The organism is Brucella anthropi (assembly GCF_046630315.1).
GTDB classification, from domain to species: domain Bacteria; phylum Pseudomonadota; class Alphaproteobacteria; order Rhizobiales; family Rhizobiaceae; genus Brucella; species Brucella anthropi_A.
Map to the genome: position 1 here is coordinate 110,379 of NZ_LQBD01000007.1, position 44,511 is coordinate 154,889.

The following is a 44,511-nucleotide window of genomic DNA, read 5'->3' on the forward strand; positions in this document are numbered from 1 at the left end:
AATCTGACGACCGAGGCGCGTGCTACCGGATTTTTTGCACCAAGCGGCATAGACCAGAGCAATGTGAACGTGCCGGGCGGTTTCAAGGACGATATCTTCGTTCCCTATGATTACGGTTATTTCGCCGTGGTCTACGATTCGGAAAAGCTGCCCAATCCCCCTGAAAGCCTGAAGGAACTCGTCGAAGGAGACCCCTCGCAGAAGATCGTGCTGCAGGACCCGCGCACATCGACACCGGGGCTTGGCATGCTGCTCTGGATGAAATCGGTCTATGGCGACGAGGCGGAAGCGGCCTGGCAGAAACTGCAAAAGCGCATCCTGACCGTCACGCCCGGCTGGTCGGAGGCTTATGGCCTCTTCACCAAGGGCGAAGCGCCGATGGTATTGTCCTATACCACCTCTCCCGCCTACCACATGATCGCGGAAAAGACGGATCGCTATAAGGCTCTTGCCTATCCGGAAGGCAATTATCTTCAGATCGAGCTGGCCGCCCAGACCACGACCGGCGCGAAAAATCCGCTGGCGCAAAAGTTTCTCGCCTTCATGACCGGCCCCGGTTTCCAGGATGTCATTCCTGAAACCAACTGGATGTACCCGGCCGGCAAGACGTCCACCCCGCTTCCAGCCGCCTTCGACGCGCTGCCGAAGCCGGAAAAGACGCTCCGCCTGCCTTCCGACGAGGTGGCCAGGAACCGCAAGTCATGGGTCGATGAATGGTTGGCCGCAACCAGTCGATGACGGCATTTTTGGCACGCCTCCGCCTGAAAGGCATATCCGCCGCCAGACCCGCCGCGGGCATGATGGCGCTTGTCTTTCTGGTGGTGCTCGCCGGTGGTGCGCTCGTCGCACTGGCATTCGAAGCGGGCAGCGGCGGTTTCGACGCTGCTGCCAATTTCGACACCTATCTGTGGCGGGTTGCCCACTTCACGATCATGCAGGCCATCGCTTCGAGCCTGCTTTCCGTGCTGTTTGCGATACCCGTCGCGCGCGCGCTTTATGCCGAAGCCGACTTTTGGGGACGCGGGCTGATCCTGCGCCTGTTTGCCCTGCCGCTTGCCCTGCCTGCGCTGGTCGCCGTGCTCGGCGTCACCAGCATCTATGGCCGCAACGGTTTCATTGCCCACCTGTCCGAAACCGCGGGCCATCCATTCCAGCCGGATATTTACGGCATTACGGGCATCCTGATCGCCCATGTCTTCTTCAACATGCCGCTCGCAGTCCGTCTCATTCTGGCGGGTTATGAATCCATACCGGCCGATTACTGGAAGCTTGCCGCACAGCTTGGCATGGGCAATCGAGCGCGCTTCCGCCTCATCGAATGGCCCGTGATCCGGCGCAATCTGCCGGGCATGATCGGTTTGATCTTCATGCTCTGCGTGACGAGCTTCACGACCGTGCTGACACTCGGCGGCGGCCCCCGCGCCACCACGCTGGAAGTCGCAATCTACCAAAGCCTGCATTTCGATTTCGATCCAGGCCGCGCCGTCGCGCTCACCTTCACGCAGCTTGTGCTGACATTGCTTGTCCTTCTGGCCCTGCGCCTGACCGGAAGGCCATCGGAGGAAGCCTTCACCCATCAGGCCACGCCGCGACGCTACGGCAAGGCGTCCACGGCTGAGCGCATTTCGAACATCGTCATCATCGGGACAGGCTTTCTCTATGTCGCGCTGCCGATTGCAGGCGTGGTGATTTCCGGCCTTGCCGCCGATCTTGTGCGACTATTGACGGAACGGACCGTCTGGCGCGCGATCGGCACCAGTCTGGCGCTCGGCTTTTGCGCAGCTTTGCTGTCGGTCCTTCTGTCACTGGCACTCGTGTCGGCGCGCGAGGCCGTGAAAAAGCGCAAGCTCGCCAATATTTTCGACACCGGCGCCAGCCTCATCCTCGTCATGCCGCCCATCGTGATCGGCGCGGGCTGGTTCATCCTGCTTCGTCATTTCACCGATCCGTTTGCGATGGCGCCATTCATGGTCGTCACAGTCAATGCGGCCATGGCCATGCCCTTTGCCGTGCGCCTTCTGCGGCCCGCCTGGGACACGGCGGCGAGCCGCCACAACCGGCTTTGCGCACAATTGGGCATTCGCGGCCTCAACCGTTTCCGGCTCATCGACTGGCCTTCGATCCGCAGGCCTTTCGGAATGGCCTTCGCCTTTGCCATGGCGCTTTCCCTTGGCGACCTCGGCACGATTGCCCTTTTCGGCAGTGATGCGCTTTTGACGCTGCCCTATCTCCTCTTGCAGCGGATGGGCAGCTATCGCACATTCGACGCGGCAGGTCTGGCGCTCATCCTCGGGCTGCTTTGCCTCGCGCTGATGATGATCGCAGATCGCGCATCCCGAAAGGAAACGCCTTCTCCATGAATGCCCGCTCCATGAATACCCGAATGAACACCGTTGCCGAAATTCGCCTTGATGAGGTTCGCTTCAGCTATGGCGAAACCGCCATGCATTTCGATGCGGTGATAAGGGGCGGGACCATTGCTGCGATTGTCGGGCCAAGCGGTTCGGGCAAGTCGACACTTCTCAACCTGATTGCCGGGTTCGAATTTCCGCAATCCGGCCGCATCCTGATCGGCGGCAGGGACGTCAGCCATCTTTCCCCGGCAGACCGGCCTGTTTCAATGGTGTTTCAGGAAAACAACCTGTTTGCCCATCTGAGCGTGGAACAGAATGTCGGCCTCGGACGCTCACCGAACCTGAAGCTCACCGCAAAAGACCGCGCCGACATAGCGCAGGCTCTGTCGCGCGTCGGACTGGACGGCAAGGAACAGCGCAAGCCCGAAGCCCTGTCCGGCGGTGAACGCCAGCGCGTGGCGATTGCCCGCGCCCTCATCCGCCAGCGCCCGGTGCTCCTGCTGGATGAGGCCTTCGCCTCGCTTGGGCCCGCCCTGCGCCACCAGATGCTGGATCTGGTCAGGGCGCTTCAACTGGAAACCGGCATGACGGTGCTGATGGTCACGCACACGCCGGAAGACGCGCTTTATCTCGATGCATCTCTGCTTTTTCTCGATGCTGGCCGGATTTCCGCCATAGGCCCCGCCGCGGAACTGCTGTCGCCGACTGGACCGGAAGCATTGCGGCACTATATCGGCGAAAAGCGGAATTCGGTGCCGGACCTCAAATAGAGTTACGATCGCGGACATATTTTGTTCGCAATCTCTCGGAAGAACCGGCTAGAGATTTCTTGTACTGCCTTGGACGGCTTGTACCTGTTCTGGTCTGTGGCTAGATTTGGCCGTGGATCACGCGATCTGATTCAAAAGCGAGGATAAAATACTGTTCCGTCAATCGACCCGTTCCCGGGCTTTCCTGTGTCTACCCCTATCCCTGCCAGAATGGACGCAGCAAAATTGGCGGAAACCAGCCATCGGTCTTGGCTTGCTTGCCGTTGCCGTGATTTCAGGTTGCCAGTCGATCAATTCCAGCAAGGATCTGGGGCTGCAGCCATCCGACAATCCGGTGACGGTCGACAATGTGACGCGCAACGACCGGCTGGCGCAGATCGGCGCCCAGCAGCATCCGCGCATCCTCGCCACCTATGGCGGCGAATACAAGGATCAGAAGCTTGAGCGCATGGTGGCCAAGATCGTCGGCAAGCTGACGACCGTGACCGACAAGCCGGACCAGACCTATCGCATCACCATTCTCGACAGTCCCAACATCAATGCCTTCGCATTGCCGGGCGGCTATCTCTATGTCACGCGCGGCCTGCTTGCGCTTGCCAACGACTCCTCCGAAGTCGCGGCTGTGATCGCCCACGAAATGGGCCATGTCATCGCCAATCACGGCATTTTGCGGCAGGAAAAGGAAGCCGAGACGGCCATTGCCGGGCGTGTGGCCAGCGAAGTGCTGCATAATGAATCCGCCAGCCGCGAGGAAGCGCTGCGCGGCAAGCTGCGGCTGGCCCAGTTCTCGCGCAATCAGGAATTGCAGGCCGATGCCATCGGCATCAAGATGATCGGCGAAGCCGGTTACGATCCATTCGCTTCGGCCCGTTTCCTGCAATCGATGGAAGCCTATACGGGGTTCCGTTCGGTTTCGGGCGCAACCGATGCCAGCCTCGACTTTCTTGCAAGCCATCCGGCAACGCCGCAGCGCATCCAGCTTGCGCTCGGTCATGCGCGCCGTATCGGCGCGCCGGGCGTCGGCACGACGGATCGCGATTCGTTCCTCAACGGTATTGACGGCCTTCTCTACGGCGATTCCCCCAATGAGGGCTATGTCCGCGAACAGACCTTCATCCATCCGAAGCTCGGCGTCACCTTCCGCGCACCGGATGGCTTCACCATCGACAATTCGGCCAATGCGGTCATGGCCAGCGGCCCCGGCGAAGTTGCCATCCGCTTTGACGGCGCATCCCTTCCAGCCGGGTCAAACCTTGCCGACTATATCCGCTCCGGTTGGGTGACGGGGCTCGACGACAGCTCGATCCGGTCCACGACCATCAACGGCTTGCCTGCCGCGACCGCACGCGCGAGCGCCGACCGGTGGCAGTTCGACATCGTGGTCATCGGCGCCAACAACAAGGTCTATCGCTTCCTGACCGCAGCGCCGAAAGGCAGCAGCGCCCTTTTGCCTGCTGCACAGGCCGTCACGCAGTCCTTCCGCCTGCTGTCGCCCGAGGAACAGAACGCCATCAAGCCGCTTCGCATCCGCGTTGTGACGGTGAAGCCGGGCGACACCCTGGCCAGCCTGTCGGCCCGCATGCAGGGCACCACCCGCAAGCTGGAACTGTTCCGCCTTCTCAATGCCATGTCGGCGGGAGAAACCGTTTCGGTCGGCGACCGCGTGAAACTCATCAGCGAATAGGCCGTGATGACACAAACACTGATCCAATCCGTCCTTGTAGGGAAAGTCGCGCCCCTCGGAGCCCGCGGCGTTCCAAGCGGCATCGACAAGCAGCCGGTTGTTGGCAAGCTTCGCGTGACCTTCGAGGGGCTGGACGGTGATGCGCAGGGCGATCGGAATGTGCATGGCGGGCCGGAAAAGGCGCTCCATCATTATCCCCATGACCACTATGCCCTCTGGCGCGAAGACATCGGCGACAATCCACGCCTGAACGCGCGGGGCGCCTTTGGCGAGAACATCTCCACGACCGGCCTCGACGAACGCAATGTCGCCGTGGGCGACAGGTTCCGGCTCGGCAGCGCGCTTGTCGAGGTCTCACAGGGACGCCAGCCCTGCTGGAAGCTGAACGAGCGTTTTGCAACGGCTGATATGGCCGTGCGCGTCCAGAAGAGCGGACGGACAGGCTGGTATTATCGTGTTCTGGAAGAAGGCCACGTGGAAAGCGGCGACAGGATGATCCTCATCGACCGCCTTTCACCGGACTGGACGCTGCATCGTATCTGGCATCTGCTCTATGTCGATACGTTGAACTACGACGAACTGGCATCGATGGCGAAGCTTTCCCACCTTGCCGACGGCTGGAAGCGCTATGCGGTGCGCCGTCTGGAAAACCGCAAGGTGGAAGACTGGTCGCCGCGCCTTGAAGGCACGACGGTGGAACCACAAAAGTAAGGAGCCGTTTGGCCCCTCTACTTGTGTTGTCCTGATTGTTGCGGCTTACGCCTGATAGGCCGCCAATTCGTGCTGGCTCAACAGGGCGACCTTCAGCTTCTCCATCGCACGGCTTTCGATCTGCCGCACCCGTTCCTTGGAGATGCCGAGCTTTTCCCCCAACGCTTCGAGCGTCACGCCGTCATCATCGAGACGCCGCTCGCGGATGATGTGCAATTCGCGCTCGTTCAGCGTGTCGAGCGCCACATAAAGCCACCGGTTCCGGCGCTCCATATCGATGGAGCTTTCTGCGATTTCGTCCTGCAAGGGATGATCGTCGACCAGAAAATCCATGCGGCGCGCCGCACCCGACTCGTCGTTGTTCACGGGCGCCGACAGGGAACTGTCCGGCCCCGACAGCCGGCTGTCCATGATTTCCACATCGCTTGTCGAAACGCCAAGCTGATCGGAAATTTCCCGATACATCTCAGCTTTCGTCATGGTGTCGTCGGACTGGGTAAGCTTGGAACGCAGTCGCCGCAGGTTGAAGAACAGCGCCTTTTGCGCCGAACTGGTGCCGCCCCGCACGATGGACCAGTTGCGCAGGATATAATCCTGCATGGATGCGCGAATCCACCAGGATGCATAGGTCGAGAAACGCACCTCCCGCTCGGGGTCGAAACGCGCGGCCGCTTCCAGAAGGCCGACATAGCCTTCCTGAATGAGATCGTTCATCGGCAGCTTGAACTTGCGGAAGCGGCCGGCCATCGAGATGACCAGCCGCATATGGGCAGATGTGATGCGGTGAAGGGCTTCCTGATCATTCAGTTCCTTCCAGCGAATGGCGAGGTTCCGCTCCTCTTCGCGCTCCAGATAGGGAGCCGACATTGCGCTGCGGATCATTGATTGGGAGGAGGCTGCTGTCGCCGGGAGGCTGCGCGCAACCATAGGCATGCGATTGGCTGGAACTGCGGAAGAACTGCTCATGGATGACTGCTTCATCTGGTTCTCCTGTTCTGAACTCACGCCCTTGGGCGTTCAGTGGAAGGATATGCCAGTCCCACAAAGGCCGATTGGACGCACTCGCGAATGCGCCCAAAATCCCGCCAGGCCTATTTCTTTGGCCAATACAATGACGCCGCAAAACAAACCCGTTTACGAACTGGTGTCTGAAAGAACGCATCAGTTGCGATTAGGTTCCCTTCGATGCGGGATAAATCTTTGACAAAGCGGGATAATGACCGCAAAGGTTAATGACCGATTGCAAAATTCAATAAAATTTTAACTGAACAATATTGGAGCCAGCCCGAATAACGGCTGACGGCACCGGCTTTTTCTGGCTGGCGGCAAATAAAAAGCCCGGCATTGCCGGGCTTTTTGGGAAAAAAAGAGAAGTAAAGCTTATGCTGCTTCGACTTCATCGTCGTCGAGATCAGCTTCCGCATCGGCCTTGCCGCGCTTCGGTCCTTTGGCGAGATTGGCCTCGATCAGACGGACAGCTTCGGTTTCGGACAGCTTGTTCACGGCAGCGATTTCGCGCGCCATGCGGTCGAGGGCAGCTTCATAGAGCTGGCGTTCGGAATAGGACTGCTCCGGCTGGTTCTCGGCACGGAAAAGATCGCGAACGACTTCCGAGATCGAGATCAGATCGCCGGAATTGATCTTCGCATCATATTCCTGCGCGCGGCGCGACCACATGGTGCGCTTTACACGGGCGCGGCCCTGGACGACCTTCAATGCGCGTTCAACATAATCCGTCTCCGACAGCTTGCGCATGCCGATGGAAGCCGCCTTGGCGACCGGCACCTTCAGGCGCATCTTGTCCTTTTCGAAATCGATCACGAAAAGCTCGAGTTTGTGTCCCGCCACTTCCTGCTCTTCGATGGTAACGATCTGGCCGACGCCGTGCGCCGGATATACGATGGCCTCTCCGGCCTTGAAACCGCCACGCGCGACTGGAGACTTTTTCTGCTGGGATGACATACGCTTCATTACTCCCTGTTGTGCCCGGCGCGCCCCGCCGGTTGACACATGATGTCCGACCGCGCTCCGGAGAAATGAAGCACGGAAGGTGTTTGTCGGCTTGGAACTGAAAGCGTATCTGGCAGCAAATCTGACCGGCCGGGTGTGCGGTGAGGGGGACGACGCCAGATCGCAATCATCTTCCCCGGTGCCATTCAGCCCGGTACTAAAGATCAGCCTTTCAGAGATTAACGCATAGCGCCACGAATTGACGTCCAGTCACCGAAATTATTGGAGCAACCTAACACAATTTCGCGAAAGAATCAACAAATCGCCAGATATGTCGCATCTGGCAACGCAACGCGCCTGAAAGATGGGCGTTTTCCCGTGATATTATTCGTCTTTTGCCGCCGCATTACATAAAAAGCAAGTGATAAATCCTGCGATCTTGCAACCCCGGTTCGACTGGCAGTTCTTACAGGACAAATGCGCAGTTTCAAGAAGCGCATTCCAGAAGCGCCCTGTCTTCTGCAACAGGACATACTTGTACAATACCGTCCATGGCATGTCAGCCTGGAAGCACTGCCTGCAACGTCACCTGGCGTTAGTCGCCGCTACCCGGCTCGGCAGAGAAATACTTCTCCAGCTTTCCCGCCACGCCGTCCATTTCCTTGGCTTCCGGCAAGGCATCCTTCTTGGCCGTGATGTTGGGCCATTTTGCCGCATATTCCGTATTCAGTTCCAGCCACTTGTCGAGGCCCGGTTCGGTGTCGGGGCTGATCGCCTCGGCAGGGCATTCCGGTTCACATACGCCACAGTCGATGCACTCGTCGGGATTGATGACGAGCATGTTTTCGCCTTCGTAGAAGCAATCGACCGGACAGACCTCGACGCAGTCCGTATATTTGCAGCGAATGCAATTATCGGTCACGACATATGTCATCGTCGAACTCCTGTTGCCGCCCGCATTTTTGAACAGGCAGCTTATCTATCCTACAGCTTTGCGCCGATATTCCGGCAAGCCGACAACCGGCCCGGGGCTTGGGAATATCGCGCCACGACGTCACCGGCACTAGATCCATGGATATCGGTGGCCTTTTGGATTCCGACATTTGCTCAACGTCTGTATCAGGGAGGATGCAAATGTCGGGATCAGACCACCAGCCTCAGCCCATGCCCTGTTATGACAATGCGTGAGGTAATGATTTTATCGTGTCATGACAAGGGCACAAACGCCGCAATGTCACGAAGTCGCGCACATCTGAAACAACATTTCGTTTGATGGGTTTTGCGTGGAAAAGGCTTTCGCCGTAACAGTCCGATGCGCAATTTCCATCACCGCCGCAAGAGGCCTGCGGCAACGCGTCCGGGTCAGTTTCCGCGCAGACGATCCGTTTCGCGGCGCTCTTTCTTGGTCGGGCGGCCTGCCCCGCTGTCACGCTGCGGCGTTGCGGCCTCCGGCGACATTGCGGAAACGGACGGCGCTGGCGGCGTCAGATCCTCATAAAGAAGCTGGGCCTCCGGCGCCGGGCCACGACGTTCACCCGGAGCAACGATCCTGTAAACAAGGATGCGCCGGTCAAGCGTGATGGTCAGCACATCGCCGACCTTCACCGGATGCGCGGCCTGCTCGATCTTGTCGCGATTGACCCGCACTTTGCCGCCGACGGCGAGTTTCGCCGCCAGCGATCTCGATTTGACCACGCGGGCAAAGAACAGCCATTTGTCGATTCGCTGTCTTCCGCCTTGTTCGCCGGTCATCTTACTTCTTCATCTGCTCCTTAAGGGCCAGAAGCTTGGCGAAAGGCGAATCGGGGTCGATACGCGCCGGACGTTCCTGCTCGACCCGCTTGCCGCCCTGATGGCCATGATCGCGCTTCTGCTGACGCTGATTGCCGCCACGGAAATCGCCCTTGCCGCCATCGCGCTTGCCTTCGCCGTCATGCCGCTTCTGCTTGTCGAAGCGCTTGCCGCCGCGATCGTTGCGTCCCTGCTGCTCGGCCCCGCCTTCGGACTTGCGCCCTTCGCCGCCATCGCGGTTCTGATGACCGCGATTCTGGTGGCCGCGATTTTGACGCTGCCTGTTCTGGTCCTGATTGCGGTTGCGGCCCTCGAAACGGCCCTGACGCCAGATCAGAACGGGCTTTGGCTCTTCCGCCGCATCATCCGCCGTTTCGCCAGTCGGTGCAGCTTCAGCCGCTTCAACAGCTTCTTCCACCTTGGCTTCGGTTTCCGGCGCGGCCACGGCAACCGGTGCGGGCACAGGTTCAGCCGCCGGTACGGCAGGCTTTTCAGCCTCTGCAACCGGCGAAACGCCAGCGTCCTTGGCCGCGGCTTCTGCCGCAAAGGCATCGAGTTCGGCAAGCTTCGCCGTGACGGCGGCGGCTTCCATCGCCTCGTGGCGATAGCCGAGGCTCTTCAGGATTTCTTCCATGTCGTCGGTCGTAGCACCCAGAATGGACATCATGGCCGGCGTGACGATGAAGCGTCCGCCGTCATAAGCCCCATCCGGACGCACGCCGGAACCCGGACGCCAGGCAAGCGCCGGGCGAATGAGATCGGCAAGACGTTCCAGAATATCGATGCGCACGGCGCGACGGCCCAGCACGCGATAGCCTGCCAGACGGTAGAACATCGGATCGAAAGCCGGATCGACTACGACCGAAGTGCGGCCCGCGGCCAGCACATTGACGACATCGCCATAGCCGGCGCGTTCGCGGCCATCGTTCTTGAGCGCCCAAAGAAGCGTGATGAGGCCGGCGGGAGCGGGCTTCAGCAGCATGGGCATGAAGACGTGATAGGCACCGAAACGCACGCCAAGACGGCGAAGCGCCGCGCGTGAATCCTGATCGAGGCCGCGCACTTCCTCCGCCACATCGCGGCGCGGAAGAATGCCGAGATTTTCCACGATCTGGAATGCAAGGCCGCGCGTCATGCCCGTCAGGGCATCGGCGGCAGCCAGATCGGTGAGCGGCTTCAAAATGGTTTCGATATGATGAGCCACGAAACGTTCGATGCGCGCGGCAACCTTGTCGCGTACGGCTCCGGTGAGCTGTTCGTCGGCCAGGATCACCGCACGGGGCTTCAGCACATCATCGCCCGCAACCAGCGTCGCGACCGTGGCGCCAACCCAGCGCATGACACCATCCGAGCCGAGCGCGAAATCGCCATTGGGAGCAGCGGCAAAGCGCTCCGCGCGGCGTTCGAATTCGGCGGCCAGCGCCTTTTGTGCAGCCGTCTTCACCGCCTTGGCGTCGGGCCCTTCGGCCTGAACATCGGCGGTAAAACGGAATCCTTCCAGTTGCCCGACATTGTGGCCTTCGACAATCACGTCTCCAGCCGGGCTGATTTCTGCTTCAAGCATGGCATTCTCTCTCAGGCGCCTCATAAGCACGCTTGTCCTGCGGTCTACAAAGCGTTTCGTCAACCTTTCATGCAGCGCGTCGGACAATCTATCCTCTATTTCGCGCGTCTTTTCCTGCCAGTGTGTCGGATCGGCAAGCCATCCGGGCCGATGCGACACGAAAGTCCAGGTTCGAATCTGCGCCACGCGATGCGACAGGGTGTCGATTTCTCCCTCTGTGCTGTCGGCGCGGCGCACCTGTTCGCTCATATAATCTTCATCGACGCTCCCTCGGCGGACAAGATCCTGATAGATGGTTGCAATGATATCGGCATGCTGCGCCGGTGCGATCTTGCGATAGTCGGGCAGCGCGCAGGCGTCCCACAAAAGCTCGATCCGCGCCGGTGTCGTCGCGAGCCGCACAATCTCTTCGTCTTTCGACAAATTTTCAAGCGCTTGTTGGTCGACGGCAGGCAGGGCCTTGGCCAGACCTTCGACGGGCGCGGGTGTTTCCAGGGAATATCGCAGGGAATCGAGCGATGAAAAGTCGAAACGCGCCGTGCGCCATTGCAGGACTTTCACCGGATCGAAATCATGCGCCTCCACCCGCTCGACCAGTTCTTCATCGAATGGATGCACCTGTCCGGTCACGCCGAAAGTGCCGTCACGCAGATGACGGCCCGCGCGCCCGGCAATCTGCCCCACTTCGGCAGGTGTCAAATCGCGGAACTGATAGCCGTCGAATTTGCGGTTCTGCGCGAAAGCGACATGATCGACATCGAGATTGAGGCCCATGCCGATGGCATCGGTCGCCACGAGAAAATCGACATCGCCGGATTGGTAAAGCTCGACCTGCGCATTGCGCGTGCGCGGGCTGAGCGCGCCCATAACCACCGCGGCCCCACCGCGCTGGCGGCGGATCAGTTCGGCGATCGCATAAACCTCGTCGGCGGAAAAGGCCACAATGGCGGACCGGTTCGGCAGGCGCGTAATCTTCTTGGAACCGGCATAGGCCAGATGCGACAGGCGCGGACGCGTCACCACATTGATGCCGCGCAGAAGTTTTTCCAGAATGCCGCGCATGGTGGCGGCGCCAAGCAGGAGCGTTTCCTGCCGCCCGCGCAGATGCAGGATGCGGTCGGTGAAAATATGGCCGCGCTCCAGATCGCCCGCAAGCTGCACCTCATCGATGGCCACGAAAGCGACATCGGTACGGCGCGGCATAGCCTCGACCGTGCAGACGGAATAGCGCGCACCGGGCGGCACGATCTTTTCCTCGCCCGTCACCAGCGCCACATTGGCCGCCCCCACGCGCTCCACGACGCGGTTATAGACCTCGCGCGCCAGAAGGCGCAGCGGCAGGCCGATCATGCCGCTTCCATGCGACAGCATGCGGTCGATCGCGAGATGCGTCTTGCCGGTATTGGTCGGCCCAAGCACCGCGGTCACATCGCGGCCACTCAGGGTCAGCGGCAAATCATGGGCAGGGAGTTGGTTCATGCCAATAATCGGATTCCCGGTACAAGCGCCCATGGCGGGCAGGATGCTGGTTCTGCGATAGCACTATACGGCCTATACCGAAAGCGCCCCTGTCAAGTTTCAGCACGGACGGCAGGCAGTTTGTCGATTAACAATTAGAACGACTCTAGAACGAATCGGCGACGAATCGCTGACTGGGAGAGCTTCGCCTTTTGTTCACGGCAACATATAGTGATCCTCACAGGAAAACCCACAATATAATGAATCAACGGCTCCGCTTTTCTGTGTTCTGCGGACGCAAAACGACCAGGCTGTTAACTTTTGGCAAAACCTGTCAACAGACTGCGCCAGCGGCAATGCCAAGCTTCAGAAAGTCTTAATGATTACTGATGGTTCCTTAACAGCGGAACAGGCGAAAACAGCATTTCCGTTAACCTTCAGGTCAAAGCCGGAACGAATCGGCGACGAATCGTTGATCTGCAAGTTTTCTCCATTTGTTCTCACCACATCTGGTAGCCATTGATCGGGGCATGCCATAGAAAATCAAGGCCTGACGGCCTTTGACGGCTGTTTCACCGGCTTCGCGTTAACTTTTCCGGCAACACCACCATATCCGACCTCCCCGATTTCAAACGCCGCATTGCGGAAATAAAAAGGCGGACGGAATGTATTTCCCCGTCCGCCGCCATGCTCGAAATGGAAAGATCAATCGCGCTCGACGCACAGGGCCACGCCCATGCCGCCGCCGATGCAAAGCGTCGCCAGACCACGCCTGACGTCGCGGCGCTGCATTTCGTAAAGCAGTGTCGTCAGCACGCGCGCGCCTGACGCGCCGATCGGATGGCCGATGGCGATCGCCCCGCCATTGACATTGACGATATCTGGATTGAGCCCGAGATCGCGCACAACCGCGCAGGACTGTGCGGCAAAGGCTTCATTGGCCTCGACCAGATCGAGATCGCCCACGCTCCAGCCTGCCTTTTCCAGCGCCTTCTTCGTTGCCGGGATAGGGCCTGTTCCCATGATCGACGGATCGACGCCGGCCGTTGCCCAGGAAACGATGCGCGCCAGCGGCTTCACCCCGCGCCTGGACGCTTCCGCCGCATCCATCAGCACCACGGCCGCAGCGCCGTCATTGATGCCGGATGCATTGCCCGCCGTCACCGTTCCATCCTTGTCGAAGGCAGGCTTCAGCCTGGACAGGGCCTCCATCGTCGTGCCCGGACGGATATATTCATCCGCCGACACAACGACATCGCCCTTGCGGCCCTTCACGGTGAAGGGAACGATTTCATCCTCGAACCTGCCCGCATTCTGTGCGGCTTCCGCCTTCTGCTGCGAGGCCAGTGCAAACGCATCCTGATCGTCGCGGTTCAACTGCCATTGGCGCGCGATGTTTTCCGCCGTGATCCCCATGTGATAGCCATTGAAGGCATCGATCAGGCCATCCTTCAGCATGGTGTCGATCATCTTGAAATCGCCCATCTTCACGCCGGAGCGCAGATGCGCGCAATGCGGGGCCATGGACATGGATTCCTGACCGCCCGCCACGATGATCCTGGCATCGCCGGACAGTATCTGCTGCATGCCGAGCGCAACCGCACGCAGGCCCGAGCCGCACAGCTGGTTGATGGAAAAGGCCGTCGTCTCCTTGGGGCAACCGGCATCCATCGCCGCCTGGCGCGCGGGGTTCTGCCCCTCGCCTGCCGTCAGCACCTGTCCGAGAATAACCTCGTCCACATCAGTCGCCGCCACACCGGCGCGTTGCAGCGCTCCCCTGATGACCGTGGCGCCCAGTTCATGCGCCGGAACATTGGCAAACGCCCCGTTGAAAGCGCCCACCGCAGTGCGGGCCGCGCTGGCAATGACGATGGCTTTCGGTTCGGACATTCTTTCCTCCTTGAAATGGTGCGCAACACAAAGACCAAAATCCGGGCCTTGGCAAGCTTTGCCGCGTGACGGCAACCGTCTTCATGAAAATCGATAAAGTGTTTTTCCTGTGACGAGACGCATTCGGCTGTGCATCGCAAGCCATGACCGCTAAATTACATCTCGCTATAAATAGGAGATATTCATGCCTTCACTGACGCTCGAACGCGCCAATACGATCATCGCCGGGGCCTTTGCCAAGGCCGGGGAACTGAAACTGAAGCCGCTTGCGGTTTGCGTGCTCGATGCGGGCGGCCATGTGAAGGCTTTCCAGCGTCAGGACGGGGCCTCCATGCTCCGCTTCGAGATCGGCTCAGGCAAGGCCTATGGCGCGCTTGCGGTCGGCACCGGCTCGCGCTGGCTGAACAATCAGGCGAAGGACCGCCCGCATTTTCTCGAAGGGCTTTCAGGCGTATCGGGCGGCAGGATCGTGCCGGTGCCGGGCGGCGTACTGATCAAGGATGCAGGCGGCGAGATTCTCGGTGCGGTCGGCATTTCCGGCGATACGTCGGACAATGACGAGGCTGCGGCCATCGCCGGCATCGAAGCGGCAGGCTTTGCATTCGACGCAGGCTGATCGCCCGCACCGCGAACGGAGATGGGGCTGGCAGACATCCTGCCCGCCCCATCATGCGTTTGGAACAAAAGCAAAAGCCTTTTGCAATTGCCCTCCTGCTCCGCCTCCTATTTCAGGTTCTTGCCCGCAAACGCGGCAACCGCACCGGGAACCGCTCGTTCCGTGCTTCCAATCCGGCATGGCGTATCCGATAGATCCAGAATCCCATCTTCATTATAGAGAGTATTTTCAAATATATTAAAGAAAGAAACTGCCGACTGCACCGACAATCCGCCATTGGCAATTATCGTTTTCAGAATGTAGTCCATATCAATTCCCAATCAAACCAATTAAAACCACGCGATACTCGTCATTATACATTGCGGCATAAATTTGATTTTTTACCAATCAATCAAAAATTGATCGATTGCGTATTATATTTATGAAATCATCTTAGACTTATGAAATAGGCATAAAAGAAAACGCCGCTTCCGGAAACCGGAAACGGCGTTTTTGAAAACCATCTTTCGGCTGCTATGCAGCCTCAGACTTATTCCTTGGCTTCGAGGACCTGACGGCCGCGATACATACCGCTCTTCAGATCGATATGATGCGGACGGCGAAGTTCGCCCGAGTTCTTGTCCTCGACATAGGTCGGGGCCTTGAGAGCGTCAGCCGAACGGCGCATGCCGCGCTTCGACGGAGACGTTTTTCGTTTTGGTACTGCCATGGATCCAGCTCCACTGATCGGTCAATAAACGTCCGGCACGGCCCCGAAGAGCCTGTCACATCGGACAAAATTCCGGAAAGTCACGTGCCTATACACGCTCTCACGGCATTTGACCAGCGGGAGTCTGATCTTTTTTTCGTATTGCGTGTTTATTGCACGCAAACCACATAGGGGCCCGCTCGCGCGGCGCGTCCGGCAACGATCCGGCCGATGCGCCGCATGTTGCGCGTCGGCTTGGCGGGATTGCGAAGGGCCGGGTTGGGCAGCGTGACGGCAAGCAGCGCGGCTTGCTGGGCGTTGAGTTTTGCTGCCGGGCGCTTGAAATAATGCCGGGCTGCGGCCTCGATCCCATAGATGCCTGGCCCCCACTCGGCAATATTGAGGTAGATTTCCATGATGCGTTTCTTGGACAGAAGGCCGTCGGCGGCCAGCGCCAGCGGAAATTCCAGCCCCTTGCGGAGATAGGAGCGTCCGTTCCAGAGGAAAAGGTTCTTCACGGTCTGCATGGTGATCGTGGAAGCGCCGCGGCTGGGGCCTCCCTCGCCCGCATCGTCCAGAACCAGCCCGAGCTGATGCCAGTCCACCCCGCCATGGCTGCAAAACTGGCCGTCCTCGGCCATCATGACCGAATTGACGAGAACCGGCGCGACATCGTCGATGCTCACCCATCTGCGTTCCACGTCCTGAAACAGAACATAGTCCTTGACCATCAGGGTCGAGATCGGGCGAACGAAAGGCACGGAATAGACGAGGAGCAGAAAGATCGGCAGGACAGCCAGAACCACCAGAATCTTGAGCGCGAGCGCAATCCGGGCGCCCCAAACGGGATCTGCCAGATAATTGCGCCCATCCTTGCTCTTGATGATGATTTTTGCCACGTCCATCGCCTGCTGCCTTCCCCTCAAGCGACATAAACCATTCCTTAATAAGTTTGAACCGGATTCCATAATCCGACCGCCGAAATACGTCGAAACGCGCCGTTTCGTGACGTTCAAATGAAAAAGCCTGTGCTGATCGTTGTGGCCGGTTGACCAATTCCGCGCTTTCGTCCATCCCATTCTTCCATGGAAAAGCTGCCGACCGATTTCACCGCCGTTCTCAACCATCGCGCCCTGGAAGTGGAAGCCGTCCTTGTCGCCCTTCTGGACGAGCGCCCGCGCAGCGGCGAGATTGCCCGCCCGGAGCGGCTCATCGCCGCCATGCGCCATGGTGTCTTGAATGGCGGCAAGCGCCTCAGGCCCTTTCTGGTCATTGAAAGCGCGGCCCTGTTCGGCAAGACCGGCGATGCCGTTCTGCGTGTTGCGGCGGCACTCGAATGCATTCACTGCTATTCGCTCGTCCATGACGACCTGCCTGCGATGGATGATGACGATCTGCGCCGGGGCCAGCCGACCGTGCACAAGGCTTTTGACGAGGCGGCCGCCATTCTGGCCGGCGACAGCCTTCTGACCTACGCTTTCGACATCATCGCATCCGACGAAACGGAACTGGATGCCACCACCCGCGTGCAATTGATTGCCGCGCTCGCCCGCGCGTCGGGCCTGGGCGGCATGGCAGGCGGACAGGCGCTCGATCTGATGGCCGAAACCGCAAAGCCGGACGAGGCAGGCATCATCACGCTTCAGGCGATGAAGACCGGCGCGCTGATCCGCTTTGCCTGTGAAGCCGGAGCCATCATCGCCAATGCGTCCGGTGAGGACCGCGAACGCATGGCGGAGTTCGGCGCGGCCATCGGCCTTGCCTTCCAGCTTGCCGACGATCTTCTGGATGTGACCGCGGACGCCGAGGCGATGGGCAAGGCCACCGGCAAGGATGCCGCCGCCGGCAAGGCCACGCTGGTTTCACTCCACGGCATCGACTGGACACAGAGGCAACTTTCGGGCCTGGTGGCCCAGGCGGAAAGCCTGCTGGCGCCCTTCGGCAAGGACGCCGATATTCTCAAGCAGGCCGCCCGTTTCATCGCCGAACGGCAGAATTAACAACGCCTCAAGACGCGATCTTGCGATCAAGGCCGAAACGGTTTTCGATGTAATCGGCGACCATCTTCTGGAAGTCTTCGGCAATGCCGGGGCCGCGCAGGGTCGTGACCTTCTTGCCATCCACGAAAACCGGGGCGGACGGGGTTTCGCCCGTGCCGGGAAGCGAGATGCCGATATCGGCATGTTTCGATTCGCCCGGTCCATTGACGATGCAGCCCATGACCGCAACCGACAGCGCCTCGACACCCGGATATTTCTCGCGCCAGACCGGCATGTTGCGGCGGATATCGTCCTGAATGGTCTGCGCCAGCTCCTGAAACACGGTCGATGTCGTGCGACCGCAACCGGGGCAGGCCGCGACAATCGGAATGAACTGACGGAAACCCATGGTTTGCAGCAATTCCTGCGCCACCTGCACTTCGCGCGTGCGGTCGCCGCCCGGTTCCGGTGTCAGGGAAATGCGGATCGTATCGCCGATGCCCTGCTGCAACAAAATGCCCATGGCCGCTGACGAGGCGACGACGCCCTTGGTGCCCATGCCCGCTTCCGTGAGGCCCAGATGCAGCGCATGGTCGCAACGCTGCGCCAGCATCGTATAAACGGCAATCAGGTCCTGCACCTGGCTGACCTTGGCCGACAGGATGATCTTGTCGCGGCCAAGCCCGATCTCTTCGGCCAGATTGGCCGAGATCAGCGCCGACTGCACAATGGCCTCGCGCATGACTTCCTGCGCGGAAAGCGGCGCGCCCTCGGCCTGGTTGCGATCCATCAGCGTGGTCAGGAGTTCCTGATCGAGCGAACCCCAGTTGACCCCGATACGCACCGGCTTGTCATGGCGGATCGCCATTTCGACGATATCGGCGAACTGCTTGTCCTTCTTGTCCTTGAAACCGACATTGCCGGGATTGATGCGATATTTGGCAAGCGCTTCCGCACAGGCCGGGTGATCGGCCAAAAGCTTGTGGCCGATATAATGGAAATCGCCGACCAGCGGCACATTGTGGCCAAGACGCTCCAGCCGCTCGCGGATTTTCGGCACGGCGGCAGCCGATTCATCGCGATCCACCGTGATGCGCACGATCTCCGACCCGGCGCGGTGGAGGGCGGCAACTTGCGCAACGGTGCCATCAATATCCGCCGTGTCCGTATTGGTCATGGATTGCACGACGACAGGCGCGCTGCCGCCGACGATAACGCCGCCGACACTGACGCCGACCGACTGGCGGCGGGGAAATGGATGCGAAAAATAGCTGACGGTCTCGGAAGACATTTTGCTCTGTTCTTAACTGTACCTGTTTTCAGGTGGCGCAGCGCGACGCGAATGTCAACGCCTGCATATAACTGGGCCTGCGTATATCCGGCTTTCGCTTTATATAATCGCTTGCCGAGGCAATGTCGCCCTCTCATTATGTCGTGACCACAAGGAGGAGCCTGCCAATGACCGACGCATCTGCCCGCAAGACCGCAATCGTCACCGGATCGAATTCCGGGATCGGCCTCGGCATAGCCCATGCGCTGGCGGCGGCGGGACACAAGGTCGTGATAAATTCCTTCACCGACCGCGACGAGGATCATGCGCTTGCGGCCAGGCTGGGGGAAGAACATGGCGCGAGCGTGGTCTATATCGCCGCCGACATGTCGAAGGCGGATCAATGCCGCGCACTGATCGCAGAAACTGCAAAGCGGTTCGGCAGTGTGGACATTCTCGTCAACAATGCCGGCATCCAGCATGTGTCTCCGGTTGAGGAATTTCCACCTGAGCAATGGGACCGCATCATCGCGATCAACCTGACATCGGCCTTCCACACCGCCGCCGCCGCCATCCCGCATATGCGAAAGGCCGGCTGGGGCCGCATCATCAACATCGCCTCCGCGCATGGCCTCGTGGCCTCGCCGTTCAAATCGGCCTATGTGGCCGCCAAGCATGGCATTGTCGGCTTTACCAAGACTTTGGCGCTGGAGCTTGCCACAGCAAAGATCACCGCCAATTCCATCTGTCCCGGCTATGTGCTGACCCCGCTCGTGGAAGCGCAGATACCCGACCAAATGAAGGCCCATCACATGGACCGCGAAACCGTGATCCGCGAGGTGATGCTGGATAAACAGCCGACGAAGGAATTCGTCACCACGGCTCAGATCGGGGCCGTCGCCGCCTTCCTCGCAAGCGATGCGGCAGCGCAGATCAACGGCGCCGCCATTCCCGTCGACGGCGGCTGGACGGCGGAATAACCTTAATGCTTTTGGTCGGCATATCGGGCGAGACTTGAGAAGGCCAGCACCACCAGCAGCAAGACCGGAAGCGCCAGAAACACCACGCCGAAGCCGCTGTGCTTGGCAACAAAGCCGATCAGCGACGGCGCCACCAGCATGCCGGAATAACCGAGCGTGGTGGCTATCGACAGGCCGACGCTCGGATTGACGCCCGGCATGTTGCCCGCCATCGAGAAGGCGATCGGCACCATGTTGGAAATGCCGATCCCGCAGATCGCAAAGCCGATGATGGCGGTTGCCGCGCTGTTTCCAAAACCGACGATCAACATGCCGATAATGGCAATGATCGTGCAGGCGCGCAGGGTTTTAACCGCGCCGAAACGGTCGCGCACCAGATCGCCCGCAAAACGCATGACAGCCATAGACCCCGAAAAGGCCGCAAAACCGAAGCCCGCCACCGTGACGGAAGCGCCCAGATCCTGACGCATATGATAGGCGCCCCAATCAAGGATCGCGCCTTCCGGCACCATGGAAAACAGCGCCATGACGCCGACAAGCCACGGCAAGGGACTGCGCGGCAGGGCAAGCTTCTGCTTTTCGCCGCTTGGATGATGGTGTTGCGTATCGGGAATGATCGATGGCCAGGCAATGGCGATCAGAATGGCGGCGGCGATCATCGTGACCAGCGCATGGACGGTCGAACCGAATTGCGCGATGAGAAAGCCGCCCGTTGCGGCGCCGATCAGGCCGCCAAGGCTCCAGAAGGCGTGACAGGATGACATGATGGCGCGGCGCATCTTTTTCTCGACCGCGACCGCATTGGCATTCATGGATACATCCATCGCAGCCATGGTCCCGCCGAAATAGAACATCGCGATCACAGCCGTAACCACATTGGGCACCAGCGCGATGACGACCAGTGCGGGAATGAAGGCAAGCGCGAAAATGCGCACCACAAGGCCCGAACCGCGATGCGCGGAAAGAGCGCCCGCGACCGGCATCATGGCCAGGGAACCAAGGCCGAATATGAGGATCATCAGCCCCATACCGGCGCTGTCGAGCCCCAGACGCGCGGCGAATTCCGGGATTTTCGGGGCCCAGCCACCGAAAATATAACCGTTCATCAGAAAGAGAAGCGCAACGGCAATCCGCTCTCTGGTTATAATCGGCGCGCGCGCAGGCGCGGCATCTTCGCGTCCGGAAACCTGTTCCATTTTGCCCTTACCCGCACAAGATCAATATTCTGCCCACACAGCCAATCATGGTGATGGATTGCTTGTCTATCCCGAGACTTGCGGAAAATCGAGAGGGACCAGCCATACCAAACCTCGACCAGCCCGCCTTTCGCATTTCTCACGCGTCATAGGTAATCAGCAAATCCTTGGCGTCGATCTGTTCGCCGGGGCGCACCAGCACTTCCGCGATCGTGCCATCGCGTTCGGCATGGATGGCGGTTTCCATCTTCATCGCTTCGATGGACAAAAGCACATCGCCCTGCGAAACCTTCTGGCCGCTCGCCACGGCAACCGTCGAGACAACACCCGGCATCGGCGCGCCGACCTCTTTGTCGTTGCCCGCTTCCACCTTGCGGCGGACACCGCCGGAGGCACCCTTGGCGCGATTGGGTACCTTGATGCGGCGCGGCTGGCCGTTCAGCTCGAAGAACACCGTCACCATGCCCTTCTCGTCGGTCTCGCTCATCGCCTGATTGACGATCACCAGCGTCTTGCCGCGTTCCAGATCGACAAAGACCTCTTCTTCCGGCTTGAGACCATAGAAATAAACCGGCGTCGGCAGCACGCTTGTCGGGCCATAGGTTTCCTGCGCCGCCGCATAATCCGTAAAGACCTTCGGATACATCAGCGCCGAGGCAAATTCCTGATCGGACAGCTTGCGGCCAATACTTTCCTCAAAGCCCTTGCGTTCCGCATCGAGATCGGCGGCAGGCAAAAGCGAGCCGGGACGCACGGTGAAAGGCTTTTCGCCCTTCAGAACCTTTTTCTGCAAGGCTTGCGGCCAGCCCGACGGCGGCTGGCCGAGATCGCCGCGCATCATCGAAACCACCGAATCCGGGAAGGCGATATCCTTGGCCGGGTTCTCGACATCGGCGACGGTAAGGTCTTGGGCAACCATCATCAGCGCCATGTCGCCCACCACCTTGGAGGATGGCGTTACCTTGACGATATCGCCGAACATGCGGTTCACATCGGCATAGGCCTGCGCCACCTCATGCCAGCGCGTTTCCAGCCCCAGCGAGCGCGCCTGTTCCTTCAGATTGGTGAACTGACCGCCCGGCATTTCATGCAGATAGACTTCCGAAGCCGGTCCCTTGAGATCGCTTTCAAAGGCCGCATACTGGTTGCGCACCGCTTCCCAATAGAAGGAAATGCGGCGGATCGAATCGGGATCGAGCCCCGGATCGCGTTCCGAACCGGACAGCGCCTCGACAATCGAACCGAGGCAGGGCTGCGAGGTGTTGCCCGAAAGCGCATCCATGGCCGCATCCACCACATCCACACCCGCATCGACCGCAGCAAGCACGGTCGCCGCCGAAATGCCCGACGTATCATGCGTGTGGAAATGAATCGGCAGATCGGTTTCCTCGCGCAGCGCCTTGAACAGCACGCGCGCGGCGGCAGGCTTCAGCAAGCCCGCCATATCCTTGACCGCAATGATATGCGCGCCCGCTTTTTCGACTTCCTTCGCCAGATCGACATAATATTTGAGGTCATATTTGGCGCGGTCCGGGTTCAGAATATCGCCCGTGTAGCAGATCGCCGCTTCGCAGAGCTTGTTTTCCTCCAGCACCGCATCCATCGACACGCGCATGTTCTCGACCCAGTTGAGGCTGTCGAAAACGCGGAACAGATCGATGCCACCGCGCGCCGCCTCACGCACGAAATGTTTCACCACATTGTCGGGATAGGATTTATAGCCAACCCCGTTGGCTCCGCGCAGAAGCATCTGCAACAGGAGATTGGGCGCGCCTTCCCGCACCAGCGCCAGACGCTCCCACGGATCTTCGGTGAGGAAGCGCATGGAGACGTCGAAAGTCGCGCCGCCCCAGCATTCCAACGAGAACAGGTTCGGCAGCGCCTGCGCGTAAGCATTGGCGATCCGCGCAATGTCATATGTGCGCACGCGCGTGGCGAGCAATGACTGATGGCCGTCGCGCATGGTGGTGTCGGTGATCAGCACGCGCTTTTCATTGCGCACCCATTCGGCGAATTTCTTCGGCCCAAGCTGGTCGAGACGCTGCCTGGTGCCGTCAATGACCGGCTTGTCGCCGAACCACGGCGCACGCGGCTTGGCGGCATCGCTGGCTGGCTTTGCGCGGCCCTTGGTCTCGGGATGGCCGTTGACAGTCACATCGGCAATATAGGTCAAAAGCTTGGTGGCGCGGTCCTGACGCTTCATCTGCGTGAAGAGTTCAGGCGTCGTATCGATGAACCGCGTCGTATAGTCGTTCGACTGGAATTTCGGATGATTGATGATCGCTTCGACAAAGGTGAGGTTGGTCGCCACGCCGCGAATGCGGAACTCGCGGAGCGCCCGGTCCATGCGGTGAATGGCTTCAAGCGGCGTCGCGCCGGAGGCCGTGACCTTGACGAGAAGCGGATCGTAATAGCGGGTGATGAACGCGCCCGAATAGGCCGTGCCGCCATCCAGACGAATGCCGAAACCCGCCGCCGAGCGATAGGCCTGGATGCGCCCGTAATCGGGGATGAAATTCTGTTCGGGGTCTTCCGTCGTGATGCGGCATTGCAGCGCGTGGCCGTGGAGGCGGATATCCTCCTGGCGCGGCACACCCGATTCCGGCGTGCCGATGGCAAAGCCTTCGAGAAGATGGATCTGCGCCTTGACGATGTCGATGCCGGTCACTTCTTCCGTGACCGTATGCTCTACCTGAATGCGCGGATTGACCTCGATGAAATAGAACTTGCCGGTGTCGGCATCCATGAGGAACTCGACCGTGCCTGCGCCGATATAATCGGTGGCATGCGCAATCTTCAGCCCGTAAGCCGCCAGTTCCCGGCGCTGCTCGTCGTTGAGATAGGGTGCGGGCGCGCGCTCCACGACCTTCTGGTTTCGGCGCTGGATGGAGCAGTCGCGCTCGAAGAGATGCACCGCATTGCCATGCATATCGCCCAATATCTGCACTTCGACGTGCCGGGCACGCTCGACCAGCTTTTCCAGATAAACCTCATCCTTGCCGAAGGCGGCCTTGGCCTCGCGCTTGGCCTCCGTCACCTCGCGGGCAAGATCAGCCTCGGCGCGGATGGCGCGCATGCCGCGGCCGCCGCCGCCCCAGCTTGCCTTCAGCATCAGCGGATAGCCGATTTGGCTCGCAAGCTTCTTCACCGCATCCATATCGTCCGGCAGCGGATCGGTGGCAGGCACCACCGGCACGCCGATCTCGATGGCGAGATTGCGCGCGGCGACCTTGTTGCCGAGGCGGCGCATGGTTTCCGGCTTCGGCCCGATGAAGATGATACCGTTTTCGGCACAGGCTTCGGCGAATTCCGGGCTTTCCGACAACAGGCCGTAACCCGGATGGATCGCATCGGCGCCCGAAAGCCTGGCGACGCGAATGATCTCGTCGATCGACAGATAGCTTTCGATGGGACCGAGATCGCGGTCCAGATGTGGGCCACGCCCGACCTGATAGCTCTCATCCGCCTTGAAGCGATGCAGGGAAAGTTTGTCTTCCTCGGCCCATATGGCCACCGTTTTGAGCCCCAGCTCATTGGCGGCGCGGAATACGCGGATTGCGATTTCAGATCGGTTGGCGACCAGAATTTTCCGGATTGGCTTTTGGGCGAAAGACAAGGCAGATCTCCCTAACTGCGATGACAAAGGCAGCTTTGATTACATGGCAACAGGCGGAAGTGCAAACAAACTGTGCAACCGGAAGTTAAAAACAAAATGCCCGGCTAAAAGCCGGGCAGATTGATGAATTTTATAGCAAAATTTGCCAATATATGAGGCAATTTTACTTCTGGAAGTAGTTGTATTTGCCGTCTTCACCCTTGCGCCACTCGAACATGACATAAGGCGACAGACTCGGATCGCCCTTCGCATTGAAGGAGATTTCGCCGAGCACGGTTTTGAACGGCCCCTTTTCCTTCATCGCGGCAGCAACTTCCTGCGGGTCGTTGCTGCCGGCCGCATTGGCTGCGTTCACCAACGACTGCACACCCGCATAGGCATAGAACGTATAGGCTTCCGGCTCAAAACCCTTGTCGCGGAATGCCTTGATGAGTTCGGCATTGGCCTTGTCGTCACGCGGATCGGGACCGAACGTGTTCATCACACCGGCCACGGCATCACCGGCAATCGAGGCCAGCTCGTTGGAGACAATGCCGTCACCCGAAATGAACTGCGCCTTGAGGCCCTGATCGGCCATCTGGCGGATCAGAAGCCCGGCTTCCGGGTGCATGCCGCCCCAGTAAACGGCGGTGATGCCCGCAGCCTTCATCTTGGAAATGAGCGCGGAGAAATCCTTGTCGCCCTGGTTCACGCCTTCATAAAGCGTTTCCTTCATGCCGTTTTCGTTGAGAGACTTCTTGGTTTCGTCGGCAAGGCCCTGACCATAGGGCGTCTTGTCGTGCAGGATGGCAACCTTGCCGTCCTTGTAATTGTCGGCCATGTACTTGCCGGCAACGATGCCCTGCTGGTCATCGCGGCGGCAGGTGCGGAAGGTGTTCCACAGTTCCCGCTCGGTGAAGGTCGGGTTCGTCGTGCCCGGCGCGATCATCAACACGCCGTTTTCGGCATAGATATCCGAGGTCGGAATGCTGACGCCGGAATTGAAATGGCCGATCACGAACTGGACGCCATCGCCCACGAACTTGTTTGCAACCGAGATGCCCTGCTTGGGATCGGCAGCGTCGTCACCATAGACGATGGTGATCTTTTCGCCGTTCATGCCGCCCTTGGCATTGGCTTCCGCGACGGCCGCTTCCACGCCGCGCTTGATCTGCTCGCCGAAGGCAGCCTGGCTGCCCGTCAGAGGCGCTCCGACACCGACCATGATATCGGCGAAGGATGCTCCACCCATCGCGACCAGCGCGGAAAGGCAGACGCCGCAGAATAAGGATTTCTTCATTTCAGTTGCTCCCATTATGAACAGCGGCTCGCCGCCGGATGCGCCGCGAACCGTGGATTTCGAGACGGCCCGTAAACGCGAACCGCCTGTTGCCTTGCAGGATTTGCGCGCAGAGGCCGCAACCTCATGCCCGGGCCTGCCAACGTTCAATGGGAAGAATGCGTGAGCGCACAGCCGCCAGCCTTGCGGCGGAAGCCGAAACGCCCGCCCCCGGCTTTTGCATTTCACGACATGGAAACGCCTTGCGTTTTGCCGGAAATATTCCAGAAGGCACAATCGGGGCCGGGGTGCCCATGCTGAAACCGCTCCTCCCACCGGAACGCAACACTAGATTTAGAGAATCGCTCTATATCCAGCCGTCATGATGGATAAAATCACTTTCTATCAGGAAGTAAAGTAATGATTTATTCCATATCCTGCGTTTTACGCATGACTTTATGCGGAAAGACAAACCGCAATTGAAAATGCCCGGCTTTTGAAGCCGGGCATTCTGACGTTCTGGGAAATAATACGACAGAGACTTACTGCTGAACGTAAGTATATTTGCCGTCGGCACCCTTTTCCCACTTGTACATGACATAGCCCGGAAGCTTCGGATCGCCCTTTTCATCATAGGACAGGTCGCCAAGCACGGTCTTGAACGGACCCTTTTCCTTCATGGCCTTGGCGACTTCCTGCGGGTCGTTGCTGCCTGCGGCCTTGGCGGCCTGGGCGAGCGACTGGACAGCCGCATAGGAATAAAGCGTGTAGGCTTCCGGCTCGAAACCGGCATCGCGGAACTTCTTCACCAGTTCGGCATTGTCCGGGTTGTTGCGCGGATCGGGACCGAAGGTGTTGAGCGTGCCTTCGACAGCCGGACCGGCAATCGAGGCCAGTTCGTTCGACACGATGCCGTCACCCGAAATGAACTGGGCCTTCACGCCCTGATCGGCCATCTGGCGGATGATGAGACCGGCTTCGGCGTGCAGGCCGCCCCAGTAAACGACGCTCACGCCAGCCTGCTTGAGCTTGGCGATCAGCGCGGAGAAATCCTTTTCACCGACGTTCACGCCTTCATAGATGGTTTCCTTGGTGCCCAGTTCGTTGAGCTTCTTCTTGGTTTCATCGGCAAGGCCCTGACCATAGGGGGTCTTGTCGTGAATGACGGCAATCTTCGCGTCCTTGAAATTATCGAAGATGTACTGGCCCGCGACAATGCCCTGCTGGTCATCACGGCCGCAGGTGCGGAACGTGTTCCAAAGGCCCTGTTCGGTATATTGCGGGTTGGTTGCGCCGGGCGAGATTTCGAGAATGCCATTCTCGGCATAGACCTGCGATGCAGGAATCGTAACGCCGGAATTGAAGTGGCCGATGACGAATTTGACACCGTCGGCAGCGAACTTGTTGGCAACCGAAATCCCCTGCTTGGGGTCGGACACGTCATCGCCTACGGTAATGGCAATCTTCTCGCCATTGATGCCGCCGGCATCGTTGACTTCCTTGATTGCCGCTTCCGCACCTTTCTGGATCTGCGCGCCGTAAACAGCATTCGGCCCCGTCACAGGAACACCGATACCGACAAGCACGTCAGCCCATGCAGAGCCCCCGAAAGCCATAACTGTTGCAAGAGCAACGCCTGAGAAAAGCAATTTCTTCATTGTTGTAAATCCCATCATTTTATTGACCCCGAAACGATGTTTAGCATCGCCTTATTTTATTGCTGATTATCCAGCATTATCGACGTTGAGTTTTGTTGCTGTCAACGTGATCTTGTAAAAAAAGCTTCGCCGCATGACGGCGAAGCTTTGAAATTATTTGGCCTTCCAGCTGAGTGGGGAGGCTTTTTCATAAAGCCAGCTATATTGCCGCACCATTTGCTTGGTGCGGGTGTAGCGAAAGCCCACCGTGCCGATAATCATCAGCACAATCGTGTCCACCAGATAATAGTGGAGCGAAAGAAGCGTTCCCTCAAACAGCGCATAATGGATGAAGCGCACCGCAGCCCCCAGCGGGATCATATAGATCAGGAACTGCACATAGGTCCGCCAGGTGGATGCGCAGGCGCGGCCCGTCATCCATGCCGCCCAGCCGCCCAAAAGGCAGGTGATGAGGAAAAACAGCCAGAATGACGGTTCTTCGTAGAGAATACCCTGCATGATTTTCTCCTACAGCATTTCCAGCAAAAGTGCGCAGCGTCTACGCGGGGAAATCAGTTCACCGGACTGATTTCTACTCCCGCTTCGATGCGTCCGGAAATGCGCGCTACCAAAGAAACAGAGCGGTGTTCGCAATTGCATGTCAGGACCTCCTAATGCCTTCCGCCTTCGAGATAGGCTGCACGGACTTCCGGATCGGCCAGCAATTCGCGACCGGCGCCGCTCATGGTGATCGAACCGTTGACCATCACATAACCCCGGTCTGCGAGCTTCAGCGCACCGAATGCGTTCTGCTCGACGAGGAAGACGGTGAGCCCCTGTGTGCGGTTCAGTTCCTTGATCGCCTCGAAAATCTGCTTCACGATCAAGGGCGCGAGACCAAGCGACGGTTCATCGAGAAGCAGGAGCTTCGGTCGCGCCATCAGCGCGCGGGCGATGGCCAGCATCTGCTGCTCGCCGCCCGAAAGCGTGCCGCCGCGCTGGTTGATGCGCTCCTTCAGGCGCGGGAACAGGTCGAACATCAGCTTTACGTCTTCCTCGAAATATTGCTGATTGTCGAGGCTTGCCCCCATCTGGAGATTTTCCAGAACCGTCATGCGCGGGAAGATGCGGCGGCCTTCCGGCGACTGCGCGATGCGCAGCTTGGCAATCTCGTGCGGCGGCATGGAGGTGATGTCCCGGCCGTTGAAGAGAATGCGGCCGGTACGCGCCTTCGGCGAACCGAAGATCGTCATCATGAGTGTGGATTTTCCCGCGCCGTTGGCGCCGATCAGCGCAACGATCTCCCCCTCGTTCACGGTCATATCGATGCCCTTGAGCGCACAGATATTGCCGTAATAGGTCTCGACCTTCTCGACGGCCAGAAGCGGTTGCTTTTTCTGCATGGTTTCAGCCTGCATCATTCGCCTCCCTTTCCGGGCTTGGCCGGAGCTTTTGCCGGCGCTTTTGCCGAAGCCTTGGCAGCTCCGCCCTTGGCCTTTGCGGGAGTGGTCTTGTGGCTCGTGGGAACATCGCCTGTTTCAACACGCTGCGAGAACTCGGTCGCCTGACCGGCAGCCAGTTGTCTTGCCTGGCCGACCCAGTCTTCGCGGGCAATGCGCCCATCGAATTCCAGATAGGTTTCAGCCTCCACAATGTCCGCTTCGGTCCAGGCGGCGATCTGGTCGAAATGATAGATGCCGTGTTCGTTGAGCTTCTTTTCGTTGACCGCGCCAATGCCCTTGATGAGGGTGAGGTTGTCGGCCTTGCCGCCGCGCGCCGCCGCCAGACCGCCTGCGAGCGATGCGCGTCCTGACGGTGCCTCACCCTTTTCTTCGGCGATTTCTTCCTCGATGGCTTCCTCGGCAAGCTGGGCTGCGACCAGATGCGCCGGATCGGCAATGCCGGGCTTGTCGGCCTCTTCGATCAGTTCGGCGATCTCCTCGTCATCCACGCCCAGATAAGCGGCAATGACGCGCGGATCGTTCTTGACCTCTTCCGGCGCGCCGTCGGAAATCTTGGTGCCATATTCCAGCACGATCACATGGTCGGAGATTTCCATGACCACCGACATGTCGTGCTCGATCAGCAGGATCGAAGTGCCGGTTTCCTTGCGGATATCGAGCAGAAGCTTGTTCAGCTCCGCCGATTCACGCGGATTGAGACCGGCAGCCGGTTCGTCGAGGCAGAGGATTTCCGGCTCGGTGCACATGGCGCGGGCGATTTCCAGACGGCGCTGATCGCCATAGGGCAGATCGCCCGCCGGATCGTCCGCACGGCTGACCAGGTTGATCTTTTCCAGCCAGAAGCGCGCCTTCTCAATGGCTTCCCTGGCCGCCGACTTGTAGCCCGGCAGGCCCAGAAGACCGAGGATCGTATAGCCCGAGGAGCGCATCAGCGTGTTGTGCTGCGCGACCAGCAGGTTTTCCAGAACGGTAAGGCCCGAGAAGAGCCGGATGTTCTGGAAGGTACGCGCCACCTTGGCCTGCTTGGTGATCTGGAAATCGGGAAGGCGTTCCAGCAGGAACTTCTCGCCCGTCTTCCGGTTCATCGTCAGCATGCCGCCCGTCGGCTTGTAGAAGCCGGTGATGCAGTTGAAAACCGTGGTCTTGCCTGCACCGTTGGGGCCGATGATCGCCGTGATATCCCCGCGCTTCACGTTGAAGCTCAGGTCGTTGATGGCGACAAGGCCGCCAAAGCGCATCGAAAGGTGTTCGACTTGGAGAATGGTGTCTTTCAAACCATTACCAGACATAATGCTCGTCTCCGCCATCAGCCGTGCCCTTCCTTGGTAAAGGCACCTGACACCATCTTCCTGACATTGAGGAATGCGCTCGGTTCACGACTTCCCACGAAACCGCGCGGTTTCCAGACCATGACAACCACCATGGCAAGGCCGAAGATCAGCATACGGTAGAGTTCCGGCGTGAAATCCGGTCCGAAGATGATCTTCAGGAAGCTCATCTCGCGCAGGATTTCCGTGCCGCCGATCATGACGATCGCGGCAATCGCGATGCCGACGAGCGATCCCATGCCGCCCAGAACCACGATGGCCAGAATGACCGCGGATTCAAGGAACACGAAGGATTCAGGGCTGACGAAGCCCTGGCGCGCCGCGAAGAAGGAGCCGGCAAAACCACCGAACATCGCACCCGTGGCGAAAGCCGTGAGCTTGGTCGTGGTGGTGTTGATGCCGAGCGAACGGCAGGCGATTTCGTCCTCGCGCAAGGCTTCCCATGCACGGCCCACCGGCATGCGGCGCAGGCGGATCGTGACCCAGGCCGTCAGCAGGGCCAAAAGAAGGATGACGTAATAGAGGAAGAACTTGTAATGCGCCGCCGAGAAGGTCAGGCCGAAATAAGCGGCAAAACCATCCTTGCTCGCATTGAAAGGCAGGCCGAAGAAGGTTGCCTTGGCGATGCCGGAAATACCGAACGTGCCCTTGGTCAGTTCGGTCCAGTTGATGAGAACCAGACGGATGATTTCACCGAAGGCAAGCGTGACGATGGCCAGATAGTCACCGCGCAGGCGCAGGACCGGGAAGCCCAGAATGATGCCCCATGTCGCGGCAAGCAGGCCGGCAATGGGCAGAAGCACCCAGAACGACAGGCCGAAATAGGATGAGAGCAGCGCGTAGGAGTAAGCGCCCACGGCATAGAAGGCCACATAGCCCAGATCAAGCAGACCAGCGAGGCCCACCACGATGTTGAGGCCCCAGGCCAGCATCACATAGATGAGGATCTGGACGCCGAAATTGTCGACCCATTTGAGCGAGCCCTGCCAGCCCAGGAGAGCGACGATCAGGACCGGGTAGACAAAAAGGAAGGCAACGCCGAGACGCGAGAAATTGCGGCGAACGAAAGACGGGCTTTCGGTCGAGGCGGCAGACTGCCGGCTCTTGGCGAGCTTGCGCGCCTCCAGCCACGGCTGCAGGAAGGCGATGAAGAGGAAGCGCCCGACCGCCGCGAGCGCGACCATAATGGCGAGCGCGCCCCAGCGCTGTTGCAGCACCAGCTCGTTGTTGATGTTCTGATCGGTCTTGAAACCGATGATGAGGCAGAAGAGGCCCAGGGCCAGAAGACCGGCGAGAACCCCTTCACGAATGGCCCGGCCAAAAAGGGAATCCGGGCGTGAACTCGACTGTGCAGCCATGATTATACCTTTTCGACTTCAGGACGGCCAAGAATGCCGGACGGCATGAAGATCAGCACGATGGCGAGGATCGAAAACGCGGCGACATCCTTGTAGTCGATCGAGAAATAGGCCGACCACAATGCCTCGATGAGACCGATGAGCAAGCCGCCCACCACCGCGCCGGGAAGCGACCCGATACCGCCCAGAACCGCTGCCGTGAACGCCTTGACGCCGGGGATGAAGCCGTCGGCAAAGGAAATCACGCCATAGAAGGACAGATAGAGCGTACCGGCAACGGCCGCGAGCATGGCGCCCATCACGAAGGTGAGCGAGATGACGCGATCGACATTGATGCCGAGAAGGGCTGCCATCTTGCGGTCCTGCTCACAGGCGCGCTGCGCACGCCCCAGCGAGGTGCGGTTGACGACATACCAGAAGATCGTCAGCAGCACGGCGGTCACCACGATGACCACGATCTGCTTCAGAGAAATCGTCACATTGGTTCCAAGGATATTGTAGGAACCGTTCAGAAGCTGCGGAACCGGCTTGTTGCGCGGGCCCTGCGTCACCTGGACGAAATTGGACAGGGCAATCGACATGCCGATGGCCGTGATCAGCGGCGCAAGGCGGAACGAACCACGCAGCGGCCGGTAGGCCACGCGCTCGATCGTCCAGCTCCACAACCCTGTCAGCAACATGGCGACGATCATCATCAGAAGAAGCATCAGCGCGATCGGCAATGCTCCAATGAAGGTCGTGATGATGAGAAAAACAATCAGCGCCATGAAGGCGCCGAGCATGAAGACATCGCCATGAGCAAAGTTGATCATGCCGATAATACCATAGACCATCGTATAGCCGATGGCGATCAGGCCATAGATCGAGCCGAGCGCGAGCCCGTTGATCACCTGCTGGAAAAAATATTCCATTGAGAAGCCACCCATTTTACCGTCCGGGATTTTTTTGACGCATCTTTATTTCGTGCGCCTTCATTTTATTCCCGGCTATTTACACCTAACGGCTGTATGGAGGAATGCAACCCCCTTTTGTCTTCAACAAAAGACTAAGGGCATCATTCCTCCCCAAACTAGTTACGTTCCCTAATAAACGTCCTGCATATGTTTTTTTCTCCTGCCCGGGACGCCTTATTCCACACTTTCCACACAGCCTGAAAGCCAAAAAATTGGGGGGCCGGCATGAAAATTGCCCGCCGTACCCACTTTACGCGACCGTGAACCCGTGTGCAAAGGGATCGCGGTCGTCGATGAAGATCGTATTATATCCTGTCATGCGTGCCCAGCCCGCAATCGAGGGGATAATTGCCGGAAATGTGCGGTCCTGGCCGGCCACTTCCGTCGCACGCTCGACACGGCCATGGAAAAGCGACCCGATGATGGATTCATGCACGAATGCGTCGCCGGGCTTCAATTTGCCCTTGGCGGCCAGTTGCGCCATGCGCGCGGACGTACCGGTTCCGCAGGGCGAACGGTCGATCGCCTTGTCGCCGTAGAAGACGGCATTGCGGGCGTGCGCTTCGGGATGTTTCGGCTTGCCGGTCCACAGAATATGGCTGAGGCGGTTGATATCGGGCAGGAGCGGATGCTGGAACTTGTACTTCTCGTTCAGCCGCTCCCGCAGGACCGGGCTCCACGCAATCAATTGCAGCGCGGAATAATCTTCCATATCCGTGTAATTTTCCTGGCGTTCGACGATTGCATAGAAATTGCCGCCATAGGCCACATCGACCTTGATGTTCCCGAGGTCGGGGCATTCGACTTCAAGTCCCTCGGCATAGAGGAAAGCCGGAACATTGGTGAGGCGCACGCGCTCGACATACTGGCCTTCCTGCTCATATTCGATCGCCACCAGACCGGCGGGCGTGTCGAGATTGAGCCTGCCCGGCGTCTTCGGCGTCACCAGCCCCTGCTCGATCGCCATGGTCACGGTTCCGATCGTGCCATGGCCGCACATCGGCAGGCAGCCCGACGTTTCGATGAACAGCACCGAGACATCGCAATCCGGGCGCGTCGGCGGATAAAGGATCGAGCCCGACATCATGTCATGGCCGCGCGGCTCGAACATGAGGCCGGTGCGAATCCAGTCATAATCGCGCAGGAAATGCGCGCGCTTTTCCATCATAGTCGAACCTTCGAGGTTCGGGCCGCCGCCCGCCACCAGACGCACGGGGTTGCCGCATGTATGTCCATCGACGCAGAAGAAGGAATGTCTTGCCATGAGGGTCAGTTCCCAAAACGTTGTGGCTTGAAAGGTTCGATGTCGATTGCGGGCGCGGCCCCCGTGATCAGATCGCGGATGAGCCGTCCGGTCGCAGCCGATTGCGTGAGGCCGAGATGGCCGTGGCCGAAGCCGTAATAGATGTTGCCGCCCGCCGAAGCCCTGCCGATGACCGGCACCGAATCCGGCATGGAAGGCCGGTAGCCCATCCATTGCCGCCCGCCTTGTGTGCGAAGCCCCGGCAGGAACATGGAGGCTTTCTTCAGCATGGCTTCGGACCGCGCGAAATTGGGCGGCAGGTCCAGCCCGCCAAATTCCACCGCGCCACCGACGCGCAGGCCCGTTTCCATGGGGGTGATGACAAAGCCGTGGCCGGGAAAGGTGAGTTGCCGCTTCACATCGAAACTGCCGACCGGAAGCGTCGTATTATAGCCGCGTTCGGTGTCGAGCGGCACCGCATCGCCAAAACCCTTGGCGAGATCGCGCGACCATGCCCCCGCCATCAAGACAAGATGCGCCGCGCTGATTTGCCTCCCATCGTCCAGACGAACGCTCGCCCCGCCATTGCCCGGCGTTGCATTCGTGACGCTCGCCTGAAGGAAGCGCGCGCCCTTGCTTTCGGCATAGGCCCAGATCGCCTTGCCGAACAGCTTGGGGTCGCTCACATTCTTCCAGCCGGGAACGAAAGTTCCGGCAACGAAACGCGGGCTCAGGCCCGGCTGCAATTCGGCGAGGCGCTCACCGCGCACATGTTCATAGACAATGCCCGCCTTCTCGCGGACATCCCAGCCGGGCTGCGAGGCGGCAAGCTCGGCCTCGCTTTCATAAAGCTCCAGATTGCCGTTTTCATGAAGCCGGTCGCGCAGTCCCGCGCGGTCGATCAGCGCCATCATCTCGCTGCCCGCAAGATGCATGATATCGGCCTGCGCGATCGCGGTTTTCGCCAGTGCGTCCGCGCTGCTTGCGCGCCAGAACCGGTAGAGCCACGGCACCATCCTCGGAAAATAGGACGGGCGGATCGTAAAGGGCCCGAGCGGGTCCATCAGCCAGCCCGGCACCTTGCGCATGACGCCCTTGGAGGCCAGCGGAAGAATATCGGAAAATGCCAGCGCCGCCGCATTGCCCGAACTGGTCTCCTCGCAGATGCCGCTCCTGTCGATGACCAGAACCTGACGCCCCGCCTCGGCAAGCAGGGCCGCCGTGGCCACGCCGACAATGCCGCCGCCGATAATGAGAATATCCTGCTGGCCCTGCGGATCGGATTTCATCTTGCGCGGCTCCCCACCGGATTCATCTTGCCCATCGCCTTGCCAAAAGCCGGACATTTCGATGCTTCGGGCATTTGAGAGCGTTTCAATGCCAGTTGCCCGGCCCTGTCCACCAATTTTTCGGAATGACACTGTGCGGAAAATGCGCCATCGCGTGAAAAAGCCACAAAGGCGACGTTAGGCATCGGCAAACAGGATCATCCGATATTGATATATCAGAGATATATCTATAGGAATGGACTATGTCAATCGTCGTAACCATGAGGCATGGATCGACATGGAAGATATGAATGTTCGAGACAGGCTGACACCGGGCCCTGCACACATGCCGCAGGCCACCATGGACGGCTGGGGCAGCGAAAGCCTGGCCGAGCGGGCCTATCGCATTCTGGAACGCTGCATCGTGACGCTGGAACTGGAGCCCGGCACCGTCGTCAACGAACGCACGCTGATCGAACTGACCGGCATGGGCCGCACCCCGATGCGCGAGGCGATCCAGCGGCTGGCCTGGGAGGGGCTGGTGGAAGTGCGTCCGCGTTCGGGCATTGCCATTGCAGCCATCGACCCGAAGGATTTCATCAAGGTGCTGGATGCCCGCGAAGGGGTCGAGCGCGTCCTGGCCCGCGATGCGGCGCGTTTCGGCAGTCCGCGCGACTATGAACGGCTGGAGGCGGCCGCGGCCACCATGCGGCAGGCCATTCCCACGGAAGACGTGGCGCTGTTTCTCGATGCCGACAAGGCATTCGACATCGTGCTGGGAACGGCGGCGAGCAATCCCTATGCCGCCCGTATTGCCGGCCCCTTGCAGACCCACAGCCGGCGCTTCTGGTTCCGGCTGCGTCCATCGACGGGAATATCCGGCTCGGCCAACGCGCATGCGGCGCTGATCGAGGCGATCATTTCGCGCGATCCGGACAAGGCCAGCGATACGGCCAGTGAACTGATGGCCTATCTGCGCACGCTTGCGCCGTGATACCCGCCGCGGGGCGCCGAAAAACTGTCAGCGCGCCCGCACCGATTTCCGCTTTCGCTCATTGGTTCTGATACCGGCGACCGTCGCCGGACCGATATCGAAGACCAGCCCGTCATCGGTGTTGACGCCATTCAGCGCCCGCGCATAGGCATGACGCGTCCCACGCTCCATATCCTTCGCCTGCACCGAAATTATGGACAGGATGGCGCACAGACCAATAACCGCCTGAGATGAATAACGCATCTCCAACGCTCCCTGTCAGGATTGTTTCCAGATCGATGACAGCGCCAGTGGACCGCCTGGCTGCGACCGAAAGATGGCGCGATGCGTGTGATTTCTGGACGCAGGCTCACGAAAGCGCGATTGCTGGAGCGGTTCCGGCCTTATCGGGATTGTCGGGAGGGACGGTCGCTCAATGCGTCTTGTTCATCGAGTCCGACATTTTGCGCAGCACGTTGAGCGCGATGTTCAGCTCCTCGTCGCTGACGCCTTCAAGCAGATCCTCGCGAACGTCACCGGCAAGCTTCACGACCTGTTCGGCCAGAATCTTGCCTTCCGCCGTCATCACCACCCGCTTGGCGCGGCGGTCGCCCTGAACGGTCTGCCGTTCGATGAAGGACTGGCGCTCCAGACCATCGAGCAGGCGCACCATGGTCGCGTTCTCGATTTCCAGCGCCTCCGCCAGTTCCTTCTGGTAAAGGCCTTCCTGTTCCATCAGGGCAAGCAGCGTGCGCGCCCTGGCCAGCGTCAGGCCGCGCTCCTTGACACGCGCGTCGAAGACAGTGCGAAGCCTGCGATTGACCTTCGCCATGGCATCAATCATTTCAGCTCTGAGATCCGCCGTATCCATGCCTGCCGCCTTATATATTAGTAAACTAATGATTATGGACCTGGATAAATCGCTGGCGAATTATTTTCAAGCGAACTTCAAGAACTCACGCAAGCGTGATGGGATTTCTCTCCCTTATGGCCGATCGGCCAGCACAATCCCTGCATTGCAAGCGAAAAAAAGAAAAGCGGGCAAGAGCCCGCTTTCCCGAAACATGATGAACTGCCGCTTGTCAGGCAGGGAGGATCGCGCCCTGCAAGGTCATCAGCTGATGCAGAAAGATTTCCGCCTTGGTGCGATGTTCGTTCGACGATGCGTCGTCGAGAGCCTTGCGGGCATGATCGATGCGGCGCTGAATATCGGCAGCGTCGATATCGTCCACATGGGTCGCCGATTCGGCCAGAACGGTGCAGCCCTGCGGGGTGATATCGGCAAAACCGCCGAAAACCACGTAGGAATCGGACTTGCCATCGGCAAGCTTCACCGAAACGACACCCGGCATGATCGTCGTCATCAGCGGCGAATGACCGGCGAGAGCCGTCAGATAGCCTTCGCTACCCGGAATGACCACTTCCGTCACTTCAGCGGAAAGCAGGAGCCGTTCCGGCGACACGAGTTCGAATTGGAAAGCTTGAGCCATGGTTCTCACTTGAATTCAAAAGCATGACCCCGAAAGTGGAAACCGGTTTTCGGCACGATCATGCTTAAACAAAATGATTGGCTTTCGCGGCGGGCCTTGCGGCCCACCGGGAAATTCAATTCATCAGGCAGCTTCGGCTGCCAGCTTCTTGGCCTTTTCGAGCGCTTCCTCGATGCTGCCGACCATGTAGAAGGCAGCCTCCGGAAGATGATCGTAGTCGCCGGCGCAAAGGCCCTTGAAGCCCTTGATGGTGTCGGCGAGGTCGACCAGCTTGCCCGGCGAACCGGTGAAGACTTCAGCAACGAAGAACGGCTGCGACAGGAAGCGTTCGATCTTGCGGGCGCGGGCCACGGTGAGCTTGTCTTCTTCAGACAGTTCGTCCATGCCCAGGATCGCGATGATGTCCTGAAGGGCCTTGTAGCGCTGCAGGATCGACTGAACCTGACGGGCGACGGCGTAGTGTTCTTCACCGACGACCTTCGGGTCGAGCATGCGCGACGTGGAGTCGAGCGGGTCAACAGCCGGGTAGATACCCTTTTCTGCGATCGAGCGCGACAGAACGGTCGTGGCGTCCAGGTGGGCAAATGAGGTGGCCGGCGCCGGGTCGGTCAAGTCGTCGGCAGGGACGTAAATGGCCTGAACCGAGGTGATCGAGCCCTTGGTCGTCGTGGTGATGCGTTCCTGCATGGCGCCCATGTCGGTTGCCAGCGTCGGCTGATAACCCACGGCGGAAGGAATACGGCCGAGAAGTGCCGACACTTCCGAACCTGCCTGCGTGAAGCGGAAGATGTTGTCCACGAAGAACAGAACGTCCTGGCCCTGATCGCGGAAGTTTTCAGCAACCGTCAGACCGGAGAGAGCAACGCGGGCGCGCGCACCCGGAGGCTCGTTCATCTGACCGTAAACGAGGGCTGCCTTGGAGCCTTCGCCGCCGCCAAGCTTGTTCACGCCCGATTCGATCATTTCATGGTAAAGGTCGTTGCCTTCACGGGTACGCTCACCGACGCCAGCGAACACGGAGTAACCGCCGTGCGCCTTGGCGACGTTGTTGATGAGTTCCATGATGAGAACGGTCTTGCCGACGCCTGCGCCGCCGAAGAGGCCGATCTTACCGCCCTTGGCGTAAGGCGCCAGAAGGTCGACGACCTTGATGCCCGTGACCAGGATTTCAGCTTCGGTCGACTGTTCGATATATTCCGGCGCGTTCTGGTGGATGGCGCGGGTTGCCGTGGTCTTGATCGGACCGGCTTCATCGACCGGCTCGCCGATGACGTTCATGATGCGGCCAAGCGTTTCGACGCCAACCGGAACCATGATCGGTTCGCCGGTGTCGCGCGCTTCCTGACCGCGAACGAGACCTTCGGTCGCGTCCATGGCGATGGTGCGCACGGTGTCTTCGCCGAGGTGCTGGGCGACTTCGAGAACCAGGCGGTTGCCCTGATTGTCGACTTCAAGCGCGTTCAGGATCAGCGGCAGCTGGCCTTCCGGGAACTTGACGTCGACGACAGCGCCGATGACCTGCGTGACATGGCCGATTGCACCGGCTGCTGCTGCCTTGGGGGCGGCAGACTTGGCTGCTGCGGTGGTCTTGGGCGCCGCCTTTTTGGCGGGCGCCTTCGCCGCTGGCTTTGCTTCGGCCGCGGCGGTAGTTTTCGGGGTCGCTGCTTTTGCCATCGATCCTTACCTTCCGTTGGCATGATCCCGAAAAGTTGCAGACCTTTCGGAAAATCATGCGGTAAACCAAATTCTATTTCGCCGCATTTATGCGGGGCCGGATGTTTCCATCCGGCTGCACAATGCTCTAGAGCGCTTCCGCACCCGAAATAATTTCGATCAGTTCCTTGGTGATCTGCGCCTGACGCTGGCGGTTATACGTGATCGACAGCTTGTTGATCATGTCGCCCGCATTGCGCGTCGCATTGTCCATCGCGCTCATCTTCGCGCCCATCTCGCCCGCGACATTTTCCAAAAGAGCACGGAAAATCTGGACCGAGATATTGCGCGGGATCAGCGTCGACAGGATCGCCGCAGGATCAGGTTCGTATTCGTAGATCGCGTCGCCTGCGTTCTGCTCACCCTCGCTGTCGCCTGCCGAAGCCGGGATCAGCTGCTGTGCGGTCGGGACCTGGGAGATCACCGACTTGAATTCGGAGTAGAACAGCGTGCAGACGTCGAAAGCGCCTTCCTCGAACAGCTTGATGATCTTGTGGCCGATCTGGTCGGCATGCACAAAAGCGAGCTGCTTGACTTCGCGCAGATCGACATGGTCGACCAGCAGGCCGGCGAATTCGCGACGCAGGATGTCCGCGCCCTTCTTGCCGACCGTCATGATCTTGACCGTCTTGCCTTCAGCGAGGAGCTTGCGGGCATGATCGCGCGCCAGACGCGCGATCTGGCTGTTGAAACCGCCGCAAAGGCCACGTTCTGCGGTGCAGACGACGAGCAGATGCACGTCGTCCTTGCCCGTACCGGCCATCAGGGCCGGCGCATCTTCGCCGGTGACGTTCTGCGCAATGTTTGCGAGAACGGCGCCCATGCGCTGCGAATAAGGCCTTGCGGCTTCCGCAGCTTCCTGGGCACGGCGCAGCTTCGCCGCGGCGACCATCTGCATCGCCTTGGTGATTTTCTGCGTCGCCTTGACCGAGGCGATACGGTTTCTCAGATCCTTTAGTGAAGGCATCCGTTCATCCCGTCACAAGTTTCAGGCAAAGGACTTGGCGAAAGCGTCGATCGCTGCCTTGAGCTTGGCCTTGAGGTCATCGGTAATGGCTTTCTCCTTGCGGATGCCCTCGAGCACGTCCTTGTGCTCGGTGCGCAGCGAAGCGAGAAGGCCTTCTTCGAACTTGCCGACCTGGTTGACGGCAAGCTTGTCGAGATAGCCGTTGACACCGGCATAGATCACGGCAACCTGCTCTTCCGTCTTCAGCGGCGAGAACTGCGGCTGCTTCAGGAGTTCGGTCAGGCGTGCACCGCGGTTCAGCAGGCGCTGCGTTGCAGCGTCAAGGTCGGAACCGAACTGTGCGAAGGCGGCCATTTCACGATACTGGGCAAGCTCGCCCTTGATGGAACCGGCAACCTGCTTCATGGCCTTGATCTGGGCCGAAGAACCAACGCGCGAAACCGACAGGCCGACGTTCACAGCCGGACGGATACCCTGGTAGAACAGGTTGGTTTCGAGGAAAATCTGGCCGTCGGTGATCGAGATCACGTTGGTCGGAATGAAGGCGGAAACGTCGTTGCCCTGCGTTTCGATGACCGGCAGAGCCGTCAGCGAACCGGCGCCGTTTTCGTCGTTGAGCTTTGCAGCGCGTTCGAGAAGACGGGAGTGCAGGTAGAAAACGTCGCCCGGATAAGCTTCGCGGCCCGGAGGACGACGCAGCAGAAGCGACATCTGGCGGTAGGCGACGGCCTGCTTGGACAGATCGTCATAGCCGATGAGGGCGTGCTGGCCGTTGTCGCGGAAATATTCGCCCATGGCGCAGCCCGCAAACGGTGCGAGATACTGCATCGGGGCCGGATCGGAAGCGGTGGCCGCAACGACGATCGAATATTCCAGGGCGCCGCGTTCTTCGAGAACCTTCACGAACTGCGCGACGGTCGAACGCTTCTGGCCGACGGCGACGTAGACGCAGTACAGCTTGTCCTTGTCCGGGCCGTTGTCGTGGATCGGCTTCTGGTTCAGGAAGGTGTCGAGGATGATGGCGGTCTTGCCGGTCTGGCGGTCGCCGATGACCAGCTCGCGCTGGCCGCGGCCAACCGGGATCAGGGCATCGATGGCCTTGAGGCCCGTCGACATCGGCTCATGAACCGACTTGCGCGGAATGATGCCGGGCGCCTTGACGTCGACGCGGCGGCGTTCCTTGGCCTTGATCGGGCCCTTGCCGTCGATCGGGTTGCCGAGAGCGTCGACAACGCGGCCGAGCAGTTCCGGACCGACCGGAACGTCAACAATTGCGCCGGTGCGCTTGACGATGTCGCCTTCCTTGATGTCGCGGTCGGCACCGAAGATAACGACGCCGACATTGTCGCTTTCAAGGTTCAGCGCCATGCCGCGAATGCCACCGGGGAATTCGACCATTTCACCGGCCTGAACATTGTCCAGACCATAGACGCGGGCGATACCGTCGCCAACGGACAGAACCTGACCGACCTCGGAGACCTCAGCCTCCTTGCCGAAGTTCTTGATTTGCTCTTTCAGGATAGCGGAAATTTCCGCGGCGCGGATGTCCATCAGCCGACCTCTTTCAGTGCAAGCTTAAGAGAAGAAAGTTTGGTGCGAAGGGACGTGTCGATCTGACGCGAACCCATCTTGACGATAAGACCGCCGAGGATCGACGGATCGACGGTGACGTTGATCGTCACGTCCTTGCCGGCCACGCCCTTCAGCGTTGCCTTCAATTCGTTCTGCTGCGCGGCACTCAGCTCGTGCGCGGAAATCACATCGGCGGAAACTTCGCCACGATGTTCAGCAGCAATCTTGCGGAAAGCGGCAATGATGCCGGGCAGCGCGAAGAGACGGCGGTTGCGCGCAACGACGCGCAGGAAATTTCCGACCAGACCCTTGATGCCCGCCTTGTCGGCAAGCGCGCCGATGGCGTGAAGCTGGTCTTCCGAGGAAAACACAGGACTGGAGATCAGTCGCTTGAGGTCTTCGCTTCCGCTCAGAAGCGCCTCGAAACGGTCAAGATCTTTTTCCACAGCCGCAACGGATTTCGCGTCGAGCGCGAGCTCGAAAAGCGATCCGGCGTAACGCTGTGCGACACCTGAAATGAGCGAAGACGTTTCAGCCACGAACAACCTGCTCTCTACGTTGAAACCATCCTTTTGGGACCCAATCGTGTTCAGGACGCCAAGCCGATGATTTTATTGAATGTTTTCGGAAAACCACTGACGCGCGAGCACGTCAACACCGAAATGTGATTGCCGTCTAGCATAGACGAACAGGACTCGCAACACGCGAATCCGGCACTTTTGTGTAAGATTTGCCGCCTTTCGCGGTCAAAAAAGTCGCATCCGCCGTGCTGATGCCACCTGCCATGACACGGCCTGCACGCATGACGTGCAGAACCCGCCCGCTTCGGTTCAGGAAATGAAGCCGAAGGCATAAAGCAGCGGACCGGCTGCCAGCACGAATTCGACCAGCGCTGCGAGACTGCCATAGAAGCGCCCGCCAGTCGGCCCGCCCCTGCGTCCGCCTGCATCCGACATCATCGAAATGAAGCGTCCGAACAGCGCAAATCCCCATACGGCCCCGAGCACGACCCAAAGGAAGGGCTGCGCGAAGATGAGGCATCCGAAACCCACGCCGAGATAGGGACCGGCCAGCGTCGCGCGGATGGAGCCATAGCCTTCCGGGCGGCCATTGATGGGCTGGAGGCGCAACAGCTTCATCGTTATGCCGGGCGCAAAAAGCATGACCAGACCGGCCAGCGCCGTCACGGCGGCAGAGCCCCAGGCAAGCCATTCTCCGGTCGTGGCGGGAAGATAGAATTCCATCGCAATTACCCTCGTCGTTTCTTGCCCTATAGCGGAATTTGGCACCACGTTCCATCCTGCGTAGGCTGTTCAGATTCTGGTTATGCCGCACCGAAAATAGTGGCTTTGAAGAACCGGAGCGGAGCGTACTTCCCAGCATAGTCCCGAAAAGTTGCAGACTTTTCGGCTAAGACTATGCGTCAAAACCAAAATACGTGAGCACCGGAAGCGCACAAAGACGCTATTTGCAGGCCGGCAGAGCCTGAATATCAACAGCCTACAGGAAGCTTTGCGGATCTATATCCACCTGCACCCTGATCGAGCCTTTTTCCCTTGGCGCAGTTGCCAGCAGCGCACGGATAAACCCTTGAATATCGGCGCGTTTTGTCCCGTGGACCAGGATGCGGAACCGATGGCGCCCGCGCACCAGCGCAAGCGGCGCCTCGGCTGGCCCCAGCACGGAAATTTCCCGCGACGACGGCGCGGCGCGGCGAAGCGCGCGCGCATGATTTTCAGCGTCTGGCCGGTTGTCGGCGGAGATGATCAGCGCGGCAAGGCGTCCGAAGGGCGGCAGGTTGCTGCGTTCGCGCTCCTCGATCTCGCGGGCATAGAATGCGTCCGCATCGCCGCTGACGATTGCCCGCATCACCGGATGGTCGGGCTGATAGGTCTGGATGAGGCCGAGGCTCTTGCGCCCGGTTCGCCCGGCGCGCCCGGTCACCTGATTGAGCAACTGGAAGGTGCGCTCAGCCGCGCGCGGATCGCCATTGGCAAGCCCCAGATCGGCATCCACGACACCCACCAGCGTCATATTGGGAAAGTTGTGGCCCTTGGCGACCAGCTGCGTGCCGATGACGATATCCGCCTCCCCCTTGGCAATGGCATCGAGTTCCAGCCGCAGCCGCTTTACGCCGCCCGCCATATCAGACGAAAGAACGATGATTCGCGCTTCGCCGAACGTTGCCGCGACTTCCTCCGCGATGCGCTCCACGCCGGGACCGCAGGCAACCAGATGATCGAGCGTGCCGCATTCGGGGCAGGCTTGCGGCACCGGCTCATGATAGCCGCACTGGTGGCACATGAGCTGTCCGCGAAAACGATGCTCCACCAGCCAGCTTGAACATTGCGGGCATTGGAAGCGATGGCCGCAGACGCGGCACAAGGTCAAAGGCGCATAGCCGCGCCGGTTGAGGAACAAAAGCGCCTGCTCGCCCCGCTCCACCGTCTTGCCGACAGCTTCCGTCAGTGCAGGCGACAGAAACCGGCCCGGCGGCGGCGGCGAGCGTCGCATGTCGATGGTTTTGAGATCAGGCAGCGCTGCTTGCGCATAGCGGCCATGGAGCTTGATGCGTCTGTAGCGGCCCTGCTCGGCATTGACCTGGCTTTCGATGGACGGCGTGGCCGACGCCAGCACGACCGGAAACCCGCCTATATGGGCGCGCACCACGGCCATGTCGCGGGCATTGTAGAAAACGCGATCCTCCTGCTTGTAGGCCGGATCATGTTCTTCATCGACGACGATCAGCCCCAGTTCCTTGAAGGGCAGGA

General features: G+C 59.7%; 40 protein-coding genes (1 of these 40 cut by a window edge). 10 read left to right on the plus strand and 30 right to left on the minus strand.

Features of this window, described 5'->3' with window-relative positions:
• The 5 genes from thiB to AVM02_RS05530 form a co-directional block, all read left to right on the plus strand.
• A protein-coding gene (gene thiB / locus AVM02_RS05510) for a thiamine ABC transporter substrate binding subunit (RefSeq protein ID WP_411505978.1) crosses the window boundary here: on the plus strand, positions 1-738 show its 3' portion. The gene continues 267 nt to the left of window position 1, outside the view; 738 of the gene's 1,005 nt are visible here — the last part of the coding sequence; the start codon falls outside the window, past its left edge; its stop codon occupies positions 736-738.
• Complete coding sequence (gene thiP, locus AVM02_RS05515; protein WP_411506016.1) at positions 735-2,360, plus strand: thiamine/thiamine pyrophosphate ABC transporter permease ThiP; 1,626 nt, start codon at positions 735-737, stop codon at positions 2,358-2,360. Before thiB ends, thiP begins: the two co-directional genes overlap by 4 nt.
• Positions 2,361-2,383: 23 nt before the next feature.
• On the plus strand, positions 2,384-3,124 hold the full coding sequence (gene thiQ, locus AVM02_RS05520) for a thiamine ABC transporter ATP-binding protein (RefSeq protein WP_411505979.1): 741 nt from the start codon (positions 2,384-2,386) through the stop codon (positions 3,122-3,124).
• Between the two features lie 202 nt (positions 3,125-3,326).
• Positions 3,327-4,808, plus strand: coding sequence for a cell division protease CdlP (gene cdlP / locus AVM02_RS05525; protein ID WP_411506017.1), 1,482 nt, complete (start codon positions 3,327-3,329; stop codon positions 4,806-4,808).
• A gap of 6 nt (positions 4,809-4,814) precedes the next feature.
• Positions 4,815-5,519, plus strand: a complete 705-nt coding sequence (locus AVM02_RS05530; RefSeq protein WP_411506018.1) for an MOSC domain-containing protein — start codon at positions 4,815-4,817, stop codon at positions 5,517-5,519.
• 45 nt (positions 5,520-5,564) lie between these two features.
• Here AVM02_RS05530 and AVM02_RS05535 read toward each other — a convergent pair whose 3' ends face one another.
• The 6 genes from AVM02_RS05535 to AVM02_RS05560 form a co-directional block, all read right to left on the minus strand.
• Positions 5,565-6,500, minus strand: a complete 936-nt coding sequence (locus AVM02_RS05535) for an RNA polymerase factor sigma-32 (RefSeq protein WP_411505980.1) — start codon at positions 6,498-6,500, stop codon at positions 5,565-5,567.
• 399 nt (positions 6,501-6,899) lie between these two features.
• Positions 6,900-7,481 (minus strand): CarD family transcriptional regulator, encoded by a 582-nt coding sequence (locus tag AVM02_RS05540; protein ID WP_006471273.1) that lies wholly within the window; start codon positions 7,479-7,481, stop codon positions 6,900-6,902.
• A 583-nt stretch (positions 7,482-8,064) separates the two neighbouring features.
• Complete coding sequence (fdxA, locus tag AVM02_RS05545) at positions 8,065-8,403, minus strand: ferredoxin FdxA (protein WP_006467781.1); 339 nt, start codon at positions 8,401-8,403, stop codon at positions 8,065-8,067.
• A gap of 428 nt (positions 8,404-8,831) precedes the next feature.
• On the minus strand, positions 8,832-9,221 hold the full coding sequence (locus AVM02_RS05550) for an RNA-binding S4 domain-containing protein (RefSeq protein WP_411505981.1): 390 nt from the start codon (positions 9,219-9,221) through the stop codon (positions 8,832-8,834).
• A gap of 1 nt (position 9,222) precedes the next feature.
• Positions 9,223-12,303: a helicase-related protein gene (locus tag AVM02_RS05555; RefSeq protein ID WP_411505982.1), complete on the minus strand. Its 3,081-nt coding sequence runs from the start codon at positions 12,301-12,303 to the stop codon at positions 9,223-9,225.
• 684 nt (positions 12,304-12,987) lie between these two features.
• On the minus strand, positions 12,988-14,172 hold the full coding sequence (locus AVM02_RS05560) for an acetyl-CoA C-acetyltransferase (protein ID WP_411505983.1): 1,185 nt from the start codon (positions 14,170-14,172) through the stop codon (positions 12,988-12,990).
• A gap of 184 nt (positions 14,173-14,356) precedes the next feature.
• On the opposite strand from AVM02_RS05560, the gene AVM02_RS05565 reads away from it, so the two are divergent.
• Positions 14,357-14,788 carry a GlcG/HbpS family heme-binding protein gene (locus AVM02_RS05565; protein ID WP_411505984.1) on the plus strand — a complete coding sequence of 144 codons (432 nt, stop codon included), beginning with the start codon at positions 14,357-14,359 and terminating at the stop codon, positions 14,786-14,788.
• A gap of 107 nt (positions 14,789-14,895) precedes the next feature.
• Here AVM02_RS05565 and AVM02_RS05570 read toward each other — a convergent pair whose 3' ends face one another.
• The 3 genes from AVM02_RS05570 to mtgA form a co-directional block, all read right to left on the minus strand.
• Entirely contained in the window at positions 14,896-15,096 is a 201-nt protein-coding gene (locus tag AVM02_RS05570; protein WP_411505985.1) for a hypothetical protein, read from the minus strand.
• A gap of 221 nt (positions 15,097-15,317) precedes the next feature.
• Entirely contained in the window at positions 15,318-15,497 is a 180-nt protein-coding gene (gene rpmF / locus AVM02_RS05575; RefSeq protein WP_006467787.1) for a 50S ribosomal protein L32, read from the minus strand.
• A 149-nt stretch (positions 15,498-15,646) separates the two neighbouring features.
• Positions 15,647-16,381 carry a monofunctional biosynthetic peptidoglycan transglycosylase gene (gene mtgA / locus AVM02_RS05580; RefSeq protein ID WP_411505986.1) on the minus strand — a complete coding sequence of 245 codons (735 nt, stop codon included), beginning with the start codon at positions 16,379-16,381 and terminating at the stop codon, positions 15,647-15,649.
• Positions 16,382-16,561: 180 nt separating this feature from the next.
• Here mtgA and AVM02_RS05585 point away from each other — a divergent pair, with 180 nt between their 5' ends.
• Complete coding sequence (locus tag AVM02_RS05585; RefSeq protein WP_411505987.1) at positions 16,562-17,476, plus strand: polyprenyl synthetase family protein; 915 nt, start codon at positions 16,562-16,564, stop codon at positions 17,474-17,476.
• A gap of 7 nt (positions 17,477-17,483) precedes the next feature.
• Here AVM02_RS05585 and ispG read toward each other — a convergent pair whose 3' ends face one another.
• Positions 17,484-18,746 (minus strand): flavodoxin-dependent (E)-4-hydroxy-3-methylbut-2-enyl-diphosphate synthase, encoded by a 1,263-nt coding sequence (gene ispG / locus AVM02_RS05590; protein WP_411505988.1) that lies wholly within the window; start codon positions 18,744-18,746, stop codon positions 17,484-17,486.
• A 167-nt stretch (positions 18,747-18,913) separates the two neighbouring features.
• Here ispG and AVM02_RS05595 point away from each other — a divergent pair, with 167 nt between their 5' ends.
• A complete protein-coding gene (locus tag AVM02_RS05595; RefSeq protein ID WP_411505989.1) occupies positions 18,914-19,705 on the plus strand; it encodes a 3-hydroxybutyrate dehydrogenase in 792 nt (263 codons plus the stop codon).
• 2 nt (positions 19,706-19,707) lie between these two features.
• Here AVM02_RS05595 and AVM02_RS05600 read toward each other — a convergent pair whose 3' ends face one another.
• From AVM02_RS05600 to AVM02_RS05610, 3 genes are all read right to left on the minus strand, one after another.
• Complete coding sequence (locus AVM02_RS05600) at positions 19,708-20,901, minus strand: MFS transporter (RefSeq protein ID WP_411505990.1); 1,194 nt, start codon at positions 20,899-20,901, stop codon at positions 19,708-19,710.
• Between the two features lie 139 nt (positions 20,902-21,040).
• Positions 21,041-24,517 (minus strand): pyruvate carboxylase, encoded by a 3,477-nt coding sequence (gene pyc, locus AVM02_RS05605; RefSeq protein ID WP_411505991.1) that lies wholly within the window; start codon positions 24,515-24,517, stop codon positions 21,041-21,043.
• A gap of 163 nt (positions 24,518-24,680) precedes the next feature.
• Positions 24,681-25,796: a branched-chain amino acid ABC transporter substrate-binding protein gene (locus AVM02_RS05610; protein ID WP_411505992.1), complete on the minus strand. Its 1,116-nt coding sequence runs from the start codon at positions 25,794-25,796 to the stop codon at positions 24,681-24,683.
• A gap of 158 nt (positions 25,797-25,954) precedes the next feature.
• On the opposite strand from AVM02_RS05610, the gene AVM02_RS05615 reads away from it, so the two are divergent.
• A complete protein-coding gene (locus AVM02_RS05615) occupies positions 25,955-26,161 on the plus strand; it encodes a hypothetical protein (protein WP_411505993.1) in 207 nt (68 codons plus the stop codon).
• A 156-nt stretch (positions 26,162-26,317) separates the two neighbouring features.
• On the opposite strand, the gene AVM02_RS05620 is transcribed toward AVM02_RS05615, so the two are convergent.
• From AVM02_RS05620 to AVM02_RS05655, 8 genes are all read right to left on the minus strand, one after another.
• Complete coding sequence (locus AVM02_RS05620; protein ID WP_411505994.1) at positions 26,318-27,433, minus strand: branched-chain amino acid ABC transporter substrate-binding protein; 1,116 nt, start codon at positions 27,431-27,433, stop codon at positions 26,318-26,320.
• 153 nt (positions 27,434-27,586) lie between these two features.
• The gene (locus AVM02_RS05625; protein ID WP_411505995.1) at positions 27,587-27,931 is read right to left on the minus strand and encodes a DUF6867 family protein; all 345 of its coding nucleotides are present in this window, start codon (positions 27,929-27,931) and stop codon (positions 27,587-27,589) included.
• Between the two features lie 152 nt (positions 27,932-28,083).
• The gene (locus tag AVM02_RS05630) at positions 28,084-28,830 is read right to left on the minus strand and encodes an ABC transporter ATP-binding protein (RefSeq protein ID WP_411506019.1); all 747 of its coding nucleotides are present in this window, start codon (positions 28,828-28,830) and stop codon (positions 28,084-28,086) included.
• Positions 28,830-30,164 (minus strand): ATP-binding cassette domain-containing protein, encoded by a 1,335-nt coding sequence (locus AVM02_RS05635; protein WP_411505996.1) that lies wholly within the window; start codon positions 30,162-30,164, stop codon positions 28,830-28,832. Before AVM02_RS05635 ends, AVM02_RS05630 begins: the two co-directional genes overlap by 1 nt.
• Before the next feature lie 17 nt (positions 30,165-30,181).
• Positions 30,182-31,561 carry a high-affinity branched-chain amino acid ABC transporter permease LivM gene (gene livM / locus AVM02_RS05640; RefSeq protein WP_411505997.1) on the minus strand — a complete coding sequence of 460 codons (1,380 nt, stop codon included), beginning with the start codon at positions 31,559-31,561 and terminating at the stop codon, positions 30,182-30,184.
• 2 nt (positions 31,562-31,563) lie between these two features.
• Entirely contained in the window at positions 31,564-32,472 is a 909-nt protein-coding gene (locus AVM02_RS05645) for a branched-chain amino acid ABC transporter permease (protein WP_411505998.1), read from the minus strand.
• A 292-nt stretch (positions 32,473-32,764) separates the two neighbouring features.
• Positions 32,765-33,778 (minus strand): 4-hydroxyproline epimerase, encoded by a 1,014-nt coding sequence (locus AVM02_RS05650; RefSeq protein ID WP_411505999.1) that lies wholly within the window; start codon positions 33,776-33,778, stop codon positions 32,765-32,767.
• Between the two features lie 5 nt (positions 33,779-33,783).
• Positions 33,784-35,046 carry an NAD(P)/FAD-dependent oxidoreductase gene (locus AVM02_RS05655; protein WP_411506000.1) on the minus strand — a complete coding sequence of 421 codons (1,263 nt, stop codon included), beginning with the start codon at positions 35,044-35,046 and terminating at the stop codon, positions 33,784-33,786.
• Positions 35,047-35,323: 277 nt separating this feature from the next.
• Here AVM02_RS05655 and AVM02_RS05660 point away from each other — a divergent pair, with 277 nt between their 5' ends.
• Positions 35,324-36,019, plus strand: coding sequence for a GntR family transcriptional regulator (locus AVM02_RS05660; protein WP_411506020.1), 696 nt, complete (start codon positions 35,324-35,326; stop codon positions 36,017-36,019).
• Between the two features lie 27 nt (positions 36,020-36,046).
• Here AVM02_RS05660 and AVM02_RS05665 read toward each other — a convergent pair whose 3' ends face one another.
• From AVM02_RS05665 to priA, 9 genes are all read right to left on the minus strand, one after another.
• Positions 36,047-36,262 (minus strand): hypothetical protein, encoded by a 216-nt coding sequence (locus AVM02_RS05665; RefSeq protein ID WP_411506001.1) that lies wholly within the window; start codon positions 36,260-36,262, stop codon positions 36,047-36,049.
• Between the two features lie 169 nt (positions 36,263-36,431).
• The gene (locus AVM02_RS05670; RefSeq protein WP_411506002.1) at positions 36,432-36,869 is read right to left on the minus strand and encodes a MarR family winged helix-turn-helix transcriptional regulator; all 438 of its coding nucleotides are present in this window, start codon (positions 36,867-36,869) and stop codon (positions 36,432-36,434) included.
• Between the two features lie 211 nt (positions 36,870-37,080).
• Positions 37,081-37,488, minus strand: a complete 408-nt coding sequence (locus tag AVM02_RS05675) for a F0F1 ATP synthase subunit epsilon (RefSeq protein WP_411506003.1) — start codon at positions 37,486-37,488, stop codon at positions 37,081-37,083.
• 123 nt (positions 37,489-37,611) lie between these two features.
• A complete protein-coding gene (atpD, locus tag AVM02_RS05680) occupies positions 37,612-39,162 on the minus strand; it encodes a F0F1 ATP synthase subunit beta (RefSeq protein ID WP_411506004.1) in 1,551 nt (516 codons plus the stop codon).
• A 127-nt stretch (positions 39,163-39,289) separates the two neighbouring features.
• Complete coding sequence (locus tag AVM02_RS05685; protein ID WP_411506005.1) at positions 39,290-40,168, minus strand: F0F1 ATP synthase subunit gamma; 879 nt, start codon at positions 40,166-40,168, stop codon at positions 39,290-39,292.
• A 21-nt stretch (positions 40,169-40,189) separates the two neighbouring features.
• Positions 40,190-41,719 (minus strand): F0F1 ATP synthase subunit alpha, encoded by a 1,530-nt coding sequence (atpA, locus tag AVM02_RS05690; protein ID WP_411506006.1) that lies wholly within the window; start codon positions 41,717-41,719, stop codon positions 40,190-40,192.
• Positions 41,719-42,279 carry a F0F1 ATP synthase subunit delta gene (locus tag AVM02_RS05695; protein ID WP_012091258.1) on the minus strand — a complete coding sequence of 187 codons (561 nt, stop codon included), beginning with the start codon at positions 42,277-42,279 and terminating at the stop codon, positions 41,719-41,721. The genes atpA and AVM02_RS05695 overlap by 1 nt, the downstream gene beginning before the upstream one ends.
• Before the next feature lie 291 nt (positions 42,280-42,570).
• Complete coding sequence (locus AVM02_RS05700) at positions 42,571-42,984, minus strand: DUF4345 domain-containing protein (protein ID WP_411506007.1); 414 nt, start codon at positions 42,982-42,984, stop codon at positions 42,571-42,573.
• Positions 42,985-43,240: 256 nt separating this feature from the next.
• The coding region (priA, locus tag AVM02_RS05705) for a primosomal protein N' (RefSeq protein ID WP_411506008.1) at positions 43,241-44,511 on the minus strand (1,271 nt) is incomplete at its 5' end.

Excerpts from the sequence above, each read along its gene's own strand:
- thiP (WP_411506016.1), top strand. The coding sequence starts at position 735 with ATGACGGCATTTTTGGCACGCCTCCGCCTGAAAGGCATATCCGCCGCC.
- thiQ (WP_411505979.1), top strand. The coding sequence starts at position 2,384 with ATGAACACCGTTGCCGAAATTCGCCTTGATGAGGTTCGCTTCAGCTAT.
- AVM02_RS05530 (WP_411506018.1), top strand. The coding sequence starts at position 4,815 with ATGACACAAACACTGATCCAATCCGTCCTTGTAGGGAAAGTCGCGCCC.
- AVM02_RS05535 (WP_411505980.1), bottom strand. The coding sequence starts at position 6,500 with ATGAAGCAGTCATCCATGAGCAGTTCTTCCGCAGTTCCAGCCAATCGC.
- AVM02_RS05540 (WP_006471273.1), bottom strand. The coding sequence starts at position 7,481 with ATGTCATCCCAGCAGAAAAAGTCTCCAGTCGCGCGTGGCGGTTTCAAG.
- fdxA (WP_006467781.1), bottom strand. The coding sequence starts at position 8,403 with ATGACATATGTCGTGACCGATAATTGCATTCGCTGCAAATATACGGAC.
- AVM02_RS05550 (WP_411505981.1), bottom strand. The coding sequence starts at position 9,221 with ATGACCGGCGAACAAGGCGGAAGACAGCGAATCGACAAATGGCTGTTC.
- AVM02_RS05555 (WP_411505982.1), bottom strand. The coding sequence starts at position 12,303 with ATGAACCAACTCCCTGCCCATGATTTGCCGCTGACCCTGAGTGGCCGC.
- AVM02_RS05560 (WP_411505983.1), bottom strand. The coding sequence starts at position 14,172 with ATGTCCGAACCGAAAGCCATCGTCATTGCCAGCGCGGCCCGCACTGCG.
- AVM02_RS05565 (WP_411505984.1), top strand. The coding sequence starts at position 14,357 with ATGCCTTCACTGACGCTCGAACGCGCCAATACGATCATCGCCGGGGCC.
- AVM02_RS05570 (WP_411505985.1), bottom strand. The coding sequence starts at position 15,096 with ATGGACTACATTCTGAAAACGATAATTGCCAATGGCGGATTGTCGGTG.
- rpmF (WP_006467787.1), bottom strand. The coding sequence starts at position 15,497 with ATGGCAGTACCAAAACGAAAAACGTCTCCGTCGAAGCGCGGCATGCGC.
- mtgA (WP_411505986.1), bottom strand. The coding sequence starts at position 16,381 with ATGGACGTGGCAAAAATCATCATCAAGAGCAAGGATGGGCGCAATTAT.
- AVM02_RS05585 (WP_411505987.1), top strand. The coding sequence starts at position 16,562 with ATGGAAAAGCTGCCGACCGATTTCACCGCCGTTCTCAACCATCGCGCC.
- ispG (WP_411505988.1), bottom strand. The coding sequence starts at position 18,746 with ATGTCTTCCGAGACCGTCAGCTATTTTTCGCATCCATTTCCCCGCCGC.
- AVM02_RS05595 (WP_411505989.1), top strand. The coding sequence starts at position 18,914 with ATGACCGACGCATCTGCCCGCAAGACCGCAATCGTCACCGGATCGAAT.
- AVM02_RS05600 (WP_411505990.1), bottom strand. The coding sequence starts at position 20,901 with ATGGAACAGGTTTCCGGACGCGAAGATGCCGCGCCTGCGCGCGCGCCG.
- AVM02_RS05610 (WP_411505992.1), bottom strand. The coding sequence starts at position 25,796 with ATGAAGAAATCCTTATTCTGCGGCGTCTGCCTTTCCGCGCTGGTCGCG.
- AVM02_RS05615 (WP_411505993.1), top strand. The coding sequence starts at position 25,955 with ATGCGTGAGCGCACAGCCGCCAGCCTTGCGGCGGAAGCCGAAACGCCC.
- AVM02_RS05620 (WP_411505994.1), bottom strand. The coding sequence starts at position 27,433 with ATGAAGAAATTGCTTTTCTCAGGCGTTGCTCTTGCAACAGTTATGGCT.
- AVM02_RS05625 (WP_411505995.1), bottom strand. The coding sequence starts at position 27,931 with ATGCAGGGTATTCTCTACGAAGAACCGTCATTCTGGCTGTTTTTCCTC.
- AVM02_RS05630 (WP_411506019.1), bottom strand. The coding sequence starts at position 28,830 with ATGCAGGCTGAAACCATGCAGAAAAAGCAACCGCTTCTGGCCGTCGAG.
- AVM02_RS05635 (WP_411505996.1), bottom strand. The coding sequence starts at position 30,164 with ATGTCTGGTAATGGTTTGAAAGACACCATTCTCCAAGTCGAACACCTT.
- livM (WP_411505997.1), bottom strand. The coding sequence starts at position 31,561 with ATGGCTGCACAGTCGAGTTCACGCCCGGATTCCCTTTTTGGCCGGGCC.
- AVM02_RS05645 (WP_411505998.1), bottom strand. The coding sequence starts at position 32,472 with ATGGAATATTTTTTCCAGCAGGTGATCAACGGGCTCGCGCTCGGCTCG.
- AVM02_RS05650 (WP_411505999.1), bottom strand. The coding sequence starts at position 33,778 with ATGGCAAGACATTCCTTCTTCTGCGTCGATGGACATACATGCGGCAAC.
- AVM02_RS05655 (WP_411506000.1), bottom strand. The coding sequence starts at position 35,046 with ATGAAATCCGATCCGCAGGGCCAGCAGGATATTCTCATTATCGGCGGC.
- AVM02_RS05660 (WP_411506020.1), top strand. The coding sequence starts at position 35,324 with ATGGAAGATATGAATGTTCGAGACAGGCTGACACCGGGCCCTGCACAC.
- AVM02_RS05665 (WP_411506001.1), bottom strand. The coding sequence starts at position 36,262 with ATGCGTTATTCATCTCAGGCGGTTATTGGTCTGTGCGCCATCCTGTCC.
- AVM02_RS05670 (WP_411506002.1), bottom strand. The coding sequence starts at position 36,869 with ATGGATACGGCGGATCTCAGAGCTGAAATGATTGATGCCATGGCGAAG.
- AVM02_RS05675 (WP_411506003.1), bottom strand. The coding sequence starts at position 37,488 with ATGGCTCAAGCTTTCCAATTCGAACTCGTGTCGCCGGAACGGCTCCTG.
- atpD (WP_411506004.1), bottom strand. The coding sequence starts at position 39,162 with ATGGCAAAAGCAGCGACCCCGAAAACTACCGCCGCGGCCGAAGCAAAG.
- AVM02_RS05685 (WP_411506005.1), bottom strand. The coding sequence starts at position 40,168 with ATGCCTTCACTAAAGGATCTGAGAAACCGTATCGCCTCGGTCAAGGCG.
- atpA (WP_411506006.1), bottom strand. The coding sequence starts at position 41,719 with ATGGACATCCGCGCCGCGGAAATTTCCGCTATCCTGAAAGAGCAAATC.
- AVM02_RS05700 (WP_411506007.1), bottom strand. The coding sequence starts at position 42,984 with ATGGAATTCTATCTTCCCGCCACGACCGGAGAATGGCTTGCCTGGGGC.